41 protein-coding genes and 1 pseudogene (1 of these 42 running past the window's edge) are annotated in these 57,671 nt (G+C 58.0%); 28 read left to right on the top strand and 14 right to left on the bottom strand.

All coding sequences use genetic code 11. The annotated features are described in order from the left end of the window. From KKO72_RS14325 to KKO72_RS14250, 17 genes are all read left to right on the top strand, one after another. Positions 1–2,123, top strand: partial view of a filamentous hemagglutinin N-terminal domain-containing protein gene (locus tag KKO72_RS14325; protein ID WP_214939764.1) — the end only. 2,251 nt of this gene lie to the left of the window's left edge; the window shows 2,123 of its 4,374 coding nt (coding positions 2,252–4,374); the start codon falls outside the window, past its left edge; the stop codon is at positions 2,121–2,123. Between the two features lie 7 nt (positions 2,124–2,130). Further along, positions 2,131–7,758, top strand: coding sequence for a filamentous haemagglutinin family protein (locus KKO72_RS14320; RefSeq protein ID WP_214939701.1), 5,628 nt, complete (start codon positions 2,131–2,133; stop codon positions 7,756–7,758). 126 nt (positions 7,759–7,884) lie between these two features. Beyond that, on the top strand, positions 7,885–9,639 hold the full coding sequence (locus KKO72_RS14315) for a DUF2341 domain-containing protein (protein WP_214939698.1): 1,755 nt from the start codon (positions 7,885–7,887) through the stop codon (positions 9,637–9,639). A gap of 13 nt (positions 9,640–9,652) precedes the next feature. Continuing rightward, positions 9,653–10,063, top strand: a complete 411-nt coding sequence (locus KKO72_RS14310) for a biopolymer transporter ExbD (RefSeq protein ID WP_214939695.1) — start codon at positions 9,653–9,655, stop codon at positions 10,061–10,063. Continuing rightward, positions 10,060–10,734 (top strand): TonB C-terminal domain-containing protein, encoded by a 675-nt coding sequence (locus KKO72_RS14305; protein ID WP_214939691.1) that lies wholly within the window; start codon positions 10,060–10,062, stop codon positions 10,732–10,734. Before KKO72_RS14310 ends, KKO72_RS14305 begins: the two co-directional genes overlap by 4 nt. Before the next feature lie 27 nt (positions 10,735–10,761). After that, on the top strand, positions 10,762–12,333 hold the full coding sequence (locus tag KKO72_RS14300) for a putative porin (protein ID WP_214939688.1): 1,572 nt from the start codon (positions 10,762–10,764) through the stop codon (positions 12,331–12,333). A gap of 10 nt (positions 12,334–12,343) precedes the next feature. Then, a complete protein-coding gene (locus tag KKO72_RS14295; protein WP_214939685.1) occupies positions 12,344–13,177 on the top strand; it encodes an ankyrin repeat domain-containing protein in 834 nt (277 codons plus the stop codon). Continuing rightward, on the top strand, positions 13,177–13,824 hold the full coding sequence (locus KKO72_RS14290; RefSeq protein ID WP_214939682.1) for a hypothetical protein: 648 nt from the start codon (positions 13,177–13,179) through the stop codon (positions 13,822–13,824). The genes KKO72_RS14295 and KKO72_RS14290 overlap by 1 nt, the downstream gene beginning before the upstream one ends. Before the next feature lie 121 nt (positions 13,825–13,945). Then, entirely contained in the window at positions 13,946–14,842 is an 897-nt protein-coding gene (locus tag KKO72_RS14285) for a ComEC/Rec2 family competence protein (RefSeq protein ID WP_214939679.1), read from the top strand. 1,012 nt (positions 14,843–15,854) lie between these two features. Continuing rightward, a complete protein-coding gene (locus tag KKO72_RS14280) occupies positions 15,855–17,360 on the top strand; it encodes a hypothetical protein (protein WP_214939676.1) in 1,506 nt (501 codons plus the stop codon). A gap of 1 nt (position 17,361) precedes the next feature. After that, a complete protein-coding gene (locus KKO72_RS14275) occupies positions 17,362–17,928 on the top strand; it encodes a hypothetical protein (RefSeq protein ID WP_214939673.1) in 567 nt (188 codons plus the stop codon). 38 nt (positions 17,929–17,966) lie between these two features. Further along, positions 17,967–18,344, top strand: a complete 378-nt coding sequence (locus tag KKO72_RS14270) for a hypothetical protein (RefSeq protein ID WP_214939670.1) — start codon at positions 17,967–17,969, stop codon at positions 18,342–18,344. A gap of 301 nt (positions 18,345–18,645) precedes the next feature. Continuing rightward, positions 18,646–18,768 carry a hypothetical protein gene (locus tag KKO72_RS21185; RefSeq protein ID WP_256445100.1) on the top strand — a complete coding sequence of 41 codons (123 nt, stop codon included), beginning with the start codon at positions 18,646–18,648 and terminating at the stop codon, positions 18,766–18,768. 108 nt (positions 18,769–18,876) lie between these two features. Then, the gene (locus tag KKO72_RS14265) at positions 18,877–19,884 is read left to right on the top strand and encodes a nucleotidyltransferase (RefSeq protein ID WP_214939668.1); all 1,008 of its coding nucleotides are present in this window, start codon (positions 18,877–18,879) and stop codon (positions 19,882–19,884) included. 29 nt (positions 19,885–19,913) lie between these two features. Further along, positions 19,914–21,614 (top strand): ThiF family adenylyltransferase, encoded by a 1,701-nt coding sequence (locus tag KKO72_RS14260; RefSeq protein ID WP_214939665.1) that lies wholly within the window; start codon positions 19,914–19,916, stop codon positions 21,612–21,614. Then, complete coding sequence (locus KKO72_RS14255) at positions 21,614–22,084, top strand: Mov34/MPN/PAD-1 family protein (RefSeq protein ID WP_214939663.1); 471 nt, start codon at positions 21,614–21,616, stop codon at positions 22,082–22,084. Before KKO72_RS14260 ends, KKO72_RS14255 begins: the two co-directional genes overlap by 1 nt. Then, the gene (locus tag KKO72_RS14250; RefSeq protein ID WP_214939660.1) at positions 22,081–23,478 is read left to right on the top strand and encodes a dsDNA nuclease domain-containing protein; all 1,398 of its coding nucleotides are present in this window, start codon (positions 22,081–22,083) and stop codon (positions 23,476–23,478) included. The genes KKO72_RS14255 and KKO72_RS14250 overlap by 4 nt, the downstream gene beginning before the upstream one ends. Before the next feature lie 9 nt (positions 23,479–23,487). Here KKO72_RS14250 and KKO72_RS14245 read toward each other — a convergent pair whose 3' ends face one another. The 8 genes from KKO72_RS14245 to KKO72_RS14210 all read right to left on the bottom strand — a co-directional run bounded on the left by KKO72_RS14245 (position 23,488) and on the right by KKO72_RS14210 (position 32,387). Further along, positions 23,488–24,045 carry a hypothetical protein gene (locus KKO72_RS14245; RefSeq protein WP_214939657.1) on the bottom strand — a complete coding sequence of 186 codons (558 nt, stop codon included), beginning with the start codon at positions 24,043–24,045 and terminating at the stop codon, positions 23,488–23,490. A 351-nt stretch (positions 24,046–24,396) separates the two neighbouring features. Next, on the bottom strand, positions 24,397–25,374 hold the full coding sequence (locus KKO72_RS14240; protein ID WP_214939654.1) for a hypothetical protein: 978 nt from the start codon (positions 25,372–25,374) through the stop codon (positions 24,397–24,399). A 124-nt stretch (positions 25,375–25,498) separates the two neighbouring features. After that, positions 25,499–26,116: a hypothetical protein gene (locus KKO72_RS14235; protein ID WP_214939651.1), complete on the bottom strand. Its 618-nt coding sequence runs from the start codon at positions 26,114–26,116 to the stop codon at positions 25,499–25,501. Between the two features lie 82 nt (positions 26,117–26,198). Then, on the bottom strand, positions 26,199–26,480 hold the full coding sequence (locus KKO72_RS14230) for a hypothetical protein (protein ID WP_214939648.1): 282 nt from the start codon (positions 26,478–26,480) through the stop codon (positions 26,199–26,201). A 222-nt stretch (positions 26,481–26,702) separates the two neighbouring features. Further along, a complete protein-coding gene (locus tag KKO72_RS14225) occupies positions 26,703–27,854 on the bottom strand; it encodes a TniQ family protein (RefSeq protein ID WP_214939645.1) in 1,152 nt (383 codons plus the stop codon). Beyond that, on the bottom strand, positions 27,851–29,314 hold the full coding sequence (locus KKO72_RS14220; RefSeq protein WP_214939632.1) for an ATP-binding protein: 1,464 nt from the start codon (positions 29,312–29,314) through the stop codon (positions 27,851–27,853). The genes KKO72_RS14225 and KKO72_RS14220 overlap by 4 nt, the downstream gene beginning before the upstream one ends. Next, positions 29,311–31,698, bottom strand: coding sequence for a Mu transposase C-terminal domain-containing protein (locus KKO72_RS14215; protein ID WP_214939629.1), 2,388 nt, complete (start codon positions 31,696–31,698; stop codon positions 29,311–29,313). The genes KKO72_RS14220 and KKO72_RS14215 overlap by 4 nt, the downstream gene beginning before the upstream one ends. Then, positions 31,695–32,387, bottom strand: coding sequence for a TnsA endonuclease N-terminal domain-containing protein (locus KKO72_RS14210; RefSeq protein WP_214939626.1), 693 nt, complete (start codon positions 32,385–32,387; stop codon positions 31,695–31,697). The genes KKO72_RS14215 and KKO72_RS14210 overlap by 4 nt, the downstream gene beginning before the upstream one ends. 402 nt (positions 32,388–32,789) lie before the next feature. Between KKO72_RS14210 and KKO72_RS14205 the strand changes: the two genes are divergently transcribed. The 3 genes from KKO72_RS14205 to KKO72_RS14195 all read left to right on the top strand — a co-directional run bounded on the left by KKO72_RS14205 (position 32,790) and on the right by KKO72_RS14195 (position 38,441). Next, positions 32,790–33,107 carry a DUF6471 domain-containing protein gene (locus KKO72_RS14205; RefSeq protein WP_214939623.1) on the top strand — a complete coding sequence of 106 codons (318 nt, stop codon included), beginning with the start codon at positions 32,790–32,792 and terminating at the stop codon, positions 33,105–33,107. A gap of 175 nt (positions 33,108–33,282) precedes the next feature. Continuing rightward, the gene (locus KKO72_RS14200; protein ID WP_214939620.1) at positions 33,283–37,767 is read left to right on the top strand and encodes a hypothetical protein; all 4,485 of its coding nucleotides are present in this window, start codon (positions 33,283–33,285) and stop codon (positions 37,765–37,767) included. Positions 37,768–38,198: 431 nt separating this feature from the next. Continuing rightward, on the top strand, positions 38,199–38,441 hold the full coding sequence (locus KKO72_RS14195; RefSeq protein WP_214939617.1) for a cold shock domain-containing protein: 243 nt from the start codon (positions 38,199–38,201) through the stop codon (positions 38,439–38,441). Positions 38,442–38,571: 130 nt separating this feature from the next. Here the strand turns inward: KKO72_RS14195 and KKO72_RS14190 are convergent, their stop codons facing one another. After that, the gene (locus KKO72_RS14190) at positions 38,572–38,952 is read right to left on the bottom strand and encodes a hypothetical protein (protein ID WP_371736889.1); all 381 of its coding nucleotides are present in this window, start codon (positions 38,950–38,952) and stop codon (positions 38,572–38,574) included. 310 nt (positions 38,953–39,262) lie between these two features. Continuing rightward, on the bottom strand, positions 39,263–39,832 hold the full coding sequence (locus KKO72_RS14185) for an HAD domain-containing protein (protein WP_251140663.1): 570 nt from the start codon (positions 39,830–39,832) through the stop codon (positions 39,263–39,265). A gap of 678 nt (positions 39,833–40,510) precedes the next feature. Between KKO72_RS14185 and KKO72_RS14180 the strand changes: the two genes are divergently transcribed. From KKO72_RS14180 to KKO72_RS14170, 3 genes are read left to right on the top strand one after another with little or no spacing between them, the layout of a single operon-like run. After that, positions 40,511–41,173 carry a VWA domain-containing protein gene (locus tag KKO72_RS14180; RefSeq protein WP_214939608.1) on the top strand — a complete coding sequence of 221 codons (663 nt, stop codon included), beginning with the start codon at positions 40,511–40,513 and terminating at the stop codon, positions 41,171–41,173. After that, positions 41,170–41,931 carry a PP2C family serine/threonine-protein phosphatase gene (locus KKO72_RS14175; RefSeq protein WP_214939605.1) on the top strand — a complete coding sequence of 254 codons (762 nt, stop codon included), beginning with the start codon at positions 41,170–41,172 and terminating at the stop codon, positions 41,929–41,931. Before KKO72_RS14180 ends, KKO72_RS14175 begins: the two co-directional genes overlap by 4 nt. 5 nt (positions 41,932–41,936) lie before the next feature. Then, on the top strand, positions 41,937–43,877 hold the full coding sequence (locus KKO72_RS14170) for a helix-hairpin-helix domain-containing protein (protein WP_214939602.1): 1,941 nt from the start codon (positions 41,937–41,939) through the stop codon (positions 43,875–43,877). A gap of 661 nt (positions 43,878–44,538) precedes the next feature. On the opposite strand, the gene KKO72_RS14165 is transcribed toward KKO72_RS14170, so the two are convergent. Beyond that, positions 44,539–45,330 (bottom strand): DNA/RNA non-specific endonuclease, encoded by a 792-nt coding sequence (locus tag KKO72_RS14165; protein ID WP_214939599.1) that lies wholly within the window; start codon positions 45,328–45,330, stop codon positions 44,539–44,541. 183 nt (positions 45,331–45,513) lie between these two features. On the opposite strand from KKO72_RS14165, the pseudogene KKO72_RS14160 reads away from it, so the two are divergent. The 5 genes and pseudogenes from KKO72_RS14160 to KKO72_RS14140 all read left to right on the top strand — a co-directional run. Further along, positions 45,514–47,175, top strand: a pseudogene (locus KKO72_RS14160) (DNA internalization-related competence protein ComEC/Rec2); the annotation flags it as partial. Between the two features lie 192 nt (positions 47,176–47,367). Next, a complete protein-coding gene (locus KKO72_RS14155; protein ID WP_214939596.1) occupies positions 47,368–48,891 on the top strand; it encodes a circularly permuted type 2 ATP-grasp protein in 1,524 nt (507 codons plus the stop codon). A 28-nt stretch (positions 48,892–48,919) separates the two neighbouring features. Next, the gene (locus tag KKO72_RS14150; RefSeq protein ID WP_214939592.1) at positions 48,920–49,882 is read left to right on the top strand and encodes an alpha-E domain-containing protein; all 963 of its coding nucleotides are present in this window, start codon (positions 48,920–48,922) and stop codon (positions 49,880–49,882) included. Continuing rightward, a complete protein-coding gene (locus tag KKO72_RS14145; RefSeq protein ID WP_371736888.1) occupies positions 49,879–53,148 on the top strand; it encodes an EAL domain-containing protein in 3,270 nt (1,089 codons plus the stop codon). The genes KKO72_RS14150 and KKO72_RS14145 overlap by 4 nt, the downstream gene beginning before the upstream one ends. Positions 53,149–53,206: 58 nt before the next feature. Continuing rightward, positions 53,207–54,076: an HDOD domain-containing protein gene (locus tag KKO72_RS14140; protein WP_214939589.1), complete on the top strand. Its 870-nt coding sequence runs from the start codon at positions 53,207–53,209 to the stop codon at positions 54,074–54,076. A 44-nt stretch (positions 54,077–54,120) separates the two neighbouring features. On the opposite strand, the gene mltB is transcribed toward KKO72_RS14140, so the two are convergent. The 3 genes from mltB to KKO72_RS14125 all read right to left on the bottom strand — a co-directional run. Further along, on the bottom strand, positions 54,121–55,266 hold the full coding sequence (gene mltB / locus KKO72_RS14135) for a lytic murein transglycosylase B (RefSeq protein WP_214939586.1): 1,146 nt from the start codon (positions 55,264–55,266) through the stop codon (positions 54,121–54,123). 14 nt (positions 55,267–55,280) lie between these two features. Further along, positions 55,281–57,305, bottom strand: coding sequence for a DUF3488 and transglutaminase-like domain-containing protein (locus tag KKO72_RS14130; protein WP_214939583.1), 2,025 nt, complete (start codon positions 57,303–57,305; stop codon positions 55,281–55,283). Beyond that, positions 57,302–57,671 (bottom strand): DUF58 domain-containing protein (locus KKO72_RS14125; RefSeq protein ID WP_214939578.1); only part of this gene is annotated, 370 nt, incomplete at its 5' end. The genes KKO72_RS14125 and KKO72_RS14130, both read right to left, overlap by 4 nt.

Raw genomic sequence — 57,671 nt, 5'->3', positions numbered from 1 at the left:
CTGTTGCAGCAGGTGTCACGCTCTCGACAGCAGGCAAGTGGGTCAACCATAGCGTTGGATTTGGCGACCCGAACAACAAGGGCGTGGCGACTGACGGCGGTTCTGTGACTATCTCCGCAATTGGGGATGCCTTGCTTGGCGCGAGTTCGCTCGTTGATGTGTCGGGCTCAGCGTGGTTGCAGCCGGATGGCTCCTTGAAGTACGGCAGCGGTGGCACAGTATCCATCTCCGCCAACGAGGGCGTTAAGTCGGAGCTGTCTCAACCTGGGCGCGTTGAGCTAAACGGCAGCGTGCAGGGTTTTGGTTTTGAGGATGGTGGCACCTTGAAGTTGTCCTCAGGCTTCGTTCAGATCGGCGGGCAACCTGGCCAGTCCGATAACGCTTTGTTCCTTGGTGCGGAGTGGCTGTCTGCGGGCGGCTTCGAGAACATCACCATCACTGGTCGCGAAGGTGTGACGTTGGCTGATGACGTGGTGTTGGCACCGCAGTTGCAATCGCGTGTACTTACCCCGGGGTTTGCTGTGCAAACGAGCGGAACCGATATGACAGCAATGACATCGCTGTTGGCCAAACCAGTCCATGAGCGAAGCCCGGTCAACCTGACCCTCACGGCAGATTCGCAGTCGCTGGGCGATATCACGCTTGGCCTGGGTTCGCTCACAACGGTGGATGCTGGTGGCGCTGTTACCCTGAACGCTGCGCACCAGATCAGCATTCTTGGCACAGTACAAGCTGAGGCAGGGCGCATTCAGGCCAGTTTGTCAGGGCCGCTTGACAAGGCTTTCGACACCACCAGTAGCATTTGGCTGGGCGATCATTCTCGCCTGGATGTATCTGGAACGGCGTTGACATATGTTGGCCCCAATGGCAAGCCCTTGGGCAAGGTGCTAGATGGTGGCTCGGTGAGCCTCACTGCATCGACCGGCTATGTCATCGCCAAGGAAGGCTCCACCATCGATGTCTCTGGATCCACACCGATATACCTTGACGAACCAAATGAAGCAGGTGGTATCGGTCGCCACTTGGGCAGTGGTGCAGGCGCGGTTTCCATCTCGGCGCGCGAGGGGGTGGTGCTGGACGGCACGTTGTTGGCCCAGGCGGGGTCAGCCGAGTGGATCGGAGGTAAGTTTTCTGTGAGCTTGGGAAACGACAACCTGCCGACAGATGGTCTTGGATTTCCCCGTTTAGCCAGCGTGTTAAGTATTGAGCCCTCTGTATCTGTTCAGGCGCAGGGGTTGCATCAAGGACAGGTAGTGCCGACTTCGTTCAGTGAGTCGTCGCGCCTGGATGTTGGTCGCATTGAGGCAGCCGGTTTTGATCAGATTGCCTTGTCTTCTAAAGATGCTATTCGCCTAGGGGATGGGGTGAGCATCGGCGCGTCTCGATCATTGCCTTTGCGCTCGGTCACCCTTGATGCACCCCGTATTGAAACCTCTGGAGGTGAAGCGACTGTTGCTGCCGCCTTGGTTCGTTTGGGTAATGAATCGACCTTGCGTCAAAGTGTCACCAATACGCCGGTGGTCGGTAGCGGCGTATTGGCAGTGGATGCGAAAAGAATCGAAGTGGTCGGCAAGTCCACGCTGACAGGTATGTCAGAAACAAGGTTGAACGCTTCGGAGCAAATCGAGCTGTCGGGTGTGGCCGTGAGTTCGACGGTTCGTCCCACCGGCTCGCTCACCACCGCTGGCGATCTGACGCTTACCGCTCGTGTGGTCACACCGTCGACATACAGCGACTTCGAGGTGTCCGCTCCTGGTAGGACGGTGACCATCTCTCAGACGTCGGGTGCTGTGGCACAGCCGTTGTCTGCTTTTGGTCGTTTGCGTATTGCGGCCAGTCAGATTGACCAGAATGGCAGTATCTGGGCACCCTTCGGTCAGATTGAGCTGGAGGCCAGCGAGTCGCTGACGCTGACGTCCGGCAGCGTGACCTCGGTATCGGCAATGGACGGCAGCGTGTTGCCTTTTGGAACGGTGGCCAATGGGCGTGATTGGTTATATGCCACTGGCATCACTGTATCGGACTTGCCCGAGAAGTCGGTCAACCTAAAAGGCAACAAGGTAGACATTCAATCAGGGGCTCAGTTATCCGTGGCGGGGGGGGGGGGACGTTCAAGCCTATGAGTTCACGGTGGGGCCCGGTGGTTCAGCAGACTACCTGGCCCAGCCGAATACCTATGCTGTGATTGCTGGGTATACCGATGGTTACGCACCAAACGATGTGCAGGAAAGCCTCGGCCTCGCCAGAGGGGCTGCCGTGTATCTGCAAGGCGTGAATGGTTTGCCGGACGGCACTTACACCCTGTTGCCTGCTCACTATGCCTTGTTGCCTGGTGCAGTTGCGGTGCGTCTGAATTCGGGTAGCACCCCTGTATTTCCCGGGAATGGCTATACCCAATCGGACGGTGTGCAGGTGGCTGCGGGGTACCTCACTGACACCCGATCCGGTGCGCCGCGCACAGGGGATTGGCAGGGCATTCAGGTGCTCACCCGTGCGCAGGTGTTGGATCGGTCAGAGTTCACACTGACCTCAGCGTCGAACTACTTTTCCGGCTCCCGGTTTTCACCTCAGGATGCCGGACGTTTGGCCATAGTGAGTCAGGGTTCGGGAACGGACAGCTTGCACTTGAACGGCAAGGTGTTGACGCAAGCTGCACTTGGCGGTTCGGGTGCAGCCATTGATATCGCTGCCGCCCATCTGTTGATCGGAGGCTCCTCCACGGCAGCTGGTGCGGACGAAGCATGGGTGTCAACCGAATGGCTCAATGGTCTGGGTTCCGATAGTCTTTTGTTGGGCGGCACACGCACGCGTTCTGGGAGCAACACCTTGCTTGCCGTATCGTCCGATACCGTGACATTGGCCAACAACCAGGAGTCAGTCCTGTCTGCCTCTGAAGTGATGTTGGCTGCAACAAACCGCGTCACATTGAACGCTGGCAGTCGGATCGATGCCCAGGGTGTCGATGGTGAAGCTGGCAGTTTCAGCACAGCTGGCAATGGTGCCTTTGTCCGGGCGGCTTCCTCATCGGCCACGTTCACGCGAACAGGGTCACCAGACCGCAGTAAGGGGAAGCTGGTCGGCGCGGTCGACAGCGTGTTGCAGGCGGCTAAGGCAATTGCCATCGATGCCACGCAGGACAATGCCTTTGATGGGCAGCTAACCTTTGCCAAGAACGGCGTTGGGGTGGCTGGCGAATTGAGCGCTGGCGATTCGCGGATCAACTTCGGAAGCCCGACCCAGGATGTGGACGGGTTGACGTTCAGTCAGACCGCTCTGAATGCGTTGCAGAGCCTGGACAGGCTGGACCTCACCAGCTATTCGACCTTCGATTTCCATGGGAATGTGGATGTTGGCGGTATTGGTGCCGACGGGAGACCCCTGATCAAGAATTTGGCGTTGCAGGGCGCTGGCTTGGCAGGTTTCGGAGGCGCAAGTCAGATCGCCAACTTGCGCGCACTCAACCTGACGCTGAGCAACACTGCCAATGTGGCATATGCCATCCCCGCCAGCCAGACCTTGGGCAGCGGATCGCTCAATGTGCTGGCGCAAAGCCTCACTTTGGGTGAAGGCGACAAGAAGTTGAGTGGTTTTGCCAGCGTCAGCATCACAGCTGACGAATTGGTGGCTTCGGGCAAAGGCAGCACCAAAATACAGGGGGGTGTTTCGGTTGCCACCGCCCGCCTGACGGGGCAAAACGGTGCCAATCAAGAGTTGGACGCAGGCTCGCAGGTGCTGAATGTGAACCAGATCGCGCCAACTCAAACACTTGCTGATACATCTTCTTTGGGTGCAGCCTGGAAACTGAAGGCGGGCTCTCTCCAGTTTGACACCAAGGCCGACCTGCGTGGCGGAGCGTTGACTATGACGGCGGAGAATGGCGATGTGACGCTCGGCGCGAATGCCGATATCGATGTGTCTGGCCGCGCGGTAAGGTTCTTTGACGAAACCCGCAGCACCGGTGGCGGCACGGTGGTGCTGACCAGCAAAACCGGCAAGGTGGTGGCGCAGGCCGGAGCGAGCATCAATGTGTCGGGTGGTGTTGGCTCTGACGGTGGCTCACTGGTGGTGAGTGCGGTGGCGGGTACCGCAGATATCGAAGCTTCGACACTGTTGGGATATTCCACAGCCGATGCCGATGGCAAAACCGGCGACGGTGCCCGAGTGCGCATCGACGTAGGTTATTTGGGTAATTTTTCAGGCATCAATGCTGCATTGAACCAGGGTGGCTTTGACGGCGAACGCAGCCTGCGTGCGCGCACCGGTGCTTTGACGGTGGAGACAGGCGACGTGGTGACGGCACGGCAGGTGAACCTGACTGCGGACAGTGGTGCTCTCACTGTCGCGGGCAAGGTGTCCGCATCGGGTGCTGACGGTGGACAGGTGGCGTTGTACGGCCAGTCCGTCACGCTCACGAGCACGGCCCGCGTGGAAGCGCGCGCCAGCGCAACAGGCGGCGAGGGTGGACGGGTCGAGATCGGAGCGGTCACGCAGGTCGCAGAGGCGGCTGCGGGCGACAGCTCTCGAAACATTGATTTGCAAACCGGCTCCGAGATTGATGTGAGTGGCGGGGTTGGCGGCGAACTGCATCTGCGTGCGCAACGCAAAGGCAACGATGTTGCTGTGACCGCCTTGAACAGCAAGATCAGCGGCGCCCGCGAGGTGACGCTGGAGGCGGTGCGGGTCTATGACAACAAGAGCACGCTGAACACCAGCAACACCGATAGCGGCACCACGTTGGGTCTGGGCAAGGTCAACAGTGACAACACATCCTATGCCGCTAACTACAGCGATATCAAGACCCGATTGAGGCAGTCCGCCAATGCAGATTTCCATGTGGTCTCGGGCGTGGAAGTTCGTTCTGCAGGTGCCATGGCCCTTGGCGCAGACTGGAACCTCAAGGATTCAGATGCGGGTGGTGAGGCGGGGGTGCTGACGCTGCGCGCTGGCGGCAACTTGAACATCAACAGCAATTTATCGGACGGATTCTCAACAGCAACGGCTTTGGATGGCGCCAACCCCGCTGCCCTCTTGGATGCTTCGGTCAGGGGTGGCCGATCTTGGTCTTTCAATCTGGTTGCTGGTGCGGACGCTAGTTCGGCAGACGTGATGAACACCAACGCCAACGTGGGTGACTTGTCGTTGGCGGCGGCCAAACTCATTCGGACGGGCTCGGGAGACATTCGTTTGGCGGCAGGGCAGGACATCGTGCTCAAGGCCAACACATCGGCGATCTACACGGCGGGCATCAAGGTCACGCCTGATTCGGGTTTTGTGGTACCCGGACAGGCCCAGTTCAGTCAGGGTGGTGGGGACATCGAGATGGCGGCCTATCGCGACGTACTGGGGGTCGCATCCGCGCAGCTGTACAGCAACTGGCTCTACCGGCAGGGTGAGCTCAAGGTGGATGGCAACAGTTATGAGTTGCAGCCGGCGTGGTGGGTCCGTTTTGACAAGTTCCAGCAAGGTGTGGCTACCCTAGGCGGGGGTGATGTCACGATTACCGCCGGAGGCAAGGTGTCGAACCTGTCTGCTTCTGCGGCCACGCAGGGATACACGGCTTCGACTACGGTAAATGACGCAGTTTCAAAGCGAAAGGGTGGCGGTGATGTAAATATAACCGCGGGGACTGACGTGTTAAGTGGCCAATACTACGCAGATCTGGGTGATGTCAGCATCACTGCGGGCGGCAGTATCAGCAGCGGACGTTCGGTCGGTAATCGCCCAGTGCATACCATTCTCGCGGTGGGAGACGGTTCCGTCAGCGCAACCGCATTCGGGAATGTGGATGTGCAGGCAATACTCAACCCGCATCTCATTGTTCAGTCATCAGGTTCTGGTGGCAATATTGGCACGACGCAGGCACTTAATCCTCAGTGGAGTTTGTTTTCCACCTATGCCGATGACAGTTCGGTGTCTTTGCAGAGCACGACGGGGGATGTGAGGGTTTTTGGCGGCGCATTTGCGGGCAGTACCCAGGCTGCTACCTTGTCCAGCGTTTACACCACGCCAGTGAACTTGGGGCTCAGCGCATATGGCAAGCAAGACTTGCTGTCGATCATGCCGTCGACCTTTTCTGCGGTGGCGTTTGTTGGGGATGTTTCGGTACTGGCAGACACGGTTCTGAGCCCAGGACCGAAGGGGGACCTCGATATTCTGGCCACACAGAATGTGAATTTGTCTGCCCGAATTACCCTCTCGGATACAGCGCCGTTGCCAGACAGTGTGAGTCCCGGTCAAGTCTCGTCGGAATTCAATCGTGCCACGAGTGTGAAACAAACTTTGGCACATGCTGTGGTACCTGTTCATACTGACGACCCAGATCCGGTACAGATTTACGCCGTGAATGGATCGATTCTCGGAAACAACAGGTTGCTCAAATCCGCCAAACTCGTTGATGTCCGGGCGGGTCAGGACATTCGCAATCTCCCGATGGATATCCAGCACGTATCTGCTCATGACGTCAGCGTGATTGAAGCTGGCAATGACTTTTCACTTCCATCACTGAGGGCGGCCGGCAGCTATGTTGCTGTGTCGGGACCAGGGCGTTTGGACATGACTGCTGGACATGACATCGATTTGGGTGCATCTGCGGGAGTGCTAAGTCGAGGTACTTTGGATAACTCTTCGTTACCCGATGGTGGTGCAGATCTTCATTTGGCTGCTGGCGTCGGTGCTGCTGGGCTGGACTATGCAGGCGCAGTGATCCGATTGGAAAATGACTTGGCCGACGGGGTGTTCAGTGACGAAACGCTGTGGCTGGCGCGCTGGCTCACAGGCGACAGTACGTTGCTGCGTGACCAAGCCTTGCAGCGCGTGCAGCAGGTTGCAACCTCAGACCACGAGACGGTGCGCACACGGGTGCGCGATATGTTGTTCAACGCCGTTTTGTACACCGGTCGTGACTCCAACATCGTTGACAACGCCTATGCGGGCGATTTTTCGCGTGCTTACCTTGCTTTGGAATCAGTGTTTCCTGGTGTGGGTAGGTCCTTGGCCACTCAAACCTACCAAGGCATGATTGACGTTTTTGCCAGCCGCATTAAAACGGAGCAGGGTGGCGATATCGAGCTGCTTGTTCCGGGAGGTGGCGTAGTTGTTGGACTAAGCAATACGCCCAAGGAGCTTGTCACCACGCCATCGTTCGGGATGGATTCGGGACCGCTTGGAATTGTCACTGTTGGTGCTGGCGATATACGCGTAGTGGCACGCGATGACGTGTTGGTCAATCAGTCACGCGTGCTGACAGCTGCTGGAGGCAACATTTTGATCTGGTCCAGCGAAGGGGATATTGATGCTGGCAAGGGCAAAAAGACCGCGACGGCGGTGCCCCCCCCGGTCATTCGGGTCGAGGCTGATGGCAGCGTCACCCAAGTATTGCAAGCTGCAGCGGCAGGTTCTGGTATCGGAGCCTTGTCCAGCGGTGGCATCACCGCTGGCGACGTCGACCTGATCGCCCCAAAAGGCACAGTCAACGCGGGTGACGCCGGTATCCGGGCGGGCAACCTCAACATTGCGGCTCAGGTTGTGCTTGGGGCCGACAACATCACTGTTTCAGGCACGTCTGCTGGCACCCCGGTGGCGGATACCAGTGCCGTGTCTGCTGCGTCATCTGGTGCCACATCAGGCGGTGACGATACCGGCAAGGTGGTTGCGGCAATGAACCAGGCTGCGGCAGAGTCGGCCAAGGCGGCGCAGGAGTTGGCCGCTTCTCTCAGGCCTTCTGTGGTGCGTGTGGAGGTGCTCGGATACGGAGACTAGTCCTTTTGCCCCACAGATTTCCGATGCTGGTCCACCGTTTGAGGGGTGTTTGTCACATCTCTGACGCAGGCCAGTCTTACGCTTATTTCTTTGCAGCAGCTCGCTGCACATTCCTTGATTGACACCATGAAACGTTTTTTATTTGCTGTCGCTGCTTGGGCGCTGTTGCTCCCCTTAACCGCCCAGGCGTGGTGGAACGAGGAATGGACTGTGCGCAAAAAAATCACCCTTGACACAGTGGCTGTCGGTGTTGCCACTGACGCCTTATCGGTACCGATACTGTTGCGTTTGTCCACCGGGAATTTCGATTTTTTGACAGCCAAGGAAGACGGCTCGGACATGCGGTTTGTGGCAGAAGATGACCAGACCTTGCTGCCATTTCACATTGAGCGCTTTGATTCGGCCAATGAACTGGCCTTTGTCTGGGTTCAGGTGCCCAAGGTGGCAGGAGCCAACAGTACACAGCACATCTGGATGTACTACGGTCATGAAGCCGCTACGCCGCTTCCATCGGATCCGATGTACGACGCTCAGCAATGGGCTGTTTACCATCTGAGCGATGCCAGCGGTTTGCCACAGGACGCCACCTCAGCTGGCAACCACATTGGCCAGGGTGCAGTCAGCTATGTGCCGGGTGGTTTGATTGCCGGTTCGGCCAAGCTGTCGGCAGAAGGGGGGCTGGTGGTGGGCAATGCAGCGCTGCAGGCCGCCACCGGGTTCACTTTTTCTGCCTGGATCAAACCAGAGCTCGCCAATGGCGAGTTATTGGCGTTGGGTGATTTGAAGCTGGCGCTGGTAGACGGCGTGCCAGTTCTGGGTGTCAAAGATGCGACCGTGCGTGGCACAGCGCCATTGGCCCTCAACGCATGGCAGCACGTGGCTGTCAGTGCAGGCACTAATGCAACGCTTTATCTGAACGGCAAGCCTGTGGGCAGGCTACCGGGTGCTTTTGTAGCTGCGGCCAGTATGCGCATCGGTGCAGGCCTGGTGGGCGAGCTGGATGAGGTCCAAATTTCCACCGCAGAACGCTCCGAAGCCTGGATCGCGGTGCAGGCAGATTCACAAGGTGCGGCCAGCAAACTGGTGAAGCAAGGGGAAGAGCAGACCACGGAAGGCGGTAAGGAAACCGGCTACTTCATGGCCACCATGAACAACCTGACCTTGGATGGCTGGGTGGTGGTGGGCATTTGTGTGGTGATGTTTTTTATTGCCATCTACATCATGTGGACCAAGGCGATGCTTTTGGCGCGGCAGCAAAAGGCCAATCCTAGCTTCACCGAAGCTTTTGACCAACTGACCAAGCACCTGCCCCAGCTGGGAAACAGTGCCGCAGCCCACGTCAGCCATCTGGATCAGCTTTCAAACAAGGTTGACGAGTACAAAGATTCGCCGCTCCACCGCATTTTTCAGGTGGGAGCGCGCGAGTTGCAATTTCGTTTCGCAAATGCATCGGCAATTGCTGCAGCTAAGCTCGCAGCCGAGTCGGGGTCGAACGAGCTGCCTGCCATCAGTGAACGCGCTATGTTGGCGGTTCGTTCCAGCCTGGATGCCCAACTGACGCGCGAGCGCCAGCGGCTTGACAACGGCATGGTGCTGCTGACCATTGCGATCTCTGGCGGACCATTCCTCGGTTTGCTGGGCACCGTGGTGGGGGTGATGATCACCTTCGCTGCGATTGCCGCTGCGGGAGATGTGAACGTGAACGCCATTGCTCCAGGGATTGCCGCGGCGCTGGTTGCCACGGTCGCAGGCCTTGGAGTGGCGATTCCATCTCTGTTTGGCTACAACTACCTGCAGACCAAGATCAAGACAATTTCTGCTGACATGAATGTCTTTGTTGACGAGTTCGTGACCAAGATGTCCGAGACCTACGGCGACTGAAGGAGCGAAGAACATGTCTAAAGCCCAAGAAGATGGTGCGATTTACGACGACATCAACATCACACCGATGCTTGATCTGTCCTATGTGCTGCTTGTGATCTTCATCCTGATGACCACAGCTTCGGTGCAGGGCATCAAGGTGAATCTGCCCAAAGCCAGCAACACGCCCAGTCTGGCCAAACCCTCGACCAAAGCCATCACGATCACAGATACGGGGGCGCTGTATCTGGACGCCTATCCCATGGCAACCCTCGAGGACCTGGAGGCACGGCTGATGCAGTACAAGGCCAGCACACCCGAGTTTCCCATTGTGGTCAAGGGGGACCAGGCCGTGCAGTATGTCAAAGTGGTCGAGGTGCTGGACCTGCTGGGTAGGTTGGAGCTCAACCAAATTGGGCTGGTGACTCAACGGTTGGTCAAGTGAAAGCAAGTAACCGATGGTCTGCACGCCGATTGGGGCGACTGGCGGCCTTTTTGCTGTTGCTGATCCTGATGTTGGTCTTGGGCTACTGGTTGTACTCGGTGTTTTCTCAGCCAAGCAAAGCAACCAAGCAGCGTGCCGTTCAGGAAATTGCATTGATCAAACCTCCGCCGCCACCTCCGCCACCCAAAACTCCTCCGCCGCCTCCACCCAAGCTGGCGCAGGAGAAGATCGATGTGCCCAAGCCGGAGGCCACACCCGACAAACCTGCGCAAGCGCCACCACCCGGTCCCGATCTGGCAGTGGATGCGGCCGGCACCGGCAGCGGCGATGGTTTTGGTCTCGTCGGCAAGCCCGGTGGAACTGATCTGCTGGCCACTGGCAATGGCGGTGGCAGCCGTTTCGCCTGGTACAGCGCCTTGGTGAAAGAACGCATCCAGGACGCAGTGGCCAAAGACAAGAAACTGCGCAGTGCCAGCAGCTATCAGCGGCAAGTGCATGTCTGGATCAACAGTGCCGGGGCTGTCACGCGCGTAGAGCTGATTGGCCCAGGGGACAACCCCAGTCTGGACGATGCTTTGCGCCAAGCTTTGCGAAATGTTGCGGTTGTGCGAGAGGGTGCACCCAGTGATATGCCGCAGCCTATCAAGTTGCGGATTGTTGCCCAGTCCTGAGTTTTGATTCCATTTTTAAGATCATTCATGAAATATCCCACGCAATACACACTGCGCCATATTGCCTTGGCAACCCTGGTGGCCCTGGGCTCAGGTGCAGTCCATGCCGATGAACGCGAGCAACTGGAGATACTGCGCCAGACAACCATCAACCTGATGGAGTCCCTGGTGCAACAGGGGGTATTGACCGCCGACAAAGCTGCACAAATTGTTCAGCAAGCACAGAGCAAGGCCAGAGCCAGCATTCAGGCTGAGCCCCTTGCTTCCAAGAAGCCCGAACCCGGTGTGGTGCGTGTTCAGTATGTGCCCGAGTCGGTGCGCAAGCAAATCTCTGATGAGGTGCGCGAGGAGGTGTTGGCACAGGCCAAGTCCGAACGCTGGGGTGATGCAAATGCTGTTCCAGAATGGGTGGATCGTTTCAAGTTGGAGGGGGACCTGCGCCTGGGGTACCAGATGGACGGTTTTGCCAAGTCGAACGCGCCAGAGTCATACTTTCAGGTCCAGGGGCAAAACATGGACAACACGACCGAAGACAGGCAACGTTTTCGTATGCGTGCTCGACTGGGCATCACCGCGAAAGTAACCCCCGATGTCTCGGCTGCATTTCGCCTCACAACGGGCAACACAAATGAGCCGGTATCAACCAACCAGACCATGGGTCAGACCGGCAACAAATACAGCTTTGTCCTGGATCGTGCCTACCTCAAGGCGCATTCACCCACCTTTCTGCCCTGGTTGACTGCGTCGGCAGGGCGTATTCCCAACCCCTTTTTCAGCACTGACTTGGTGTGGGATGATGACCTGAGCTTTGAAGGTCTGGCCCTGCAGATGGAAGACAGTTTGGCGTCAACCAAGGAGTGGCGGCCATTTGGCACGATCGGCGCGTTCCCGTTGGAAGATATCCAGAAGTCTGTGAGCAACAAGGCCAAAAGCAAGTGGCTGACGGGCGCGCAGGTGGGGGTCGAATGGGTGCCGAGCAACCTGACCCGCGCCAAAGTGGGTTTAGGGCTATATGACTATCGCAATGTCAGTGGTATCCGCAATGGCTACCAAAGCGCGCTCTACAACGATACAGCACCGGGCTACAGACAAAAGGGCAATACGCTCTTTGATATTGACAACGATGGTGACATCAATACCAATTTGTTTGCCCTGGCCGCTGACTACAGAATCATCAACCTGACGGGCACGGTAGATATCAACCTGTACAACCCCGTGCATGTGATCTTGACGGGCGACTATGTGAAGAACGTGGGGTTCAGCGCCAGCAAGAGCCTGGCCCGCACCGGCGTTCCGGTCAAGCCACAAACCAAGGGCTATTTGGCACGTGTGGCGGTGGGCATGCCCAGCATGTTGCTCAAAGACGATTGGCAACTCTCCCTCACTTATCGCTATGTGGAGGCGGATGCCGTGCTTGACGCATTCACCGACTCTGACTTCCACCTTGGTGGCACCAATGCCAAGGGTTTCATCGTTGGGGCGCAGTACAGCCTGAGTAAGTCCACCTGGTTGTCTGCACGCTGGTTGTCCAGCCAGGAGATCAGTGGTTTGCCTTTGTCCATCAATACGCTGCAGGTGTTGTTCAATGCCAAGTTCTAGGAAGTGTGCCGTGGCACTGCGCGTTGTTGCTTGCGCAGCGCTGTGTGTGGTGATGGCGGGCTGTGCCATCGACCCGCAGATGCTCGCCTACCGGGACCGACTTGAGCAAGGCGCCATTGGACCCGAAGACTCCGAGCGTTTTCGGACATCGCCCGCCGAGACGCAGGCCTTGGTGGCCAGCGCCAGTGACACGCTTGTGCAAACAGCCAGCGAGCTTGATCGGGCGCTGAGCAAAGCGGCTGCAAGTGGTGACGTGGCGCGAATTCGACAACTCATCAAAGCGGGAGCGCAGGTCAATGCGGTGGACGAGTGGGGTAACACTGCCTTGCTGATGGGGGCCCGCGAAGGCGAGATGGACAGCGCACGGGCGCTTTTGCGCGCGCGCGCAGACGTTGACGGGCGCGGCGGTGTGATGACACCGCTGGCTGCCGCTGCGCTGCGAGGACACACACAGATGGTGCAGCTTTTGCTGCGCTTCGGTGCCGATGTGAACGCCGTGGGACTGAACGAGCAAACAGCACTGATGAACGCAGTCAAGCTGAACCGCTTGGGTGCTGCCCAGGCGCTGTTGAAAGCTGGAGCCAGTACCCGTGCGACCGATCGAATGGGTGACAACCTGCTGGTGGTGTGTATCACCGAAGGTTATCCAGAGATGCTCAGCTTGTTGCTGGACAACGGTGCCGATCCGGATCTGGCCGATGTCAATGGCTTGTCGCCGTTGTACTGGGCGAAGTTGCTCAAGCGCTCGGACATGGTGCAGCGCTTGTTGGCGGCTGGTGCCAGCCCACACCGCTTGAAGCAGATGGTGCGTTCAAGCCAACCCTATACCTTCCAGGAGTTCTGATGTTGGCTGCATTTTGTCGATACACCATGTGGGGGGTGCTGGCGCTGAGCCTGTGTGGCCTGGCCACAGCGCAGGATCAACCAAGCCGGGAGCGCCAGGTTTTGCGGCGGGCGCAGCAACAGGTACAGAAGTTGACCAAGGAGTTGCAGACTGCCCAGGAACGGCTCACCACAGCGGAAGCGGAGCAAGCCAAGCTGACCGAAGCACTGGACGGCGCTGAGGTCCGCGCAGGTGTGTCGTCTGGACGAGCGCAGAAACTGCAGCAGCAGTTGCTGGTGATGACGGCAGAGCGCGACGCGCTGCAGCAACAGGCCGCTGAACACAAAGTGTTGACTGAGCAGCGCCTGTCGGAACTCAATGCCCGCTTGAGCCAACTGGATCGCGATCTCGCGCTGGCACAGGAGAAGGGCAAACAACTTGAAGCCCTGCGTGTCAGCCATGTTCAAAAAATCGAAGCCTGTGAGGACCGCAACGCAAAGCTCTACGCGGTCGGTCGCGCGGTGGTTGATGAATGCCGCGACCTGAGCGCAACCGACACACTGTTGCGGCTAGAGCCTTTCACCGGCATCGCACGCGTGAGAATTGAAAACCGGCTGGAATCCCAGCGCGACCAACTGGATGCCCAGAGAACGCCACCTGGGCCCTGACCCCACGCTGTTCTGATGTTGTGGGGGCGATCAAGCTCGGCCTGATTCGTGGATGGACTGCTTGCGCCGCAGCTGGCATTGTTGGCCCCACAGCGCCCAGGCCGGGCGTTAGCATGTTGGCATGCCCGAGCTTCATGGCCCTTCTCCCCACACGACAGTGCAGCGTCTGCCGGGCTTAACGCCTGCGCTGCTGGGGATCCTGGCGGGCAGCGCCTTGCAGCTGCAGCAGGCGGCACTGTGGCCCTCTCGCATTTATGTGCTTTTTGTGCTTCTGGCCCTTATAGGATATGGGCTGATAGCTATTTATTTAAAAGCATATGGGCACTCGGCGGCGCTCGCCAGTGGTCTGGCTTTTGTGGCGTTGGCGGTGGGCATCACCGGATGGCGGGCCACGGTGTTTGTCGACTCGGCCCTGGCGCCAGCGCTGGAGGGGCGAGACATTGCGGTCAGCGGTGTGGTGGCCGGTTTGCCGCAGCCTTTTGAAGGGGGCATGCGTTTTCGTTTTGAGCCGGAAACTGCCCGACTGGATGGGCAGCCGGTGGCGCTGCCACAGCGCCTGGAGCTGGCCTGGTACAGCGGTGTGTTTGGCCAGGGGGATGGCGCGAGTGATCCGACGGGGGAGCTGCAAAACACATCGTCTGCGCTGCAGGCGGGTGAGCGTTGGCGGTTCAATGTGCGGCTCAAAGCGCCACATGGTGGCCTCAACCCGCACGGCTTTGACTACGAGCTGTGGCAGTGGGAGCAAGGTGTGCAGGCCACCGGTTATGTGCGCGCTGGCCGTCGCGACCCGCCGCCCCAGCGCCTGGGGAAAACCGGGCTACACCCGGTGGACGGTTTGCGTCAACAGGCGCGGGCGTCCATTTTTGCCAGGGTGCCCGACGCACGCGCTGCCGGTGTGTTGGCGGCCTTGGTCACCGGTGACCAAGGCGCGATCGATGGTTGGCGACAAAAAAGTTCTTCCCTGACCGAAATCCCCGCAAACCCGCACCACTACTGGCAGTCCGAGGTTTCTGTTTAAAACCCGGTTGAGTTGTGAACAATTGCCCGCTAAGAAAGTTGTTCCCTGGGACGGTGTGTAGCCGACGCGCGGGTGCCGCCTTTGCGCTGCCCCCGGCCACCGACTGAACAAAAGAGTTCTTCCCCAGCTAAATCGAAAGTTTTGCAGCGGCTGAATTGTGAACAAAAGAGTTGTTCCCTGAGGTTAGTGCTGGCCCTGGACGACCGGAGGGCGCGAGATGCCCGGCCAACACTTGGGCAACTCCCGTTGGCCGTGAAGCGCTCCAATTATTGAAACTTTTTTTTGGAACATAAGTTAGTGTCAGAAACGATTAACTGGGCATAAGTTGCAGCTCTGAGCCTACGGCGCGAATGCGTCTGGCGACGCGCTTGCAGAAACTGACTGCTGACCGGGCGGCCTTATGCGCAACGATTAGGCAGTTCGATGCTGAGATTGACCCGGAGCGTGTTGGGACGCTGGTGGTGTGGCGATTGAAGTTTGGGAACAAACGATTGAGCGCAAGGGGGTTGGAAGCAAGGTTCCTTCAACTCCCAAAGTAATGCCCCTAAAAGCAAAAGGCCGCATCGGTAAAGATGCGGCCTTGAATCAAGGGTAATCGCCTTAAGCGGTAATCGACAAGGCCTTTACACGGGCTGCAGCCGCACCAATATGGCGTATCGCGAAGACGGCAGGACGTACTTGATGAAAGCTGGCCATTGCTATCAGGTGCCCAACCCGCATCACCCGCACGGTGCGTGCCCGTAACTCCTTCACAGCAGCCCCTCAAGGCGGTTTTTCTATTGCAGCTTGAAGCTGACGGGTATAGTCATCAATGCCTCAATCTCGTTTCGTCATTTAAATTGATAGCATTTTCAAGTGGCTACCAAAATAAATTCAAAACCACACTAGACGAGATGTATTAGCCTTTGCTATGCTCACCCCGCTTTGTTGATGATGGTCTCATTGCACGCGTTAGTCATATTAAAGAGGGAAACCAATGCAAATAATGACGTGGCGAGGGGTGGGGAGTCTTTTGACGTCCATTTTGGTGCTTAGCGGGTGTGCGTTCCATAGTGAAACCCGAGAGAAGCAGGGAAAAGAGCTCACCGAAAGCTATCCCAAAATATCCTATGCAGACAAATTCAAAACTATCCGGGCTAATCGCGAGAAAATTCTTGCGGAGCAGCAGGCACTGGTTGACAGCCTGGCTTTGACGCAACGGGATGCGCTTATTCGTACTCTAGCCCTAAGTCGCGATAAGACGCATACGGTTAAGGTAATGTTGGCTGTTTTGGCCAATGATACGGGTGCCAACGAACTGACCGGAGGGCTCATCGCGAGCGATTTGACTGTTATTCGGAAGGCCCTGTCAACGATAAGGCAAGCGGAAGGGGATATTAATCCGTCGGTGCCATTGGCCTTTGCAGCTGCGAGAGTGCCAATGCCGACCTGTGCTCAGATGCTAACTGATTCCCCTGAAAGAAAGCGTGCGGAAGAGTGGGCTCGTAATAATGGTTCATCAAATGCTGGTGTAGCCTTTTCTCCGCAAATTGAAAACTATCTTGGTCATTGTGAATTAATCAAAAGTGCCAATGAGTCTATGTCGAAGGTGGTACTTCGAGGGCGTATCGAACAACTAAGCAAGGCTATTAAGGCGGAAGAGGCTGCCCTCGCGGACCTAACTGCTCTGCAAAAAGTCGCTCGAGATGACGTTAAAAAGTACTTGGAGGACTCCGCACCAGCTCAAGCATCCGATGGGTCGAAAATCCAAAAGACTGCAGCGGATATCAAATCTGCTCTAGCTAAATTGAGTGCCGCTCAGGATGCCGCTTCAGTGGCATATCTGTCTCAGACAAAAATTGACTCCATAAACGCTTTTATCGATGTAGTGACGGGGGACAAGGCCGTAGATGCGTCAACTGTTGAGTCTTCTAAGGTAACCTTGATTGCCTCGCTGTTTCCGGACCTTTGGAAGACCACCCAGGAAGAACTGACGGCTGCAAAGAGCGTCGACTTGACGCCATATCTGATACAAAAGAAGTTGGCGCAAATAGCTCTGGATTCAGCCAGCCGAGATATCGCTACTCGCAAGGCTCGAATTAAGCTTTTATCGGACCAAAAGCAGTTACTTACTCAGTTGGCCGGTGACTATTTAATGCTCGCAGAGCGCACCGCAAAATTGCCTGGAACCTTGCTCTCGCAATCAATGGTTTCTGTTTTAGATGTGCCCGCCAATAAGGAACTTACGACTAAGAACACTCCCAGTCTTAAAGAGAAGTACCAAGTATGGGATATCACCATCAGGTATCTTGACCTCACCTTTAGGATACGTCCAAAAGTCGATAAGCTTCAGCTTGAGCTGGACGCTCTTGAGAGCGAGATTGCGCTGGGATACTCGGAGTCGTCGGTAATGCAGTGGGATGCGTTGCTTGGGGCGACTTCTGACCAACTTGCGCTGTACTCAACCACGGGGGTTAAGGACAAACAAATCTCAGACTTCGTAAATGCGGTCTTACTGCTTAATATTGGAGTGAAGTGATATGCGAGTCATCACCATGGTTTCACTTTGTGCATTTGTCCTTCTTGCGGGCTGTGCGACACCGAAAGAAGTTCTCCAGTATGCGAATAATGGGGTTTCTCTTGCTAATAAGCGAGCTCAAGAAATGACTGCGTTTGAAAAACAAGAGATTGAGTCGGAAAAAGCCCTTGCACAATCACTTGGTCGCTACAAATCGGACGGTGTTACTTACAGAGAGACGCTTACCCATAGTGATGTGGTGTTGGGGGCTGTCGAGGATACAGCGACAATCCGAATAACTCAGCGGTTAACGGTGGCGGTTACGGCATTAGGGGCGCTTGCTAGTGCTAATGTGTCAGAGCGTAGTGCTATTGCGGAGGGCTCCGCAAAATTGCTAAGCCCCCTTCCGAGTACCACTGCCGCGGAGACGGCCTTCCAACAGAAATTGGCAGTGTTTGGCCGAGAGCTTACCAACCAGCAGCGATTGTCTGAGCTGGCTGCCCATGTGCAAACGATTAATAAAAACATCAGTGACGGTAAGGCTGCAACTGCGGTTGCGGCCGCAACCGCGGCTTCCGCTCCAAGGTAATCCTGAAAGTTCTTGGACAGCTAATACGGGGGGCTACTATGGCTAAAAAAGATGAGCTTGAAGCGGTTGGTGAGTATGTTCGCAACTATATTTCTGTGCGTAACGTACTCGGTGCCGAGAAGCGGTACTTAGAAGATGTGATAAGCGACGGAATATCCCCTCCTGAAGAGATTGTTCGAGCTGCCGGGGCAGCCGCATACATTACCAGCCAAATTGTTGTGCTGGAGAAGAGCTATAGCGCGTTCCTCAACTCAAATGGAGGGCAGATTAAGCCTCCGTCAAAGGAGGAGGCTGCCAAAACTACGCTATTGGCGACAGAGTTGGCTGCGGCAATTCGTAAAGCCGTTACGGTGGACGCGATTTTGAAGGCAGTTACTAAGTTCATGACGGGATGGTCACAAATTTCAGCAGGGTGAGCTAGTTCTGCGGATTTATTGGCGAGGGCAGCTTCGTAATCCTTAACAAAAATATGGGTGTGTGCGATATTGAAAGTGTCGCTCATACCCATTGTCGTTTTGTCGTCCGCCATCCTGGGCTCTGAAGAGCGCTCATCCGTTTTGCAGGTCGCTCGCAAGCGTGCGGGCATAACCCAAGGTGGGGCAGCCATTCGACTTGGCGTTGGCCAGAGTCGGGGGACTGACATGGAGTCCAAGTCGGGCACGATGTCGGTGGACCAGCCGTTGGCATGGTGCACGGAGGTACCCAAACGACCTGACCGTGATGATGCTGGTCAATGGCATCCAGTGCATTCATGGTTATATATTGCTGGATGAAACAACAGCTATATGGCAAGTCATCTGCGTGCTGACGGCGTTTTCACTCGCTATTTCTATTGGGTGAGCTTTGGTGCCTACAACGCTATATGTGGTGTATTGACATGTAAGAAAGCCGCGTATATAGTGTTTGGCACTCGCATTGTGTGAGTGCTAATTTCAAGGATTCCATACAGTGGCAACGCAGCAGCAATTCATCGACTTCCTGTCCGAGATTGAGCCTAGTCCGACGACCAAGTCGGTTTGCAGTAGCGCGCATACGACCCTTCGAGGCAAGCTGGAGCAGCACGAGACTTACAAACACATTCACGACAACACGTACCTCTCCGGCTCCTATGCCCGGAACACGGCGTTGCGACCACGGCAGTCCAACGGCACGTTGCGCCGCCCTGACGTGGACATCATCGTTGTCACCAATCACACGCAGTTGGACCTGCCGAGTAACGTCATCGCCACGCTGCGCAAGGCCGTGCGGTCGTTGGGCTATACCGAGGTCGAGGCCAATCGCCGTTCCATCTGCGTTTCCCTCGGCTCAGTCGAGATGGACGTCGTTCCGGTCATCCCCAACCCATGGCAAGAAGGTGGCTGGCTCATTGCGGACAAGAGTGAAGAGCAATGGTTGGTGACCAATCCACGCGGCCATAACCAGTGGGCCAACGCTGTTAACAAGAAGGCCAACGGCTATTTCGTGCCGCTCGTGAAGCTGGTCAAGTGGTGGCGTCGCGAGAACCTGCCGCACCTCAAGCGGCCTAAGGGTTTCATCCTCGAGACTTTGGTGGCCAAGCATATGGACTACAAGGAGACCAGCTACGAGGAGCTGTTCGCCAAGTTCCTTGAGGCGGTGCGCGACGAATACGGATGGATGGTGCTGTCCGGCCTAGTGCCAAGCCTGGAAGACCCGAGCGTCCCTGGCAACGACGTTTTCTCGCGCGTCAAGGCCGAAGAGTTCAGGCGCTTCTACGACCTGACCGAGGCGCATGCCAAGCTTGTGCGGCGTGCCCAACGCGAAACCGATGCTGATAAGGCACTGGAGCAGTGGCAGCGGGTCTTTGGCGACCGCTTCCGCAAAACCGCTCAGAAGGCAAGCATGCTGCGCCCGGCCGCGATTGCAAGCGCCGGGCTCAATCTTGGGTTTCCGGCCATCGCCGTCGTGCCTCCCAACAAGCCGGCTGGATTTGCCTGATGCGGCTATTGGTCGAGCAACCCATCCGAATGCGCGCCGAGACCCGTGGCCTGGATGGGCTCGCGAGCATTTCGCCTTGGCTGACGAAGCTTGCGTGGGGCTTAACTGAAAGCAAGGATGTCTGTGTCGACTTCGACATCACGGTGAACGAGAAGGTCCACGAGGCTGTCTTGGTGTACCCCGCATTGTTTCCAGAGGCGCCAGCGTACGTACGGCCACGCAAGTCCGATGAGGCCTGGAGCGCCCATCAGTACCCGTCGACCGGCACGCTATGTCTCGAGTGGGGGCCGGACAACTGGCACGCGGGGGTGACCGGTGCCGACCTTGTTGTCAGTACCCACATGCTGTTGGCATATGAGAAATTCGGGCCCGCCATTGGCATCACCGCGCCTTCGCGTCATGAGCAAACGCTTGGGCAGCGCGTTCGCGTAGAGACGTCGCGATTCATAGTGACTCAGCAACTTCAGTCTGCGTTGATGGCAGCATCTCGTGAAACATCTATCGCCCTTTCTGTGGGAACACTCCACCGCCGACCTGAGTTCGTCGCGGTCGCAACACAACTCGGCGAAGGCGAGGCCGCTTTGGAATTTGGCGTGCCCAAGGAAATTTCCGACCCAAATGCCTTTGCGTCCTGGGTCCGCAAGGGATTCGTCGTCTGGTGCGATGAATGGGCATCGCTGCCCAATCCCGTCAAGGACCAGGCAGTACTCCGTGATGTCCTGAAGGCGAAGGGCCGCTGGCCGTGGCAGGACGACGAGCAGCAAGCAGGCTTCCTGTTGTTGGCAGACGGACAACTGCGGTTGCGACCAATCGCCCTCTTTAAGAGTGCGGAAGGCAGTACCGCAGTCGAGTACTTTGCCGTGGACTGCGCTGACAAAGGACAAGTAAGGCAACCCGAGCGCAATGCTGTCCTCCAGCAGAAAAGGATTGCCATTGTCGGTCTCGGCTCCGTTGGTAGCAAGGTAGCCGTGTCGCTGGCGCGTTCGGGCGTCCCGCGTTTCCTGCTCATTGACGACGACTTTCTCAAGCCCTCCAACCTGTTGCGCAATCAGCTCGACTGGTCTTCTATGGGCTACGACAAGGTGGATGCGGTCCAAAGCGCAATTCGGCTGGTTCATCCGGCCGCGGATGTGGCATGCCGTTCATTTCGCTTTGCCGGCCAAGAAAGCTCTTCGTACAACACCACCGTGTTGGAGCAAATCGCGGCATGCGACCTTGTCGTCGACGCCACAGCGAGCCAGAAGGTGTTCTCGTCCATTGCAGCCATCTGCACGCGGCGCAAGGTGCCAATCGTCTGGGGTGAAGTGTTTGCTGGTGGCATCGGCGCGCTTATGGCACGCAGTCTGCCAGGCTTGGATGCGGCGCCTTTAGAAGTACGCAAAGCCGTTCACGAGTACCTGGCCGGCATGCCTGAGGCGCCGTTCAAGCACGCACAGAACTACGACGCCGAAGTCGAAGAAGCGGTCTTCGTGGCCGGAGATGCCGAGGTAAGCTCATTGGCAGCGTCGCTCACGCAATTCGCCATCGATGCCCTTATTGGCAAGGATGCACCCAGGTTTCCACACGCAGCCTACCTCATCGGATTCCAGAAGGCATGGATTTTTGAGGCGCCCTTCGACACGCACCCGATAGCCTGCCCGCGCGCCGCAGAGGCCCCAGAGGCACCGACCTTCTCGGATGAGTCATTGGTGGCGCTCGGGGAACTCATCGACATGTTCGGTGAGCATTGATGTTGACCGTCACTATCCCCGTGGATGTTCAGCAGGCACTGCGCAAGGCGCTGAAGGCAGCGGGCACCGACGAATGCGGCGGTGTCTTGATGGGCGAGCACGTGGGCCCAGGGCACTTCGCCGTCCGACACCTGTCGGTGCAGGGAGGGGGGCGTTTCGCCAGCTTCGTCAGACAGACTCAGTCGGCGCTGCGTGCCCTCAGAAAATTCTTCAATCAGTCTGGCCACGACTACGAGCGGTTCAACTACCTTGGCGAGTGGCACTCGCATCCTAGTTTCTCCGTGCAGCCCAGCCCGACGGACCACCAGTCGATGCTTGATATCGTGATGGACGTGCGTGTGGGCGCAAATTTCGTGGTGCTGCTCATCTTCAAGGTCTCGCACCAGGGAGACCTGGAGGGCAGTGCGCACACTTACCTCCCAGATGGCTCCCATGGGCTGTCCACCCTTGTTTTGGCAGGAGCAGCATGACGGCGACGGTTTTTGCACCTCAGGCTATGGGCGGCGCAACTGCCCGAGGTGGCTTCGAATACCAGGATGCGTATTTGATGGAGCACCTGCCTCAATTCTTGTCATGCGGGGCATTCAGCCATGTCGTAAGCGAACTCGTGGGTGACATTGAGATTCGTTATTTCAGGCCGGGTGGCGGCTACTACTGTGTGACGTACGAGGCCAAGGGCTACCAGCTCTCAAAGGTCGAGCTTTGGAAAGAAGTGGCGGACTTCAAGTCGATGCATGAGAAGGCGTTTGACGAATACGTGCAATTTGTGCTTCTCTGCAGTAACTTCGTAGGCGAGTACCAGTCCTTGCTCAACAAGCTGGAGCGCTATCGTGGACCTGCAATAGCTCTAAATGCCGACTCCCGCATCCGCGCTGAAGCCGAGACTGACATCCTCGATACCATCGAAAAGCTCGGCCAAACGCGTGACATAGCGCGCTTCGTCATTGACCGAGTGTCATTTGTGCAGTACAGCGACAACAACGTCGATGCCGGTTTTGGCACCAAGCTCGAAATGCATCTTCCATTGTTGGACATGACCCGGCAGGAAACCGCAGCTTTCCGGGCGAAGTGCAAGCAGCTCGTCGATACGTCGGTGAAGGGCGTAGTCAGCCGCAAGGAAATCGAGGCGGCGCTTGTGGACAGCGCACCGAGTGTTGCTGCTCAGTGGCGTGCGACGTCGTCCGTACTTCTGCTTGGGCCCGCCGGCTTCGAACTCGGTCCCCTGGCGTTGGACGTCACCGCCTTCAACGGCCCCGGTCGGGGACGCCTCGGCCAAGCGGCCTGGGACCAATTGCAGCGGAGCCTGGTCGAGGTTGGGGATTTCCTGCACTCGAGCCGCAATCGCCGTAGTGTGCGATTGTCGGCAAAGCATCGGATGTCGCTTGCGTGCCTGCTGGGCTATTGCTTCTCGGCAACTCGTGGGTTTACGCTCGCCATTGAGCACAACGACCACCTGTACGACACGTCGGTGCATGAGAGGGCTTCGGGGCAGTTTTTCTCCGTCCAGGAAGACTCGCCCACGACGCCTGGGTTGGAGGGCGTTGCCTCCATCAGTTTTCCGAACGGGTCCAATGCCGACGTTGCTGCCAATGCCATCGCGTTCGGGCTGGACAGGTCCCCGAAGCTCTCACTAGTGTCTGTTGCTGTCGTTACCGACATCGCATCCTTGAACACGGCCGTGTGCGAGGCCAAGGTGGCCCTGGCTGAATTCCGTGGTCGCCATCAGCTGCAGAAGGTTCACCTCTTCGTCAAGGCCCCGGCCATCTTCGCAATGGCGCTCGGGTACCGACTCAACGGGGTGGGGCGCATCCAACTATACGACTGGGACCAGACGAAGTACATCGCGACCGTACAGCTCGACTGAAATCGGCACTCAGGCGGGCTGCTCGCAGTTCTCGCAAACTGCCCTCATCTTTTTGCGGAAGTTCCACCAGAGGTCGTCGTCTTTCTCGAGCATGCGAGCGTATGAGGCAACCGCCTTTTGAAGTTGGACGACGAACGAATAGGCGTTGATGCTGCGAGCTTCCGTGTCAAGCAGCTTTCCGCTTCTTGTGACACGCCAACCCCCAGTGGTTTCAGCTTGATGCAAGATGCCGCAGCGGATGTGTTTGTAAAAGCAATCTGACTCCGCCACAAATTCGTGAAATCCTGGGTTCCGTCTGAAAAAGCACTTGAACATCTTTCCGGATTTTCCACTGGAATGCGACTTACCTTGGTAAAAGCACTCTAAAGCCTCGATGACGAGGCAGGCAACGGCCATCAACGTGAAGCCATGGCGCGTGTTCGTTTGGAGGGCTGGAGCGAAATAGCGTTCGTCAAAGCGCTCAATGAGGAAGTCGCCACATGCCTTGCGGCTATCTGCCGCCTCTAGTTCTCGGTAACGAGCTACGGTTACAGATTTAGTGAGCCTTGTGAACTGTGGTTCTCGCATCGCGTACCTTGTAAGAACAAAAGAATTTGTCGAGCGCGTCGAAGACGCGAGACCTTAAGGCCGACCAGGCAGTTGTGAATGGATGAAGGGCGGCTCAGCCGTAACAGGACACTCGAAGAACTGCAGCGGAAGTCGGCCTTGAACGGCGGCTTTAGGCCGATAGCATCAATTCGCTTTGTCAGGCTTGAGCTGCTTACATCACCATTTCACATGTTCAAGACCGCAATTTTAGAGACTACTGGTCAACGATTGGCGGCACAGATGGTCAACGAGACCGGAATACGCAGGCAGTTGGACAAGACAAACGGAACGACGCAAAGCCTGTTGGCAAAGAGTGCGCTGCACCCGGTCTTAAATTGTTTGCAAAAGGGCTGCCTCCACCTGTGTCCAGTGCCCCTTTGTCTTCAACGTCTTAACCCAATTCACGCACGCGCGGACCAAACTGCGGTCGCCAGGTAGCATATAAAGAGATACACCTGTCGCCAAATGTTGTCGAATGAAGTCGAGTTTGTAACGAAGCTCAGTAGTCCGTTCTTTGCGAGCAATCTTGGGCTTCAACGCAACCACCTGCGCTTTGAAATCCGCCCATTGGGTGTCCGTCATGGGCGGAGGCACTTCACGGGTCAAGGCCGGTGTCATGCGCTTTTTGGGGACTGCGTTGGTCACTAGGTTCCAACAGGCGCCGTCCAGCGCCTGTTTGTTAACAAAGGCGTGAGGGGGCTCATCGGCTGCCAAAGTAAGGAGTTCCGCCCCCGTCACCCAGAATTTCCCGTCCGACGCCACCCCGCGCAGGGCCGCGGTGACGCTGGCTTTTGGCAGTGCCAGGTCAAGTCGCCCCTTTGTTGCGTGGGCGTAAACAGAGGACCAAGCCTTGGCGGCCGAAGGGTGGGTCAGTATCCATCTCATGCGGCAAACTGTGGACCAGCGGTCCGTTTGGAACTGCCTCATGCGCTTTGGCGTAGGTACAACGGATAGTTCGTCACCGTTGAACGCAGTCATTAACGCGGTAGGGCCTTGCGGTGACAGGAGCGGTGCCCTCATCAAAGTGGTTGCGCCGACCAACGACACGACCAAAGTTTGGCCAGGAATGACCACGGGCCCTTGCTTAGTTTCAAATTCGTAGCACCGCTGACCGCCTGGGCAGAGATTGGGCGTGCCAACTGCCGCAAGATATTCGCTCGTTGGCACAATCCCAAACCTATCAAGATTGATGAGCGTTTGAAGCCTGTCAGTCACCTTGCACGGCACGTCCGCCCTCAGCTCATCAATTGGGCCGAAGCAGGCCTCACCACCAGCGCTTTGAAACACGAGCCCAAGTTTGCCGTCCACTCTGCCTATTCCCGATACCCACATGATTACTGCCCTCCTTGGCAGTAAAGTGAGACGGTTTAGCCAGGCGGGGCTGACATTTCAATCTTTGGCGCTATTCTGAAAAACCTTGGTGAAGGGCGAGTCAGGCGCTTGTCGCGATGCCCAAACTGCTCAAAAAGGGAGACAAACGTTCACCAACTTTTTCTTTGGTGGCAACAACTGCCTGCACATCCCTGTAGACTTTGCGCGAATGTTGCTTGGCGACTCGCAAGACAGCTTCGTCGAAGTTTGTTGTGGCAAATTCAATAAGTTTGTTTTCGACCGTATCCATCACGACCGATACGTCTCCATGCCCCGTCGCCATTAAACGCAATCCGTTCATGAACTGCGGGAATAGATTTTTCGAGCGCAACTCGAAGGCAAACACAGGGTCAATTCCGGCAAGGAGAGTAACGGCTTCGTCGAACCGAACATCGAGCTTGGCATCAGTTGGAATCAACTGGTTTATAAGATTTCGGCAATGAGGCATATCTGCGGCAGAAATTTTCCCCAGCTCTTGCAGGTGCCGAATTCCCGCATTTAATGTCACGACCCGATGCCTCACTTCCAGCAAATCACTCAGTGCAAGCGCAAGGATTCGCTTGCGCTCTTGGCGTGTTTTGTAGAGTTGGCCAAACCCGGTCATCGCTGCGCCAACTACGACCCCCAACAGCGGAAAAACTGGCTGCAGCAGTTCCTTAAATGCGACCAAATCGGCCATCTTGCCACTCCCTTTTATTAGCTTGCAATATAACTCCGCTACTTGGGCCTCCACCTCCGGCGCTAGGCTTAATTGGCATTTGTCAGTTTGCGAACACGTACTTCTGAAACGCAGCTTGCCAGTCTTGCCAAATGGCGCGCTGTGCCTCGTCAAGAAGAAGTTTTCCAGTGCAAACCAGCGTTTGAAGGCGGCGCTCAAGGCGGTCTTTCGACTTGGCGCCATTGGAACCTTCCCACGGCTGAAGCATCAAGTTTTTCAAACTGCGCGGATGCCCGCCCAATGCCAGCTGCAGGTGATGGTCGAGTTCATATTTTTTTGCTGCGGCATCAGGTAACCCATTTTCACGCAGCAATTTCAGCTTCACTCCGCTTGTACACGAGGTTGAGGGCCGGACTGTCGCCGTGTAGCCAGGAACGCAAATGGTCTGTTGGACTGTGTCCTGACGCACGCCTGGGTTAAGCACTTCAGTAGGCACCGCCTGGCCTGCATCTGTCTGACGCTTCCGGCGTGCGAGGCGGGCTGCTGCATGCCGCCAAGAGGCCTAGCAGCAGGGCAAGGGAGATTTGAGGAAGGTTCACCTCCAGCATCATTCCTTTATTTTGCCGACAGGAACCTGTCTGGCACTGGTGTCTGATTCACGCAGTTTGGTAACAAGGGCACACAGCCGGGGAAACCGTGTACGGGCATGCCGGTATTGGTGCCAGCATCCGGCCTCTGTCAGCGCATCGGCGACACAAACTTTCTCCCCCCTTAGCCGATGGCTTTGAATTACTGCTTGAAATGCTACCGCATATCGCCGGTCGTCTGTCTCAGTCGGGTGGGCAGGCATCCCGGGTGGAACGAAGTCCATCCGATGCGTTCCGGCGTTGTCCGCAAGCTCAAGCAAGGACTGGAAAATCACGTGTTTCAACGGGACAAACGGGATACCGCAACGAGGCCGCACCATCAGCGACAGCCAGTGGAAGTCTTCGTCTTGAGGGAGCAGCCCCACGTGCGTCACGCGGCTACCCAGCGACGCACAGGCCCAGTCGGCCAAACTTTTTGCGGACACCTGGTGGTTGTTGGAGCGCAATCCCTTTGTTAACAATTGGTCTCGGTACCACGTGCGGTCGCAGGGCACCGATGAAATTTCAGTTCTAGCCAGCAATCGGCACGAGCGCTGTGCAACTTCCTTTACGAAAGGGTCAATTTTTGACCGCAGTAGCTGGGAAGCAGTGACTTCGGAGGGGAGCAAGTCTGGCCAGGGCCGCAGTTGGCATACCGGGATTGTGGTTCGCCGCAACTGTCTCCAGTGTCGTGTGCAAATCCAAACGCCAGGCAAATGGTGCTCGCGGTGCCAATAGCTCTCGCCCCAATTAGCTTGGTCTTCCCGCGCACATGACGGGCAATACTGAAGGAAACGGACATACTCGGTGACGCTCTGAACCGTTGCAGCGCATCCGATAGCCGCATGCCCTGTGGAAAGCGCGCTGGCCAAACTCGCCTCAAAAACACTGTGTTCAACAAACGCAGTGGCGTACGGGAACACGGAGTGCCGCCATAGCAGGTCAACAGGCGCAACATTGAGGGCCATGGCTAAGTCCCGGACGTGCACATAGGACAGAAAACTGGGCGCAAATTTGCGCCCAGTGATGGTTTTGGTGACAAGTCCAATCCCGACACCCGCGCGTCGGCGGGTGCGAATCCAGACGCTGCTTAACAGTTCGTCAGGATGCGGGCGTTGAACCAGGTATTTCACACAAGTGCATCCTCTTTCCATCGGCTAACCTCTGGGGGGGGCGCCGTACCCCTTGGCCCGGTGCGCATGTCCGAGGTAGAGCCTGGCGGCGCAACGACAGTTGTCGCTGTTGGGCTCGGGTATGTCTTTTTTGGCGACGTTGATTTGGTGAAAGTCGGCTCGGCTTCGCTGTCAACGCTGTAAAGGTCAGTGAGCGCTGACAGCACCGTGAGATTGTTTTCACGCAATGCCTTCAAGGACATGGCGACCATTGCGAACTCGCTTTGAAACACGGCATCGACCAGTGGGTGCGTTAGTGTCTCCAGTCGGCTTGCAATTGCGGTCTCCTGTACTGACGCCCACAGCTTGACCATGATGTCGGGAATGCCCTGGGTGACGTCCCAGAAGTGCTCGGCCCAAATATCCGTTAGCCTTACAGGTGTCAGCAGGTATTGATAGCGCCAGAGTGCCATCAACATCATTTCAAACTCGCCCGGTGCCGTCAGGTCCTTGCTGCGCTCCAGGGGCAGCCATTGCACGGAGCCATTACCGGACATGCGGCGCAGCCGGGTAAAGCGGGCTCCAACAATGCTCTGCATCTCCAAAGTGCCCGACATGATGAGCGGTATGTGCGACGTGTTTGACGCTGTAACGAGCAATTTCATCAGGGGTGTTTCGCTTTTCACCACCTTCGAGCGCTTACCCGTGCTAAGGGCGTTCCCATCGCGGTCGTTGCCAATGCCACGCTGGTTCTGCGTTTCGTCCACGACCAATGCACCCACACCATGTTCATAACAAAGCGCCAAGGCTTTGGACAAGCGCTGCTCGGCATTCAGCCCTTTGCGGTTCATGTAAAGGTCGATGTACCCGGCATCTGGCAACAATCGGTCCAGCTCACGAAACAGCTCTGACGCCAGGGTATGCACGGATTCACCGTCGTAGCTCATTTCAATGAAAACAAAAGGTAGCTGCCATTTTCCAAATTTCTCGTGGTAAACCACTTCGTCTACCAAGCCGGAAATTTGGCTTAGGCCGAAGCTTTTGCCACAGCCGGATGCACCGACGAGCGCCATCGACATTTGCCGGGCCAAGTCAACTCGGCGCGGTGTCGCCATAAACCCTTTGGTAAACCCCTCTTTCTGGGCACCGAACAGGGCACTGACTTTTGCGTTGTCTTCCAGGGAGTAAGGACGGCGCGTGCGGTAGCCCTCCCGCATGAGTTTGAGAATAGCGCGGGCTAGCTTGACCAGCCTGGGCAGTGGTACGCATATGCCGTGCAAATCGCTCAGCAGGTCAATGCGGTGATTAGCTGGGAGGTTGTGTTGCTCCGAGTTAAACGCAGGTAGACGTGTTAGCCTTTTTGCGAGCGTTTTGTCGTCTGGCAAGTCACCGAGATGCTCGATAAACGGGTTGCCAGCATAGGCTGGGTTGTTTGAGGGTGTGTAGTGGGCCTCGACGAAGGGCTGATAGGTGGCGCTCATATTTTTCCTAACGATGCAAAGAAGTCTTCCATCACGCTTGAGTCTTCGATGGACTGCAGAATTTCGTCTGCAAGATTGGCGGGGGTGTTCGGGATTAGCTCGATGGCCGGCATCTGCGCAGTCGCTCCAAGGGGTGTTGCCACCGTTTTGAGTTCGGCGGCATTGGCAGGTGGCGATGCGTTGGTCGTCGGCGCGGGATTGGGTTCAGCCTCAACCACCCGTTGTTCGACCTTGCGCCGCCGCTGTGCCTCGGCTTCCCGTATCTCCGACGAGTTGGATTTGCGTGAAGCCAGGAATTTGCCCTTGGCGGCGGCGCGCATCTTTTCGTGGGCGGCTGCAACGCCCGGCCCCACATCTTGGAGGAACCCGACTCGCTGAATGCTGTTGCGAATTTCAGCTTCCCGACGTATGTGGCGCCTTTGCTCTGCGATTTCTGCAGACCGGGTGTCGGTCAGTCCCGTGGTGTTGCCGGTAATTTGGAGCGACTTAGTGGTCAAACGTGCGACGTACTGGACGTCTTTACGATGAGTGTCTTGCACCAGGATTTCATCAAGGTTCTTGGGGGTGTATCGGACAGCGACTTCGAAAGGGCTCTTGAGGCTGGCAATGGAGAACCAGTCTTTTTGCACCGCTTCTTTGCAGGCGTAGAAGTTGTCCATGAACTTGATGCCATCCTGGGTCACCATCGCCACACCGCGGGAGAGCAGGGCCTGGCGCAGCCATTCGCGCGAAACACGCCTGGGCAACGAGTTCCGTCGCTCCACTTCGCGCGCCCATATTTCACGCGGTATCGGCAACAATCCATCCTCGCTGTCGGCGGGGGACTGCGGGTAGTCTTTGAGAACTTCGCGGTTGAGTGCAATGATGGCACGCAGCACAACACCTTCAAGCTGAGTCAGGGTCAGGCAAGCCGATGCTTCAAAGGGTTTGCGGCGCCGTTTTGTGACATTCCACTGAGGCTCATGGCCTTCAAGCTCCGAAATCAGTTTGATGAAGCGAGGGAACGTACTTTCTACGACCGACTTGGACCGGGAAAGCTGCGCTGGCGCATTCGTGGTGTCGTTGCCAACGTTTCCCAACTCATCGCTGGCAAACGTCATATACGGACCTCGGTCACAGAAAAGGCGATTGCACACTACCCCTTGAGCGGGGAAGTCGGCGGGGTAGTATTTGATACCGTGTTTCTCACACAGGGCCTTCCAGTCGGTGCATACGCTCAGCAACGCAAGTTTCGCGTTCTCCCAACAGGACGCGTCAAGAGACAGGTGGAAACCCACAATCAAACGAGAAAACCTGTCTACGACAAGGTCAAGCGTCGGTTTTCCGATGATTACCGTGATATCAACTTCTGAGCAATTGTGGAAGTCGAACGTAGTGTCATCGCATTCGTACACGTCACCCGGTCCCATGCAGTCATCTAACACTGTCCCCGTGGTGGGCGCGTAATTGTTCAGGTAGTCAGACGAGCCATTGCGCTTCGCATGGGTCTTAGCCACCGGCAAAATGCGCTGCAGGAGATAGCGGATTTGGTTGTGGGTGGGCCTGCTGCCTAACGGCGGCAGCAAGGGGTCCCCTTTGCTGTCTTTGGCCGGCGCGCCTGTCGAGTCCTTCAACGAATAGAGCTCTGTGATGACGTTTGCCACCACGCTACGCATGGACACGGTGTTGTCTTTCTCATATCTCTTACGGCCATATTTCAGAATGCGAGCCTTTTCCGCGGCTGACAATGTCATGGGTGTGTAGTTGCCGTCAATCGGGTGGCGGCCCCGTGCCTTGCCGCGCACGGGTGCAAGGACAACCTGATTGGCGCCATCCAAGGGCTTTTCTGACAACACGAGGGCCCCCGGCGTGTCCTGCGTAACCCGTCCGCAGCGGTGGTAGTCGCCCATCAGGGCGTCCTTGACCTGGCCTCGTTGCCACCAGTTTCGGAGGTCCGTCAGCAGCGTTTTTTTGCTGACACCAACTTTGGTGGCATGCGCCACCAGTAGCGGCCCACGTGTCATTGGTTCCAGGATTTGCGGGTTCGCGATAAGGTCCCGGATACGGGCATACCGTTCTTCCCGAATCGTCTGCACAGCGGCGCTTGGTGACAACGGCCGACCCCAGGCAGGGTCCTCCTGGCGAACGCCCTCCACACGAAGTTGCTTCAACGAGTCGGTGAATGGCAGGGCCGTCCTGCAGGCACGAGTCGGCTTGGAAAAGGGTGTGGGCAGCACTTCAATGAGGTACCCAATGTCTTGCGCAGGGTTCGCCGCAATCAGCCGCACCAGTTTTCCGCGAAAGGACAGGACGTCGTTGATGGCCAGCGCCTGCAGGGGCTCGCTGGCCTCCGGCAGCTCGGGTTGGGCCAGTTTCGCAATTTCTGTTTTCGTGATGGCGTTCATGCAACCACCTCGATGCAGGACGGGCTCGGCACCCGGACCACTTGATAGGCAACGTCTCTACCCGAGATGTTGAGTTCGAGCTTGTGTGCCCACAGGAGCCAGCCAAAAATCCTCAGTGCGGTGGTCGGCTCATATCCCTTGCGGGCGTCATAGTCAGCGCAGTAGTCCCAAACGAGGGCCTTTGGCGCTGTTGACACAAGGTCTTGCAGCATGTCGGCGGGGCCGGAGCGGTAGAGTGCGTGAACCCAGTCCGGCTCGCCAGCGAGCGGCAGGGTCGCCCGTATCCACTCGATATTGCGGAGCACCTGCTTCGGCACGGAGCGGTCGGTAAACAGGCGGGACGGCTTTAGCTTGAGGTGTTCGGCTGCCGCTCGGTGGAGCGACAGCTTTTCTAAAATTCGTGGGTCTTTAAGGTCTTCTTCACGTTTGCAATCCCATGGTACTTTGATAAGTTCACCATCGGGTGTCACCGTTGTCAACAAAAAGTCCACCGTCATCACCACAGGAATGCGGCTCACGGGGTAGGTGGGGTGGCGAATGCCCAAGCTTTCGGCAGCGCCCAGCGTGACCTCGCGCGGCAATGGCCACTGCTCCTGGACGTCGTGAAATGACGCCATGAACTCCGCCACCAGGAGGAACGCGCGTTCGATGTAAGAATGGGTGTGCACAACCCGGTCGAGCTTGCGCATGACTGTGCGGGTCTGACGACCTTTTGACGACAAGTCGTGAACAGACAGCCAAGGGCGGTAGGTATTGCCTGAACCTGTGCCCAAGCCTGCTTTAAATCGCTCCGAAATTACCTTCTCCGTCCACACTTTTGGACCGTGTCTCATGCCCCACCCCCGTTGCCCTGCAAAGAGGTTTGACCGGTATGGTTCTCCGCCAATACATTGCGCGCGGGATTGACAAAGGCTCGCGCAGCCTTGTGCAAACTTATATACATGACCTGTTCCAAAGAGTGACTTCAATAACCTGTAGGTAGTAAGTGTGTTGATTATTTATTATGGACCTATAGGGCTCAATATGGACCTTTATAACTCGAAATTAATTGCTGATAATTTGGTTTTCTGCAACGTCTGGAACCAACTTAAATGCATGAACGTAGAGTGACGGCAAGCACCGAGCTCGCGCCCAGCAAGCCAAAGCGACCGGAAAAGACACGGTGGCACAAATACGCAACACGCTTAATCAAGCTCGAACTTGTTCGGCAGGACGTGAGTTTCAAGCGGCTATCTCAGCTGATGGAAGAGATGGGGTCAGAAGATGAACACAGCCCCGATTCGCTGAACACCCGCATAAACCGTGGCACGTTCAACTTTTCGTTTGCGCTCGAGGTGTTGCGGGCACTTAAAGTCGATTCGCTGGATATTTCGCAGTTGCCGTCAAAGGGCGTTGCCAGAAAGAAGTGACACTTAGTAAGGGAGAGGTAAATCGCCAAAAGCCTCTCAATTACCTCCACGTAGGGACGCCGTGCTTACCCTCACCTGATTTGGGCGCGTCACATGGAGCGGGAAATATTGCCGCCTAGACTGAATGTGACAACCAGAAAGTTGGCTAACGCCTCAGGACAGTATGGGAGTGTGCATGGTGTTGAGCTTGGATTTCAAAAATATTCGTGAACATCGAGGAACGCAGAACGGCGGCTTCGAAGAACTCTGCTGTCAGCTGGCTGCCTTGGAGAACCCGGCTACGGGCTCCCGGTTCATCCGGAAAGGTCCAGGAGCCGACCAAGGCCTCGAGTGTTTCCGGACCTACGCGGACGGGCACGAGGTTGGCTGGCAAGCGAAGTACTTCATCAACGGATTCGATGACGGACAAGTAAACGACCTGGACGACTCGTTACAGCGAGCGCTCATCGCCCATCCGCAGTTGACAATATTCGTTGTCTGCCTGCCCATCGACCTGCGTGATAACCGCTCTGGCAGGAAGGCCAGCGAAGTTCAGCGCTACGAGAAGTGGCGCAAGAAGAGCATCGAGGACGCAGCCGCCAAAGGCAGTACCATCGAAATCGAACTCTGGAGCGCTTCAAGCATCGGGGAACGCCTTGGGCGCGACGACCCCGCTTACTCTGGACGAGCATGCTACTGGTTCGACACCGTCAGGTTCAGCTCGGCCTGGTTCCGCGACAAGCTTGACGTGCAGCGTCACAACCTGGGTGAGCGCTACAGCCCCGAAAGCCACGTGGAGCTGCCGATTCAGCAGGCCTTGCAGGCGGTGGCCCGCAACCCAGAATTGCTCGCTGTGCCTGCGACCTGGGCAGCCGAGATTACGTACAAAATGGACGGCGCGGTCGGTAGCTTGTCGCGCGAAAAGCTGTCGTCTGCTGCCGACCTAGTACGACAAGCCTGCGAGCCGCTGCTGCAAAGTCTAGGCGCACCTCCCGCGGCGCTGGAAGCGTCGGTGCCCCTGGAGAACTGGGCGAACATGGCGGCCGCGGTCATCGACAGCGTCTCCGAGGCCCTGACCGATGTCGAAGACAAGGTCCCCGAGAAGAGCCGCTACATCCCCCGCAAGGACCTGTTCGACCTCTATTCGGCGGTCGACCATGTCCGCGAGGTAATTGCCAGCGTGCGATGGCAGCTCATGAACAAGCGCGAGCTGGTCATCTCGGGCCCTGGTGGCATCGGCAAATCGCATCTTATCGCTGACTTCGGACACAAGCAGCTCGAGGCAGGCCGCCCCTTCATCCTGGTCCTCAGCGGAAACCTGAACGATGGAGACCCCTGGGAGCAAATCAGAGGTCAGCTGGACCTGGCCAAGGTGACAACCGCCGACTTTCTGGGCGCGTTCGACGCCGCCGCCGAGGCCGCCGACTGCCGGGCTGTGCTGGCGATTGACGCCCTCAACGAGAGGCATGGCATCGCACTGTGGGAGACACGCCTACCAGGGTTCATCCGGCTGGTCCAGAAGTTCCCTCGACTGGCCCTGGTGCTGACTGTGCGCAGCACGTACTTCCGCTTCCTCCCACTGAAGGGTATTGAGAACGTCGTGCACCCCGGCTTTGCCGGCCATACCGGCGCTGCAGCAAAGGCCTACCTCGACCGCCGCGGCATCGCGCGACCAAGCTCTCCCAACCTGGCGAGAGAGTTCGAGAACCCACTGTTCCTTCGAACCTGCTGCGAGTACCTCGACACCGAGGGCCTCAAGCAGTTGCCCAAGGGGATGGACGGCGTCAACGTCATCTTCGACTTCTACCTGACTGCGGTGGCGGATAAGATACAAAGGGAGCTGAAGCTCATCCCCGAGCGGAAGATTCCGCGCAAGGCGTTGGAGCAGTTTCTGGAAGCCTGTGCGGCTCGTGGCGACGGCGGAAGCCTTCCCATGGAAGACACCATCAAGCTGCTGGAAGATATCCACAACTCGGGCGGCTACACGGAGCACAGCCTCTTTTCTGCGTTCATGTCAGAGGGTGTCCTCACCCAGGACGTCGAATGGCAGCCCGGCGGCGCTCACAAGGAAATCATCAGGTTCACGTTCGAGCGACTGTCGGACCACCTCCGTGCAAAAAGGCTCATCAGCCAAGTTGACCGTGCTGACGTCAAAGGCTCGTTCCAACGAGCGCCACTTGCAGTCCACTTCGACCCGTCTCGTAGCTGGCAATTTGCTGGAGTCATCGAGGCCCTGGCAGTGCAACTGCCGGAGGCGTTCGACCTCGAGCTGTTCGATGTGCTGCCCAAGGAGACCCTCGACGACCCTTCACTCTGCGACGCTTTCGAGAATTCGCTGGCATGGAGAAGTTCAAAGGCGTTCACAAGCCGAACGGCCGGATGGGTGGAGAAGCTATGCGAGGCCACTAGTCGCTCGGCCTACGGCTTGATGCTCCTGGTCAGCACTGAACCTGAGAACCTGTTCAACGCCAACTGGCTACACAAGGACCTGTGGCCGCGTCCGATGCCGCACAGAGACGCTGTATGGTCGGTGTTTCTGGCGCAGGACGACTTGGGCGAGGGCGGCGCAGTAGTCTCGCTCATCGACTGGGCCTGGGAGGCTGACGCCAACGAAGTCGATGAGCAGCGCCTCTGGCTTGCAGCGGTCACGCTAACCTGGTTCTTGTCGACCAGCAACCGTGCTGTGCGCGACCGCGCCACCAAGGCGCTCGTGAACCTGCTTTCTTGCAAGCTCGGTCACGCTGCGGCCCTCGTCGACCAGTTCGCCGACGTCGACGACCTGTACATCATAGAGCGCCTCCTCGCCGCCTGCTACGGCGCTGCGATGCAGGGCATGGACCGACCCCGTTGCCGCGTGCTGGCCGCTTCGGTCTGGAAAAACTACTTTGCTGAAGGCAAGCAGCCACCGCTGAACCTGTTGGCCCGGGACTATGCATTCGGTCTCCTGCTCTACGTTGAAGCCGCAGGCCAGTTGCCAGCGGAGGTGTACCTCGATACGTGCAGGGCAAAGTTCAAGTCAGCCTGGCCGCTGGAACCTGTATCGGAGGACGACCTTCAGAGATACCAGGGGAGTGGATACGGGGATTCGATTTGCGCCTCGACGAGCGAGCACGGCGACTTCGGCAACTACACCCTGAGCAGTTGGTTGCACGACATCGTAGATGCACCGCGCTACCTTGCCGGCAACACCACCAAGGAACTCTTCGAACGCTGGCAGGCAGCGCTGATAGACAAGGGAACGGCTGAGCAGCAAGAGTCCTATCTCGCGCTGCGCAAGCTGACGTTCGACTACCGCCGGCAGCCGCTGCACTTTTCCCTCAACAAGAAGGGCACGGGCAAGTCCGAGCAACTCTGGGCCGAAATTGAGCAAGCCAACGAGGCGTTCAAGGACAAGCTGTCAGAAGAGCTTCGCACCGAATACGCCGAGTTCGCGGAACATCATCTTCTTGAGGCCACTCGTATGCGGGACGACAACCGGCGCCCGTCGGGGCTCGACCACGGGCCAGTACGGCGGTGGATTTGCGAGCGAGCGCACCAGCTCGGGTGGACCGAAGAGCTCTTTGAGAAGTTTGAGAGGGGCGGGAGTATCAGCTACGACCGCATGGGCAATCACCGCGTGGAGCGCCTCGGCAAGAAGTACCAGTACATCGCGCTCGCTGAGGCGACGGCACGCTTGACCGACAACTTAGCGATGTGCTCGTGGGGAGACGACGGCAAGCTGAGGGCGTTCGAGCCGGGCCCAGTCGGTCGCTACATGAAGTGGGACCTGGACCCATCCCTCCTTGTTCGAAGCACACTCGAAACCGGCTGGGCGGCGACGCCAGTCACATGGTGGACCCCGGCAGCTCCCCGACTGCCGTCTGGAGACACCGACCTGCTCCTTGCATGGGTACACGTCGAGAGCGACCTTTGCAACGACGTCAATCAAATCGAGGTGACGAGCCCCGACGGCGAGCGTTGGCTGACGGTCTATGGCTTTCGCCACTGGGCTGTGCCGGGGCAGGGCAGGCGCACACACGCTGACGCTTGGTCACGCGTCAGCTGCCTGGTCACCGCTCAAGGCAACGGTCCCCAACTGGCCAAGGAACTGCTCGGCAGGCACCGTGGTGATGCATCGCGCTTGTGGGAAAGCGGCACCCTGCTCCCGTTCCTGGGCGAGCACGGATGGCGCGACCCACAGTCAATCGAGTTGGAACCGAACATCAGTGCTGGCATCAAGACGCCGTATGCCGGCATCGTGGAATCCCTGAACGCCGAAGGCGGCGGCAATGACAACTCGGTCGACGAAGGGTTCGCGCTCCAGCTGCCCTCGTCAGGCATCATCAAGGCGCTGGACCTGCATCTGCGCAGCGGCAAGGCGCCAGAATACGTCGACGCTGGCGGCACGCTCCGATGGCAGGACCCCTCACTGCGTTGGCGTGGTTCTGGGGCCGGTGTGGCGTCTCGCGACTACTTCGTGAGCAAGCTTGCAATCGTGGGACTTGAGCCGGTATGGGTGCTGGCCGGCGAGAAGAGCGTCTATGTAGGCAACGACATCGGGGTGTCCATGGGAGGGTTTGGCGGCGGCCTGTATCACACCACCGCCTTCGCCATGGAGGCTGGCGTCCTTAAGTCATTTGGTACGAAGACTGATTTCCATGCACCGAGTGCAGAACAACTGGAAAAACTGAAGGCACGGTGAAGCGCATGCAGGCACAACTTGGTCGACCCACTGGCTCAAGCCATCACGTTACGGGTTTCGCCACTCGGAGAGTGGCTATTGATGCCGTAGTGGGGGGCACGGCGGCCAGCCAGTTGTTCACGTGGAGCCACCAGTGGCGGCTGTTCGTCCAATTCGTGTGCGGAAATCTTTCTGTTGAGAATGTGGCCGCTTTCGGTATCGCCCGCGTCTAGTTCCGCCTGCCATTGTCAGGGGCGATAACTTTGGCTATGCACTTGAATCGGCTCAGCGAGCGGGATTCTTGCATTTGAGATTCGTCGAATGTATCTCCCCATACCCCAACTCATCCTGAAAGTGTTGATTGACTTAACGGCAGGCAACCTTCCCTGCATCCTGAGTTGTGACAATTCTGTGCATACGCTACATTTGAAAACATGAAGGAGCGATTCATCATGTCACAACAGGCTGAAACAACCGTCATCTTGCAATCAGGCTCTGTCACACGACTTGAGCCTCAAGCGGGTTTCGGCTACGTGCAGGACTCGAAAGGTGAAAACAGCTACATTTTTCTTTTTGGGAAAGCCATAAAGCACGCTCAAGTCCATAACCTCTTTGTTGGAGCGTCTGTTGCGTTCCGTGTAAGTGGGCAAGGGCATGTCGATGAACTTGTTGTGTGCCACGACGCGTCACATTGAGTTTTCAAGCTGAATCGAAAGCAAGCCAAGAGGTGTGCACAAAGCGTTCTCCAGCTTCTGCAATGAGTTGCATGTCCAGGTTCTGGTCGTCAGTTGAGATGCGGGTTTATCCCACTTTCATAACCCACGTTCAATTTTCGGTGTGTGCTCCAGCAGCTTTGCGCAGCATATTGATGACAGAGGGGTTAGCATCTTTGAGACGTTCTGGTTCTGCAGAGTACCCATGAAGCTCATGTAGCGCATAAGCTACAGCGCCAGACCTGGAGTACCCGCCCTCGCAATGCGCGACGATGGTTCTGATACGCGGAGGTAGCGTCTCAACAAACTTCAGCACGGCGACGGCTTGCTGCATAGTGAACGCTTCTTTCAGTTTTTCACGACCACGCGTGGATAGGTCGCCGTTGAGGTGGTCTACATCTGCAAAGCTCAACCGGAGCAGATGTTCAAACCCCTCAATTTTGGCAAGGGGCCGCTCAGGCGCAGTGATGGAGATTATGGCTACGGTCGGCAACGGCGGGAGTCTCTCGGCTTCCGACCGCGAGACTGCAAAGACCTGTCTAGTCGTACCCGGTCTGTAAAGCGCGTCGATTACAAATTTCAGTCGTGGTGTCATGTGGGTGGCGAAATTGCCTCATAACTCAGCGTAGCGGAAATCGCCCGGATTAATCAGGATGTTTAGCTGGGTCTCCCTGTATTTCTTGACGAGGTAGGTCATGTTGTCACCGTGGTAGTTGAATCACCTGCACGTGATGCCAGTCTTGCGATTCAGAATCCTCACTTCATGCTCATACACCCTATCGAGTAATTCCAGATTGCTGCTGTTATACGTTGTGCATGTCCCATAGCACTTTCCGGAGCTTGTCCAAAACGCCAGTCCCTGAAATTCCCTCATATGGGTCTGTCTGAATCCACGGCACATTGGCAGGCCAACCTTCGAAGTTGTCGTCCAATGCGACCCAGCGAGCGGGCCGTCTCATTGACACATCAGCAAGCACCTGTTCACCTCGTGGTGTCTGAAGAAACGTTTGCTTGTCCATCGCGCGGGAGTGAAAAGTTGCTCCGATGCACCGTCTTTGCAACGCATCGGGAAGTCGCTTTTTGGTTGCGGAAAATCCATATCTGACGACCCAAGAGGTCGACAGAACTATCTGCAAGTTGGGGAACGGCACCAATTCGGCGACAAGGGATTCAGCGTGTTGAAAAAGACTGTATCGCGACGGCGCGACGAGGTAAGCTCCTTTTTTGGGATGCCAAAGACAGTTTTCGTGATGCAAGACACCATCAAAGTCCAGAAAAAGGACAAGTTGACCAGTGCCTTTCACAGGACGGTCCTCAATCCAGCACTGAAATGGCAATGCCCTAACCAATCGCCGAACCGTGGAAGTGAGCATTCACCTCTGCGCAGGTATCCCGCACGAGAACTGGTTCGGAGAGTATTCAGGTGTGAAGTCAGCATCAATAGCATCCCCTGGTCCATAGACCATTCAAGGACGCTTCGATGTGGAGTTTGTCGACGCGTGATTCGTGGCCGATTAGCCACCAGCCTCAGTCAGCTGCTCAACTTTGGAAGTTTCAAAAAAGCTTATTTACCATCTTGACGAAGTTCGTCAGCTCCACGGCAGGTTGCCACCCCAACTTCCAACTCAGTCCGGTATTTCAGAACTGATGATTTGATGATAAATGGGAACACTTATTTGTGCAAGTTTCTGGGAACAATCTGGACCGATTGGTGTGAGGGCTATACGGTGAGCATTTCTCTCTTCTTTGAGGTAGAGCGTGTCCGTTTTATCGTCCGCTCAATAGCCTCAGGCGCGAATTGGTGGTCGCATAGCCTCGGGCTCAAAGCACCATCGCGGATGGGGCTGGCTTACCAATCCGAAACGTGCCGTGTACAACCCCGCGTCTATTCTCGGACCACATTTAGCTTTTGGTCGTTACTGAGCGCTATACGGCGACAAGCGCTAAGACGGTCGCTCTTTTTACATTCTTCTGCGCTGGCCGCATTGGGCGCTGGCTGGGCTCTGATACACTTTTTTTCAAATTTTAGAGTAACCGCAAAGGGAGTGACGATGAGCGACCAGATTTCATTTGATACCAACGATTTTGCGAGCAATCCGGAGCCCCGATGCCCATGTGTGCTCCTGTTGGATGTATCAGGCTCCATGAGTGGTGCGTCGTTGAATGAGCTGAACGCTGGGCTGGCAGTGTTCAAAGACGAGTTGGCGGCTGACGCACTCGCAATGAAGCGGGTAGAGGTTGCCATTGTCACTTTTGGACCTACAAAGATTGAAATGCCATTCACGAGTGCTTCGACGTTCTATCCTTCAACGCTCGTGGCCCAAGGTGACACCCCCATGGGCAGCGCCATCATGCAGGCCCTGGAACTGGTTAAAGACCGCAAGAATGAATACCGGTCAAATGGCATTTCGTATTACCGTCCATGGGTTTTCCTGATTACCGATGGTGGGCCGACAGACGCATGGCAAGCAGCAGCTGCTGCGGTTCGTGAAGGTGAAGCTTCCAAGCAGTTTGCTTTCTTCGCCATTGGCGTCAAAGGGGCAAACATGGACGTGCTCAAGCAAATCAGCAGCGCTCGTGAGCCACTTTCGCTTGAAGGGTTGAAGTTCCGCGAACTTTTCAGCTGGCTTTCGAGCTCGTTGCGGTCAGTCTCTCGCTCCACTCCCGGCACAGAAGTCCCCTTGGAGTCTCCCAAAGGCTGGGCAGCCGTTTGAGCTGGCGAGTTGTATGTGCCTCAGAAGTTGGCACCTCACATGTTGCGGTTGGCCGCGACTGCGAAGACAGTTGTTGGGCCCAAGTTGGCGCAACGGCCAACGGTATGCCATTCCTGCAATTGTTTGTGGCGGACGGGGCCGGGAGCGCGTCCAACGGCGGTGAGGGCGCAGACTTAGCTATCCAGGCCGCGGCGGACTTTGTTGACAAGAAACTGCGACAGCCGGAATTTGGGCTCAGTGACGAGCTCGCTACGCAGTGTGTCATGCACGTTCGCGACAAGTTGTATGGCAGGGCAGACGCACTTGGGCTCAAAGCTCGTGACCTCGCTTGCACGTTCTTGGGCGTGCTGTCATGCAAATTAGGCACGTTAGTCCTGCAGATTGGGGATGGCGGAATTGTGCTGGATGTGGGCCAAGGGCTGGAAGTTCCTGTTGTGCCAATGTCTGGGGAGTACGCCAATATGACGCACTTCATTTCTGACGAAGACGCAGTCAGTCAAATGGTGACAAAAACATACCCGGGCATTGCCTCGCGCATAGCGGTTTTCAGCGATGGCTTGCAGCGATTGGCGCTTAATATGGCGGAAAACACGGCCCACGAACCGTTTTTCGACAAGTTTTTCAAGGTGCTTGGTGCGTCCAGCCCTGAGCAGGATGACCAATTGCATGGCGCGCTGGTTCGGTTCCTCCAAAGTCCGGCGGTCAACGACCGCACAGACGACGACAAGACTTTGGCATTGGCTGTCCTCACCGAGTAGGCGGTATGGCCAAGACGCTGTTTACATCCAAGGGAACGTCGCTGCAGCTTGGGCGCGAACTTGGGAAGGGTGGCGAGGGCACTGTATTCGAGACCCCATCGTTGTCAAACCAGGTGGTCAAGCTATACCACCAGCTCCCCGATGCAAAGAAGCAAGCGAAGCTGACCTTTATGGCCAGCACTGCTGACCAGCAACTGCTGAACTACGTGGCTTGGCCGCAGGAAACGATTCATTCCTCAAGGGGTGGTCCGGTCGCAGGGTTTTTGATGCCACAGGTGGTGGGCAAAGACCCGGTTCACATGGTCTACAGTCCGGCCCACCGGAGGCAAGACCGCCCGAAAGCAGCGTGGGACTTCCTTCTTTATGTGGCGAGGAACACCGCCGCTGCATTCGATGCGTTGCACACTCATGGACATGTGCTTGGGGACGTAAACCAGGGCAACGTCTTGGTGGGGGGCGACAGCAAGGTCGTCCTCATCGACAGCGACTCATTTCAGGTTAACGCTAAAGGCGTTTTACATCTGTGCGAGGTTGGTGTCGCCCACTTCACTCCACCTGAGCTGCAGGGCCTTTCGTCGTTCCAAGGGTTCACAAGAACGGCCAACCATGACAACTTTGGTCTGGCGCTGTTGATATTTCACCTACTTTTTGGGGGCCGACACCCGTATTCCGGTGTTCCTTTGAAGTCTGGCGTAGGAGACGCGCTGGAGACTGACATCAAGGGGTTTCGATACGCATATTCCCGTGATGCGGCGAGCCGGGGGATTTCTCCGCCACCGCGTTCGATTCCCCTGTCAATGGTGCCAGACAGTATGGAAGCCATGTTTCAGATGGCTTTTACTGAAAAGGGCGCGTTGGGTGGGAGACCTACTGCAAAACAGTGGGAGCACGCCCTGGACGGCGTTCGGACTCGGCTAAAGAAGTGTGGTGCGTCTTCGGTTCACGTCTACCCAGACCACCTTCCGAAGTGCCCCTGGTGCGCACTTGAGCAACAGGGCGTGGTCTATTTCATTGACCTTGGCGGCACCTACACCACGACAGAAACCGGGTTCAATTTGACCCAGGTGTGGGCTCAAATAGAGGCAATACCCGCTCCGCCGCCCGTTTCCGAGCCAAACATAGGCGGCATCTCAGTGGTGCCAACCCCCTTGCCGGCAAATGTCCCTGGAGGAGGGACTGCTGTTTTCTTCAGGGTAGTTGTTGTTTGCGTCGCCTTTGCCTGCGTTGCCGCCATGCCACAGGCATGGATATTGTTTGCGTTAGGGGCCTGGTTCGCTTGGGCCGCCGCAGGCTCGTCGGGCTCGAATGAGCGCGCAGAAGAATGGAAAAAGCGCAAGGCAGCCGAAGAGTCTGCTCGCAATTTGTTCAATTCGATTCTCGGGCGAATGAAAAATGAGGCAGGCCCCGAGGGGTTCCATCAGAAGAAGGCGGAGCTGAAAAAGCTTAAAGACGAGCTGCAGGCAATCCCAGCGCAAGAGGCCCAAGAACTGAGTAAATTGCATTCCACGGCTCAAGAGCGCCAGAAGCAGAAGTTTCTGGAGAGGTTTTTTATTGACACCGCGGACATCCCGGGGGTGGGCCCAGCTCGAAAGGCTGCACTCCGGTCTTTTGGCATAGAAACGGCAGCAGACGTTTCTCGAAATCAAGTGATGCAGGTCCGGGGGTTTGGCGAAAGCCTTACCCGCGCGGTCACTGACTGGAAGGCAAGTGTCGAACGGCGGTTTGTGTTCAACCCTGCAAATGCAGTCTCAGAAGCCGATAAAAATACAGTGCGGGCAAAGTTTGGTGCTCGCAAGAGCGCAATTTCAGCAAGCCTGCGTGGCGGCGCTGCCGAATTGCAGCGATTTAAGCAAATGGCAGCCTCGCGCGCCAGTTCACTGCAGCCGCAGTTGGACCAAGCGGCAAAGCTGCTGGCCCAGGCACAGAGCGACCTTACATTGTTGTGAAGCGTTGGACTCCCTGATGAGTGTGAGCGCGTCCACGGGACTTGCGTTCGGCGTTGTCGGCACCCCTACGGCCCTCCATCAGCGCCCGTCCTCTCGATTTTAGGCACCACTGCACGTTCGTTTCACGCTTGAAGAACCGACCCACGGCCTGGCTAACTTGTAGCCTGTCCTAGGCCTAGAATGGCTCGACTTGCCGGCCCATCATGCCCATAAGCGTTCGCAAAAACAGGGAGTAAAAAATGAAACTGAGCCAAGTTCTTTTACTGGCATGCGCCGCGCTGCTTTTCGGGTGCGCAGCCCCTGTTTCTGGGGTGTATTCACCACCTCCCGGTACAGTCCCAGCGTATGACACTGTGGGTGACCGGGCCACGTTGGCTTCGACGCGGCAAACGCTGGCCGCCAAGAGGCAAAGATTGAGCGAGGTCAAGTTGCAGGTCGAGATTGACGCACTTCAGAAGGAGGTAGCCGACCTGGAGGCTCAAATAGCCGCCTTGGAGAAAAGACTCGAGCAGCATGAACTGGCAAGGCTTACCCCGGCGCCGACCCAGACAACTCCGACATACACCGCCCCGGCCGCCACACACGTGGGCCCGCGGGGTGGCTGCTACGTTTACAGCAAGAGCGGTAAGAAGAGATACGTCCCTTGCTGATTTAGCTTCAGTCAGCGCTGCTTGTTAAGCACGTCCCATCCCCAATCTTTCACGAAATCAGCATAGGATAACGGCGGTCCTCTATAAGGAGTTGAGTCGTTGGGTAGCAAATGAACCCAGGTCTTATCTGCCTGCGGGTCGTGAACGAGCTTGAATAGATGAGTTGGCACCCAAACGCCGGCACCGATGGTTTTTAAGCCTTCTTTGAACAGCGGGCCAGAGTAAACAAAAACTGGTCCCTTGGCCCTGAGCGCATACTTTCGAGTGTCCGCCTCCAGCTTTGACCATATTTCCCTGTTGTTGACTGCATTTTGGGCAACGATGTTGGACAGGGCAAAGGACTGTGCCATCGCAATCTCATCGGTCTGGTCTGCCGCAGCGGCGAGGTGGCCTCGGTCCAGCCCACTTCCCTCGAAGTCACTCAAGGCTGCCCGCTCAGCCTTTGGTAGCCGCGGGTCCTCGAAAAAGACATTGGTTCTTTTTAAGCCTGATGCACCCTTAAGGAGCGTGCCGTAGAGCCTTTCGACCACGACTAGCGGTGTGCGCGAAAGCCCAGAATGCAGAACTGCAAAATTGTTTGAGCATAAGCCACGGGGCTTCCATTTTTCCGACACCGAATTCAGTGCAATAGGTACGCCGCCTGGGAAAACATCTTTGCATCCGTCAAAGTCAGAGCTTCGCTGTGCTGGCTGGTAAAGAGAAATTGGTTCTCTGGCCAAACTTTCGGCGGAACTTTGCGTAAAGGCAGTTGAGCTCAACGCAACTGATAGGTAGAGCGTTATTTTGCAGAGCTTGTTTTCCATGGAGCCTCGTTGGCTCGATGGTAGCGCGCCTGCCGTCGCAGCCCCCAGGGAAGAACTCTTTTGTTCACAAAAAACGAAGGGCGAATGGTCAGGGAAGGACTTTCTTTGCGAATTGTTCAGAAGCACGTTCCAGGGAAGAACTTTCGTCGGGGATTTAACCAGGGAAGAACTCTTTTGTTGGCTGCCATCGAACGGGCCGACTGGGATGTGTTTCGTGCCACCGGTGTGGCCCATTTGATGAGCATTTCGGGCCTCCATATCACCATGTTTGCCTGGCTGGCCGCTGCACTGGTAGGAAGCTTGTGGCGACGTTCCACGCGACTGTGCCTGTGGCTGAGTGCACCGAGTGCGGCCTTGCTGGGTGGCCTGGTGCTGGCGGCGTTGTACGCCCTGTTCAGCGGCTGGGGCGTGCCCGCCCAACGCACGGTGCTGATGCTGGCCACCGTGGGGGTCTTGCGTTTGCTGGGTCTGCGCTGGCCATGGCCGCAGGTCTGGTTGCTGGCCTGTGTGACGGTGGTTCTGCTGGACCCGTGGGCCCTGTTGCAGGCTGGCTTCTGGCTGAGTTTTGTCGCTGTGGGAGTTTTATTTGCTTCAGATTCGGGAGCTGTCAGCTCAATCGATAAAAGGGCTAGGGGTCGATTTGTTGCCATGCTGCGCGAGCAATGGGTGATCACGCTGGCGCTCACGCCCTTGAGCCTGCTGCTGTTTGGCCAGGTCTCGCTGGTGGGGCTGCTAGCCAATGTGTTGGCAATTCCGCTGGTGACACTGCTGGTGACACCTCTGGCCATGGTCGGGGTGGTTGTGCCAGGTCTGTGGGCCTGGGCCGCTGGGGTGATTGACCTGATGGGCGAGGTACTGCGCTGGCTGGCAAGCTGGCCATGGTCGGTGCTCTGGGTGGCCAAAGCCCCGTGGTGGGCTGGCGCGGCAGCGGTGCTGGGAGGCGCGCTGCTGGCCTTGCGCCTGCCTTGGAGCCTGCGTCTGGCCGCACTGCCGCTGGTGCTGCCGGTGCTGTTGTGGCAGGCCCCCAGGCCACTACCTGGCCAGTTTGAGTTGCTGGCGGCAGACATCGGGCAGGGCAGTGCGCTGCTGGTGCGCACCCGACACCATGCCTTGTTGTACGACGCCGGCCCGCGTTTCAGCAGCGAAAGTGATGCCGGCCAGCGTGTGCTGGTGCCCTTGCTGCGGGCTTTGGGGATGCAGCTCGACACTGTGATGCTGAGCCACCGCGACAGCGACCACACCGGTGGCGCCCAGGCGGTGCTTAGCATGCAGCCGCAGGCCCAGCTGATCAGCTCGATGGCGGGTGAGGACAGCCTGGTCACACAGGACCCGGCCACGCGCTGTGTGGCAGGCCAGCGCTGGCGGTGGGACGGGGTGGATTTTGAGGTGCTGCACCCGCAGGCCACCGACTATGGTCGGCTCACCAAGCCCAACGCCTTGAGTTGTGTGCTGCGCATCGCCAACGGCCAGCAGACAGCCTTGCTGGTGGGAGACATCGAGCAGCCGCAGGAAGCCCAATTGGTGCAGGCCCTGGCCAGTGGTCCGCCCGGTGCCGTGCCCAAATTACGTGCGGATGTGCTGCTGGTGCCACACCATGGCAGCAAGTCCTCCAGCAGTGGCGCCTTTCTGGAGGCAGTGCAACCGCGCATTGCGCTGGTGCAAACCGGTTACAGAAACCGCTTTGGTCACCCTGCCGACCCTGTTTTGGTGCGTTATCAAGCCCTTGGAACCCGCTTGTTTGATACGCCCCATTGTGGTGCCATGACCTGGCAGTCGTGGTGGTCGCAGACTGTGCGCTGTCAGCGCCAGGTTGATCAGCGTTACTGGCACCACCGGGTGCCTTGAGGGCCGATCTTCAAAGCCCTTGCTTACTTACAAAGCAGTTTTTGGGAGAAAGCTGTGACATCGGCACTGCAGGAGGCACTGCAGGGAAAGCCTGATGACAGGAAAAAGGTGCATAAACAGACATGTGCGGCAGAGGCAGTAGCCCGTTGATTGGCCCAAAGCTTGCTATCGTTTGCTCAGGAGAAGATATTCATGCAGAAATTCGACGAGATGTATACGCGTTTGCCCTATGAGTTCTTCACCCATGGCGCACAAATCCGCGATCACTACAAAATTTACGACGAATGGCTAGCCCGCCAGCCGGGCGACATGATGGCCAAACGCCGTGAAGAAGCTGAGATGATCTTCCGCCGTGTCGGCATCACCTTTGCGGTGTATGGCGACAAGGACGAGGACGGTGCGGGCACCGAGCGGCTGATTCCGTTTGACCTGATTCCGCGCATCGTCCCGGCCAACGAGTGGCGCATGCTGGAGGCCGGTCTGGCCCAGCGCGTCAACGCCCTGAATCGTTTTCTGCATGACATCTACCACGAGCAAGAGATTCTGAAAGCTGGGCACATTCCGCGCGAGCAGATTGAACAAAACGCCCAGTTCCGTCCGCAGATGATCGGTGTGGATGTGCCCAACCAGGTGTATTCACAGATTTCGGGCATCGACATGGTGCGTGCACCTGACGCCCAGGGCAAGGGTGAGTATTACGTGCTCGAAGACAACCTGCGGGTGCCCAGCGGCGTGAGCTACATGCTCGAAGACCGCAAGATGATGATGCGCCTCTTCCCCGACCTGTTCAACAAACACCGGGTGGCGCCGATTGCGCATTACCCTGACTTGCTGCTGGAAACCCTGCGCGAGAGCAGTCCTGCCACCACCGCAGAACCCACCGTGGTGGTGCTCACCCCCGGCATGTACAACAGCGCTTATTTTGAGCACGCTTTCCTGGCGCAGCAGATGGGGGTCGAGTTGGTGGAAGGCCAGGATTTGTTCTGCAAGGACAACTTCTGCTACATGCGCACCACCCGTGGCCCGCAGCGGGTGGATGTGATCTACCGCCGTGTGGATGACGATTTTCTTGACCCCACGGTGTTTCGCCCCAGCTCCACACTGGGCTGCGCCGGGTTGCTCGATGTGTACAAGGCTGGCCATGTGAGCATCTGCAACGGGGTCGGCACGGGTGTGGCTGACGACAAGTCGATCTACCCCTATGTGCCCAAGATGATCGAGTTTTACCTCGGTGAAAAGCCCATCCTCAACAATGTGCCGACCTACATGTGTCGCAACAAGGACGACCTGGCCTATGTGCTGGCCAACATGAAAGACCTGGTGGTCAAGGAGGTGCACGGTGCTGGCGGCTACGGCATGCTGGTAGGTCCCGCCTCGACCCAGGCCGAGGTCGAAGACTTCAAAAAAGCCGTCAAGGCCAACCCCTCGGGTTACATCGCGCAACCCACACTGAGTTTGTCGAGTTGCCCGACCTTTGTGGAGAGTGGTATTGCCCCACGCCACATCGACCTGCGCCCGTATGTGCTGAGCGGCAAATCCGTGCAGATGGTGCCGGGTGGCCTGACCCGTGTGGCGCTGAAAGAAGGCTCGCTGGTGGTCAACTCCTCACAAGGGGGGGGCACCAAGGACACCTGGGTTCTGGAGGATGACCGCTCTGCCGCCGTCCACGCGGCACAGTCGCAGACCCAATCCAGCACCGAGCCCGACGCGAGCTGAGCACCCAGATCACCCAAGAAAGCCACCTATGTTGTCACGAACCGCCGACCACCTGTTCTGGATGAACCGTTACACCGAGCGAGCAGAAAACACCGCGCGTTTGCTCGATGTCAATTACCAAACCTCGCTGCTGCCGCAGTCCGAGGCCGTGGCGCTGTCCGGCTGGCAGGGGCTGCTGTCGATCAGCGAGCTGATGTTCAGCTACCAGGAAAAACACGGCGAGATCAATGCCAAAAAGGTGATGGACTTCATGGTCAAGGACGAGAGCAACCCATCCAGCATCCTGTCTTGCCTGACCGCTGCGCGTGAAAACGCCCGCGCCGTGCGTGGTGCCCTCACCACCGAGGTCTGGGAAACCCTCAACCAGACCTGGCTGGAAGTCAAACGCAAGGTCAAGGTGGGTGAGTTCGAGGAGGATCCCGCACAGTTTTTTGACTGGGTCAAGTTCCGCTCACACCTGTCGCGGGGTGTCACGGTAGGCACCATGCTGATGGATGAGGCGCTGTACTTCATGCGCCTGGGCACTTTTTTGGAACGCGCCGATAACACCGCGCGCCTGGTGGATGTGAAGTTCCATGCGGTTGAGAGCGACTTTTATGGCACGGCCAATCTCAAGAAAGACCAAGAGTACGATTTCTACCACTGGAGCGCCATTTTGCGCAGCGTCAGTGGCTTTGAGGTGTACCGCAAGGTCTACCGCGACGTGATCAAACCCGAGCGTGTGGCTGAGTTGCTGATCTTGCGCCCCGACATGCCGCGCAGCCTGCATGCCAGCCTCAACGAGGTGGTGGGTAACCTCAAAATGGTGGCCAATGACCAATCAACAGAAACCCAGCGCCGGGCCGGCAAGTTGCGCGCCGAGCTGGAATACGGTCGCATTGACGAAATTCTGGCAACCGGCCTGCATGCCTACCTGACGCAGTTTCTGGACCGGGTCAACGACCTGGGTGCCCACATCAGTCGGGACTTTCTGATTCCGACCCCAGTGTGAGGGCGCTGCGACAGGCGATGCGTCTGCAGATCAGTCGACGTTTCAGGCCGGTGGCGGCCTGGCTGGGTCGCTTGAGCGTCAGCCGTAAGCTGACGCTGATTTATTTGTTGGACTTGACGGCGGTGATTTTTGTCTCCGGCATCCTGATCAACGAAAAATACCTGGCGATCGACTTTGCCCGCAAGGAAATGGTGGGCATCAGCTACACCAATGCGGTGCGTGATGTGTTGATGCCACTGGTCGGCACACCCAGCCTGGCCCAGGTTGACATGACTGCCGCACGTTATCGGCTTGCTTCACAGCGGGCGTTGAATGACGTGCGGCTCAATGCACAGGCCGACAGCCAAACCTTTGTTACCCGTCTTGATGCGCCAAACTCCGAAGCGACGGTTTTGCCAGCGTCACTCAAACCGATGGTGTCCAGCGCCCGCGCACTGATCACCACGGTGGGCAACCAATCGAATCTGATTCTCGACCCCGACTTGGACAGCTACTACAACATGTCTCTGGTGGTGCTGCGCTTTCCCGAGTTGGTGGATGTGCTGCTCGACACCGCGCAGACCGTCGGCAGGCGTCCACCGAAATCAGCGGCGGCGTCCTCGCTCCACAGCACCACTTTGCTGATTCTGGCGGGGCGGCTGGATGCTATTCGCCAGGGGATCGCCTCAGACTATGCCCAGGCGCTGGCGGCCGGTAGCCCTGCACTCAAGGCCGCCTTGCAACCGCAGCGGGAAAAATTGGATGCCCAGTTGGCAGGGCTGCTCAGCCAGGTTCAAAAGGCGTCTGAGCAAGGTACCACCGAGCAGGATCGTCAGACTTTTGCCCGAAGCTATGGTGCGTCGCTGGACACGCTGAGCCAGGCCTGGGGTGCCTCCTCGCGCGCGCTGGACGGTTTGTTGCAGGCCCGTGTGCAGGCCTTGTTTCACAAGATGTGGCTCCATCTGGGCACCGCCTTGGCCTTGTTGCTGGCCATTCTGAGCCTGGTGTTCACCGTGGCGCGGCTGATTGCCAGACCCTTGAAACAACTCGCGGGGGTGGCCAACGATGTGCGCCAGAGTGGCAACTACAACCTGCGGGCGCAGTGGGACAGCCAGGACGAGATCGGCCACCTAGTCCACACCTTCAACGGCATGCTCGCGCAGCTCGACCAGGACCGTTCGGCACGTGAGGATCTGGCCGCCAACGCACGTGCGGCGCTGGCCCAGGCCGAGCTGCTGGAGTCGATCCCGGTGGCGATGATGGTCACCTCGATCCCCGAGCATCAGGTCTTGCATGCCAACGAAGCGGCCCAGCCCTGGCTGGCCGGTTGCACCACCGACCCCTGGCACAAGGGCCTGGAGCCTGGCGTGCGTTCGCGCTTTTTCCAACAACTCTCAGACCGTGACCAGATCGACGAGTTCGAGGTGCGTTGGCTCGGTGGTGTGGAGAGCGCGTGGGCGGTGCTGTCGGCACGGCGCCTGAGTTTTCAGGGCCAGGACGCGGTGCTGACCACCTTCACCCCGATCAATGTGCTCAAGCTCATGGAGCAGCGCATGGAGTTGTGGGCCAAGGTGTTTGAGGCCTCCAGTGAAGGCATCATCATTCTGGACAGCCAGCAGCGGGTGCTCAGTGTCAACCGGGCCTATTGCCGCGCCACCTCCTACGATTTTTATGAGGTGGTGGGTGAACATCTGGGGCGGCTGCTTGGGCACGAGCAGCACAAAACGGCCGACGATGTCCCGGATGTGATCGATGCGGTGGTGTTGTCCGACATGATCCGCGCCATCCACAAGCGCAACGAGTGGCAGGGCGAGGTGTTGCTGCGCAAACGCACCGGTGAAACCTACCCGGCCTGGATGATGATCTCGGCGGTACGTGAGTCCTCGCTGCAGGAAGACATCTCACACTACATTTGTATCGCGGTTGACATCACCGACCGCAAACGCACCGAGGCTCGGGTCAAGTTCCTGGCCCACCACGATGTGTTGACCGAACTGCCCAACCGTGCGATGTGTGTCGAGATGCTGGAGGCCGCTCTCCAGCAGGCCAGCGTCAGCGGTGAATGCCTGGCGGTGCTGTTCATTGATCTGGACCGCTTCAAAGTCATCAACGACACCCTGGGCCACCACATCGGTGACGGCCTGTTGCAGTCGGTGGCACAGCGCTTGCAGCAGTCGGTGCGTTCTGGTGATCTGGTCAGCCGCCTGGGTGGGGACGAGTTTGTGGTGATCCTGCGCCAGCTGCAAGACGGTGCCCAGGCCCGCTGGCAGGCCGAGCAGCGCCTGATCCCGCTGATCCGCCAGCCGCACCAGGTGCATGGTCATGAGCTGCGGGTGTCCTGCAGTGTGGGCATTGCGATCTTCCCGACCGACGGCCACGATCTGGTGGAGCTGATGCGCCGCGCCGATGCCGCCATGTACGAGGCCAAAACCGCCGGTCGCGATGCCGCCCGGGTGTTTGATGTCTCGATTGACCTGGCCATCCGTGAGCGCCAGTCGCTCGAGCAGCACCTGCGCCTGGCGCTGGAGCGCGGTGAATTCAGCCTGCATTACCAACCCCAGGTGGACGCACAGAACCAGCAGGTGGTGGGTGTGGAGGCCTTGTTGCGCTGGCACAGCGCCGAGTTGGGTGAGATCTCGCCCACCCGTTTTATCCCGGTGGCCGAAGAGTGTGGCCTGATCCAGCCGATCGGTCGTTGGGTGATGAACGAGGCGTTTCGCCAAAAAGCCGCCTGGGAGGCCATGGGTCTGGATGCGCTGGATCTGTCGATCAACCTGTCAGCAGCGCAGCTGGCCGACACTGAGCTGGTGGGCCTGGTGCAGCACTGCATTGAACGCCACGGATGTGACCCCCAACGGATGGTGCTGGAAATCACCGAGTCCCATCTGATGGCCGACCCGGTGGCTGCCAGCGACAAGCTCCTGGCCATCAAGGCGCTGGGCCTGCAGCTGTCGATTGACGACTTTGGCACCGGCTACTCCAGCCTGGCCTACCTCAAACGGTTTCCGATTGATGAGTTGAAAATCGACCAGTCTTTCGTACAGAGTATGCTCGATGACGAGGCAGACCTGGCCATCGTGCGCTCCATCATTGCGCTGGGCCACGCGCTGGGCCTGCGCCTGGTTGGCGAAGGGGTAGAGCATCAGCAGCAGGCCATCCAGCTCAAGGCCCTGGGTTGTGACGAGTTGCAGGGTTATTATTTCTCGCGACCGCTGAGCGCGCGCGCACTGGAGCAGCATGTGTTCCAGGAGCCAAAGAAGCTGGAGCACAGACACGCTTGTGTTTGACCTGACTCGGGGGTCCGGTCCGGGTTTCGCGGCAATAATCGGCATCAGGAGTTTTTGCATGTCCATCCGAGCCTTGAACCGTGAACTGGATGCCGCGCGCGACGCGGGTCCGGTCAAAGATATTGTCATTCCACCCTGTCCGCAGTTGCTGGTGCAATTGCAAGAGGAACTGGCTCAGGCGGACCCCAACCCGCAACGGGTGGCCGAGATTGCGGGTGCCGACGTGGCGATGGCCGCCGCGCTGATCAAGGTGGCCAACAGTTCCTTGTACGCGCGCCGCGAACCGGTGCAGTCGGTGGTGCAGGCGATCAACATGCTGGGTGTCAAACCCACGGCCAGCATCCTGACCGGGTTTTTGCTGCGCAACGCCATTCGCATTGACCCGACACTGATTGAGCATTTCTGGGAGTCGTCCACCCGCCGCTCCTTGGCCATGGCCCACATTGCCGGGCAGATGTACGGGCTGGACCTGGATGTGTGCAAAACCTGCGGCCTGTTTTTTCACGTCGGCATCCCGGTGATGCTGCAAGGTGTGCGCGGCTACAGCGGCACCCTGGTGGAGGCCATGGCGCGCCAGGACCGCACCTTTGTCCAGACCGAAAACGCCGCCCACCGCACCGACCACGCGGTGGTGGGCGCGATTGTGGCCAAAACCTGGCGCCTGCCTGCCGAGGTGGTCTACGCGGTGCGGCTGCACCATGATTTCTCATCACTGACCGACAGCCATGTGCCACTGGGCGTGCGTCAGCTGGTGGCCATCGCTGCCATTGCCGACCACCTGGTGGCCCGCCACGAGGGCGTCAAAGAGCAGCGTGAGTGGGAAAAACATGGGGCACAGTGTCTGGACTTTCTGCAGATCGGTGCCGATGAGGTAGAGACCTGGGTGGACGAGTTGTACCCGGTGTTTGAAGGGGTAATCGTCTCTTAGCCCTTATTCCATAAGGGCATGTAGCTACTTTTAGTGCAGCATATTCAGGGTCTCGCCGGCACTAAAACGGCGTCCTGGGTGGTGGCCGCATCCAGCTGCTTTGCTGCTTTCAAGACCGCCTGACCCAGTTCAATCACCGCCATCGCGTAATAACTGCTCCAGTTGTAGCGGGTGATCACGTAAAAGTTCTCGGTGCCTGCCAGGTAGCTGGGCGGCGCATCACCGTTTTGCAGCTCAATCAGCGCCAGTTTGCCGGGGTGGGACTGGGCAGCCGCCTCCAGCACCACACCTTTGGCCTGGACATCCGCCACACTGAAAGTCGGCAGGATGTCGGGCGCCAGCAGCGTGGGCAGGTCGAGTCGGGTGCTGTCAAAACTCAGAGCAAAATGGGTCGGCTGCCCGGGCTGCCAGCCAAAAGCGGCCAGGTAGTTGGCCACCGAGCCAATCGCATCCCCAGGGCTGGTGAACAGGTCGACCTTGCCGTCTGCATCAAAGTCCACCGCATGTTTGTGCCAGCTGCTGGGCATGAACTGCGGCAAACCCAGTGCCCCCGCATAACTGCCGCGCCACAGCGTCGGGTCGATGTCACCACGTTGCATCATGCTCAGAAATTGCGCCAGTTCTCCTTTGAAGTACTGGCTGCGTGCGCCAGCGCGTGGGTGACTTTGGGGAAAGTCAAAGGCCAGCGTGGCCAGCGCGTCAAGCACCCGATAAGTGCCCATTTGCTGGCCGTAGATGGTTTCCACACCAATGATGCCGAGCACGATGTCGACCGGTACACCGGTTTGGGCTTGTGCCCGCAGCAAGGTGTCGCGGTGTAATTGCCAGAAGGCGACCCCGGCTCGGATGCGTTTGGGTTCAATAAAACGGCTGCGGTAGAGCTGCCAGTTTTTGGCCACACCCACGGCGGGTGGTGTGACGGCCTGAGCGATGCCCTGGATGTAGCGCGCTTGCCCTATCGCTTGGCGCACCCAAGCCGGGTCCAGGTCGCGCTGCTGGGCGATCTCGTCGGCCGCTTGCATGGCGTCACTGCGCTGGGCATAACTTGGGCCGGGCACCGGGGTGCTGGCCACTGTTTTGGCCTTGTGTTTCGGATGATGTGGGTGTTTTTTGGCCTCAGCCCCTATGGGTAAAGCGGTGATAGCTATCAAAAGCAGTGCAAGTAAAGGTCTCAAGGCAAGCAAAGGCATGGTCAGTCGGTGTTTCAAACACCCCAGCGTAGGCGCCGGAGTTCGTGCTGCAGTGTAGTGAGCTGGCGCTTGTGGCTGCTGTGCCCATTTGGTGGGGCGTAGCGCAGCGCTTCCAGGCGCAGCAGCCAGTTCATCAGCGCCTGGACCTCGGTGGAGGTTCCGCCTTGAGCAGCCCGCAGCTGCTCGGCCAGTTCACGCGCTGTGCTGTTGTCTGACGCGGGCAGCCCGGCGCTTAACAACCGAGTCCGGGCCTGTGCCAGCAGACGCAGCCAGGGGTCCTGCCGCTGCCGCTCCCAGGCACTCCAGCCCGCGCCAAGCAGGCTCACTGTCACCACGATGGCACACAGCAAGAGAATCAGGTCTTCCCAGCTGGGCGCCTCAAAACCGATGCTTTTGAGCAAATCGAGCTGGCTGGCTTGGGTGTAGTTCAGCACCCACTGGTTCCAGCGGTTGTTGAGCGCATCCCAGCTGGCACGCAGGTTCAGCGCAAAACGCGGGTTGACATTGCCCAGGATGGCTTCGGCCAGCACACCGCGCTGTGGCTCCAGCCGGGCAAAACTGCTGGTGCGCATGGGTGCCACCATGGACGTTGGGTCAACCCGCTGCCAGCCCTGGCCTGGCAACCAGACCTCGGCCCAGGCGTGCGCATCACTCTGGCGCACGGTCCAGAAACCGTCCACCGCGTTGCGCTCACCTCCCTGGTAACCGGTGACCACCCGTGCGGGCACGCCAGCACCGCGCATCAGGATCACAAAACCCGCCGCAAAGTGTTCACAAAACCCGGCCTTCCGGTCAAACCAGAACTCGTCGGCACTGTCGCGACCAGACAGACCGGGCTCCAGCGTGTAGACAAAACCACCGGTACGCAAACGCTCCAGCGCGGCCTGCACCAGGTGGCTGTTCGCACCCTCACCGGCAGATGCCTCCCGTTGCAGGGTCTGCGCGAGTGCCTGCGTGCGCGGGTTGAAGCCGCTCGGCAAGGCCAGGTAGGGCGCCAGCCGGGTCGGGCTCTGGTTTTTGCCGTAGCTGAACTGGGGGTAACTGGTGGCCTGGTAACGCAGCAAGGCGGTGGCCTGGCGGTCTTGTTGCCATTGCAGTTCGGCCGACATCCGTGCGCGACCCTGTGGCAGCTCTGGCGCGCCGGGGGTGGCGTCCATTGTCAGCAGCCAGGGCCGCTGGTTGGGCTCTAGCGTGACCTGATAAGTCACTGCAGGGCCCTGCACCTGCAGATCGGCGTCGGCAGCGCGCCACACGCCCGCTGCCTCGCTGGGCCGCCAGCGCACGCCGTCAAAGTTGGACAGCACCGGGCCACGAAAGTACAGGTCTCTCTGCGCTGGCGGTGTGCCACTGAAGTTGATACGCATGGCCACACTGTCATCGAGTGCCAGGCTGGCGATGTTGCCTACCGTCATGTCGTTGGACAAGCCACTGCGCCCGGTCATCGCATCCCCCGGCAGGCCCCAAAGCGGAGCCATGCGCGGAAACAGCAAAAACAACACCAGCATGATCGGCGCGCCCAACAGCGCCATGCCCCCCGCGGTACGTGCCGACTGCCACAGCGGCGGGCGTCCTACCGGCAGGTGGGCGTTGACCAGCGCTGTCAACAGGCCCCACAGCGCGATCAGCATGACGGCGGCGGTCAGCAGAGACTGCGAGTAGAAGAAGTTGGTCAACATCAGGAAAAAACTCAGGAAGAACACCACATAGGCGTCGCGCTGGGCACGTAACTCCAGGGTTTTGAGTGCCAGCAAGACCACCACCAGGGTCACCCCGGCGTCACGCCCGAGCAGGGTTCTGAACGACAGCAGTGTGGCACCCACCGCCACCACCAGCAGGCCCAGGCGCCACCAGCGTGAGGGCAGCGCTTGACCACGCCAGGCCAGCACGCCTCGCCACAGCATGAGCGCCCCAGTCAATGGCCCACACCACAGCGGCAACTCGGAGAGCATGGGCGCCACCACCCATGCGATTACCAGCAGCATAAAGAGCGTGTCGCGGGTGTCCCGCGGCAAGTGGCTCAGGGTGTCGGGCAGCTTCATGCGAGAGCCAGCGCACGCAGGCAGCGTTGCAGGTGTTGTGGGCCGTGGTCGGGGCCGATGTCCTTGCCCCCCAAGCGCAGGCCATAGCGCAGACCCAGCTGGTCGGCCCGCAGCACCCAGGCGCACAGGCGGTTGAGCTGCTGCTCGGGATGCGCCAGAGCGGTCAGCGGGCGGCTGAGCCAGAGGTCATGCTGCTGCGCGGCCACACTGTCGCGGCTGACCAGCGCGCCGGTTTTGGCCACCTGTTTCCACAGGATATTTTTTAAGGGGTCTCCGCGCCGGTAGGGGCGGATGCTGTCGGGCTCGCCGTGGTGATGCGGGGCGGTACGGGTCGGGCCGTGGCCGGTCTCAGAGGCGCCATCGGGC

Origin of the sequence: Rhodoferax sp. U11-2br, from assembly GCF_018619435.1 — a bacterium.
GTDB lineage: Bacteria > Pseudomonadota > Gammaproteobacteria > Burkholderiales > Burkholderiaceae_C > Rhodoferax.
The sequence above is the reverse complement of the archived record's forward strand: the minus strand, read 5'-3'. Positions and strand labels throughout refer to the sequence as shown.

Excerpts from the sequence above, each read along its gene's own strand:
- KKO72_RS14315 (WP_214939698.1), top strand. The coding sequence starts at position 7,885 with ATGAAACGTTTTTTATTTGCTGTCGCTGCTTGGGCGCTGTTGCTCCCC.
- KKO72_RS14310 (WP_214939695.1), top strand. The coding sequence starts at position 9,653 with ATGTCTAAAGCCCAAGAAGATGGTGCGATTTACGACGACATCAACATC.
- KKO72_RS14300 (WP_214939688.1), top strand. The coding sequence starts at position 10,762 with ATGAAATATCCCACGCAATACACACTGCGCCATATTGCCTTGGCAACC.
- KKO72_RS14290 (WP_214939682.1), top strand. The coding sequence starts at position 13,177 with ATGTTGGCTGCATTTTGTCGATACACCATGTGGGGGGTGCTGGCGCTG.
- KKO72_RS14285 (WP_214939679.1), top strand. The coding sequence starts at position 13,946 with ATGCCCGAGCTTCATGGCCCTTCTCCCCACACGACAGTGCAGCGTCTG.
- KKO72_RS14275 (WP_214939673.1), top strand. The coding sequence starts at position 17,362 with ATGCGAGTCATCACCATGGTTTCACTTTGTGCATTTGTCCTTCTTGCG.
- KKO72_RS14270 (WP_214939670.1), top strand. The coding sequence starts at position 17,967 with ATGGCTAAAAAAGATGAGCTTGAAGCGGTTGGTGAGTATGTTCGCAAC.
- KKO72_RS14260 (WP_214939665.1), top strand. The coding sequence starts at position 19,914 with ATGCGCGCCGAGACCCGTGGCCTGGATGGGCTCGCGAGCATTTCGCCT.
- KKO72_RS14255 (WP_214939663.1), top strand. The coding sequence starts at position 21,614 with ATGTTGACCGTCACTATCCCCGTGGATGTTCAGCAGGCACTGCGCAAG.
- KKO72_RS14250 (WP_214939660.1), top strand. The coding sequence starts at position 22,081 with ATGACGGCGACGGTTTTTGCACCTCAGGCTATGGGCGGCGCAACTGCC.
- KKO72_RS14245 (WP_214939657.1), bottom strand. The coding sequence starts at position 24,045 with ATGCGAGAACCACAGTTCACAAGGCTCACTAAATCTGTAACCGTAGCT.
- KKO72_RS14235 (WP_214939651.1), bottom strand. The coding sequence starts at position 26,116 with ATGGCCGATTTGGTCGCATTTAAGGAACTGCTGCAGCCAGTTTTTCCG.
- KKO72_RS14220 (WP_214939632.1), bottom strand. The coding sequence starts at position 29,314 with ATGAGCGCCACCTATCAGCCCTTCGTCGAGGCCCACTACACACCCTCA.
- KKO72_RS14215 (WP_214939629.1), bottom strand. The coding sequence starts at position 31,698 with ATGAACGCCATCACGAAAACAGAAATTGCGAAACTGGCCCAACCCGAG.
- KKO72_RS14210 (WP_214939626.1), bottom strand. The coding sequence starts at position 32,387 with ATGCGCAAGCTCGACCGGGTTGTGCACACCCATTCTTACATCGAACGC.
- KKO72_RS14205 (WP_214939623.1), top strand. The coding sequence starts at position 32,790 with ATGCATGAACGTAGAGTGACGGCAAGCACCGAGCTCGCGCCCAGCAAG.
- KKO72_RS14200 (WP_214939620.1), top strand. The coding sequence starts at position 33,283 with ATGGTGTTGAGCTTGGATTTCAAAAATATTCGTGAACATCGAGGAACG.
- KKO72_RS14195 (WP_214939617.1), top strand. The coding sequence starts at position 38,199 with ATGTCACAACAGGCTGAAACAACCGTCATCTTGCAATCAGGCTCTGTC.
- KKO72_RS14185 (WP_251140663.1), bottom strand. The coding sequence starts at position 39,832 with ATGCTCACTTCCACGGTTCGGCGATTGGTTAGGGCATTGCCATTTCAG.
- KKO72_RS14180 (WP_214939608.1), top strand. The coding sequence starts at position 40,511 with ATGAGCGACCAGATTTCATTTGATACCAACGATTTTGCGAGCAATCCG.
- KKO72_RS14170 (WP_214939602.1), top strand. The coding sequence starts at position 41,937 with ATGGCCAAGACGCTGTTTACATCCAAGGGAACGTCGCTGCAGCTTGGG.
- KKO72_RS14165 (WP_214939599.1), bottom strand. The coding sequence starts at position 45,330 with ATGGAAAACAAGCTCTGCAAAATAACGCTCTACCTATCAGTTGCGTTG.
- KKO72_RS14155 (WP_214939596.1), top strand. The coding sequence starts at position 47,368 with ATGCAGAAATTCGACGAGATGTATACGCGTTTGCCCTATGAGTTCTTC.
- KKO72_RS14150 (WP_214939592.1), top strand. The coding sequence starts at position 48,920 with ATGTTGTCACGAACCGCCGACCACCTGTTCTGGATGAACCGTTACACC.
- KKO72_RS14140 (WP_214939589.1), top strand. The coding sequence starts at position 53,207 with ATGTCCATCCGAGCCTTGAACCGTGAACTGGATGCCGCGCGCGACGCG.
- mltB (WP_214939586.1), bottom strand. The coding sequence starts at position 55,266 with ATGCCTTTGCTTGCCTTGAGACCTTTACTTGCACTGCTTTTGATAGCT.
- KKO72_RS14130 (WP_214939583.1), bottom strand. The coding sequence starts at position 57,305 with ATGAAGCTGCCCGACACCCTGAGCCACTTGCCGCGGGACACCCGCGAC.